We start from the raw sequence: 55237 nt of genomic DNA on the forward strand, positions 1-55237 counted from the left end.
GGAAGCGTGCCACCAGGCCATTGAGGTCCACCGCCAGGCGCGACAGCTCTTGGCTGGCGGCGCTGGTCTGGTTGGCCCCGGCCGAGGTCTGCAGCGACAGGTCGCGAATGTTCACCAGGTTGCGGTCCACCTCACGGGCAACCTGCGCCTGCTCCTCGGATGCGCTGGCAATCACCAGATTGCGCTCGTTGATCGAGGAAATCGCCTGGGCGATCTCGTCCAGCGCGCGCCCGGCAGCCTGCGCCAGCTCCAGGGTCGCACTGGTGCGCCCGGTGCTCTGCTGCATGGCGCCCACGGCCCGTTCGGTGCCCTGCTGGATGCCGCCGATCATCTGCTCGATTTCCTGAGTCGACTGCTGGGTACGGTGTGCCAACGCACGCACCTCGTCCGCCACCACGGCGAAGCCGCGCCCGGCATCGCCGGCCCGCGCCGCTTCGATAGCCGCGTTGAGGGCCAGCAGGTTGGTCTGTTCGGCAATCGAGCGAATCACATCCAGCACCTGGCTGATGCTGCGTATCTGCTCGGCCAGCTGTTCGACCTGCGAGGAACTGCTGGTCACATCACTGGCCAGGCGGCTGATCGAGTCGACGGTCTGGCGCACCTGCTCGCGGCCATGCTGGGCGGTACGGTCGGACTCGCGGGACGCTTCGGAGGTACTCACGGCATTGCGTGCCACCTCTTCCACGGCCGAGGTCATCTCGTTCACCGCAGTGGCAGCCTGTTCGATCTCGGCGTTCTGCTGATGCAGGCCGCGGGTGGCGTCCTCGGTGACCGCATGCAGCTCCTCGGAGGCCGAAGCCAGCTGGCTGGAGGAATCGGCGATGCTCTGGATGGTGCTGCGCAGGCTCCCCTGCATGCGCTTCAGGGCCTGCAGCAGTTGCGCCGGCTCATCCACGCCCTGGTCGTCGAAATCGCGGGTCAGGTCGCCGCTCGCCACCACCTGGGCAACCTGAACCGCTTCGGTCAGCGGCCGCACGATGCTGCGGGTGAACAACATGGCAAGGAACACCGTCAGTACTACAGCCACCAGCATCAGGGTAAGCGCCAAGGTAAAGGCTCGCTCATAGGCAGCCTTGTTGTGGTTGGCAGCCTGCACAGCCCCTGCGCTATTGATATCGGTGAGTTCGACCAAAGCCTTCGCCATATTGTCGGCGTGGGTGTTCAGTTCACCTCCCGCCACGGCAATCGCTTCATCCAGTTCATCCGCCGCCGAGTGGCGCATGATTTTTTCCTGCTCACGCAAGTAAGCCTGCTCCGCCGCCTTGAAGCGCTCGTAGACGGCCCGTTCTTCCGGGGTCGAAATCAGCTTCTCGTAACGCTGCTGCGCCTCGCTGAGGCCTGCCTTCAAGTCATCAATACGCGCCACCGTCTGCTGCATGATGGTGGGGTCGCGCACCACGATCAGACGTAGCGTTCCTGCGCGGATGCGCAGGATGTCCTGACTCACTTCGCCCAGCGCCTTGATGCTCGGCAGCCAGTTCTGATCCACCTCCGAAGATGCCTGGTTCATCTGTCGCATCTGCAGCAGCGAAAAACCGCCAACCAGCAGAACAAGCAGCGCGAGGATGGTGAAGCCAAGGGCGGAGCGAGGGGCGATACGCAGATTTCTCAGCAGCATGGTGATTTCCTTTCAGGCGGACAGGCCCGCTACGCATCAGAGTAGTGCGCGCTGGTCTTGCTGCCAGCTGGACGCAGCGGTCATTGCATACACCAGCGCATCGGCATTGCTGAAAGGAGCTTGAGCAGCAGACAAAAAGAAACCCGGCACGCGGCCGGGTCTGCTCTGACGCGAGAGGAACTCAACGCACGGTGAAACGCTGCTCCAGCAGTTTGCGATCACCCTGGAACACCATGAACTGCCACTCGCCCGGCACCACCTCATGGTGTTCGGTGAACTCGAAGGCCATCACGTCCTGCGGCGCGCCCACCACCAGCTTCTGCTGCAGCTCGATCTTGTCCTGACGCTTGCCGTCCGGCCCGATCAGCCCGGGCGTGAAGTACATCAGGGTGAGCGGCTGCTCGGTTTCGCTCTTGCCCGCCAACTGATAGCGCACACCGAACTTGGTGCCCAGGCGCGCCGGCACCACCGCGGTCGGCTCGATCGGCTGGTTGGCACGGCTGAGAATGCGCTCGCCCGGCTGCGGGTCCTTGATCGGTGCGCTGGCGAATACGCCGTATTCGATCGGCCCCTCGACACGCACATCGGCCATGGCCAGGTTGGCGGACAGGCCCAGGGCCAGGACAGACAGACTGAACAGTTTCATCTCGCGCTCCTTGAGGAAAGTTGGCGCGAGGCTATGACGTCGGGGTTACAGGCTGATGACAGTCAGTCGCGCAGCTGCGCCTGGCGCTTGCGTGGCAATACGGCGAGAAAATTGTCGCGCGCCACGCCCCGCGCCACCTTCGCCGGCAGCGCATCGAGGAACGGTACGAAGGCCTGCATCGTCTCGCCCAGTCCGTCGAACCTGCCGACCACGTCGGAGCCGAGCATGAAGCGCGCCGGGTAGCGGCTGACCAGCTCTACCCAGCGCGGGTCGGGTTTGCCGTCAGCATCGAGCAGATAAGGCTGCAGCACGCTCCAGGACAGGTCGACGTACAGGTTGGGGTAGTCGCCAAGCAGACGCTGCAGGGTTGGCAGGAGAAAATCCAGCTTCTGCTGATGCCGATGGATCTCCATGCTGGTGCCCGCGTGGGCCCAGATGAAGCGCACATGCGGGTGGTTGCGCAGCGGCTCCTCGATCTCCGCCAGGTACAGCGGATTGCGCTCGCGCTGGGAGGTGATGTTGCTGTGCAGCAGCACCGGCAGGTCATACTCGGCGGCCAGGTGGTAGACCCGCGTCATCGCCTCGTTGTTGGCCCGCGGCGTCTCGCCCTGGGTCAGCGCGGTGAGATCGTCATGGCGGGTGAACACCTCGCCGATGCCCTGCCACAGCCCGGGGTCGAGCTCGAGCATGCGGCGGATATGGGCGTCGGAGTTCTTGTCGTTGGGATTGAATCCGCTGAGAAAGGGATGGAAGCGCTCGCGCTGCTCGGCCGGCAAGCGCTTGACCGCATCGGCCACCAGCACATCGGTAGCGCTGTACCAGTAGGCGCCGGCGTCATCACCGGCGTAGTAGCGCGGGCGCTTGGGCTCGTCCTCATGCCATTTCTTGGCCACCGGAATACCGCTGATCAGCACATGGTCGATGCGCCCGGCGGCCATGGCCTCCAGCAGGGGCGTCATGCCCTGGCTTTCCTGGAAGAAGTCGACGTAGTGCAGATGGGCGTCGCTGTAGCGGTAGTCGCGGGCCTGCGCGTATGCGCTGAGCAGACTCAGCACGGCGGCCAGCACGGTGCGATGAATGGACAAAGGCGTCACTCCCTGGCGGTTCGGGCAAGAGTAGACCGCCATCCCCGCCCTGCCGTTCACTGGCGAGAGCCTCAGGCAGGGACCATCATGACTATCCACCTGCGCGAACCCTGAGCCTGCCTATGTCTCGCCTCGCCGCCCTGCTCGCCCTGGTCTGCGCCCTGCCACTGGCCGCCGAGCCGCTCACCTATCCACGGCACTCCAGCGGCGCCGACCCGGAAGCCTATGTGGTCGAACTGCTGCGCCAGGCCCTGGCCAGGAGCGGCGGCGACTATCAACTGCAGCCCTCGCCACGCCCCATGCCACAGAGCCGCGCCGAGCAGTCGCTGGAGCAGAACGACGGTGCCGTGCAGCTGATGTGGAGCATGACCACCCGGGCCCGCGAGGACGTGCTGCTGCCGATCCGCATCCCCCTCTACAAGGGTCTGGTCGGCTGGCGCGTGCCCCTGGTGCGGCGCGAGGACAAGGACTGGCTGGCCCAGGTACGCAGTCTCGACGACCTCAGGCCGATGCGCTTCGGCCAGCGCGCCGACTGGCCAGACACCCGCATCCTGCGCGACAACGGCCTGCAGGTGATCACCAGCCAGAGCTATGAGAGCCTGTTTCGCATGCTCGGCGCCGGGCGCTTCGACCTGTTCCCGCGCGAAGTGGTGGTGGCCTGGAACGAGCAGGCCCAGGCGGCGCGCGAGGGGCTGGCACTGGAGGTCGACGAACACATCGTGATCCACTACCCCACCGCCTTCTATTTCTTCACCTCGCGCGCCCGCGCCGACCTCGCCGGCACTATCGAGCGCGGCCTGGAGGCGATGATCGCCGACGGCAGCTTCGAGGCGCTGTTCCAGCAGCATCATGGCGCTACCCTGGAACACGCCCGCCTGGAGACACGCCGGGTGATCGAACTGGAAAACCTCGATCTACCGGCACAGACGCCGTTTCGCCGCCCCGAGCTCTGGTATCGCCCCAACGCACCACGCTAGAGCCTCGCGCACTGCAGCGGGGCACAAAACAAGACAATTCGCCGGCGCCAGCCTTGTGACGCAGCGCACAGCACATGATGGCACCGTGCTTGCACTTCTCCCGGCAGAACTCTCAGGGAGATGCACCATGCTGCAGTTATTGCGCAAACCCTCGCGGCGCGAACGGGACGAAGAAGCCCTCAGCGCCCTCTTCACCGGTCATGACCTGACCACCCGGCTACCCGAACAGCAGCCCTGGATGGGCCGCCTCAATCGCTTCAGCGACGGCCTGCACCAGCGCATCCGCACCAGCCTCGGCGCCGCTGTCGGCATCGCCGCCCACGCGCCGCAACTGGCCAGCATCGCCAGCGCCAATCAGGAGAGCGGGCAGAGCCTGGCGCAGTCCTCGGAGCTGATCGCCAGTGCCAGCGAGCAGGTCACCACCACTCTGGACGCCGAGCTGGTGCCCGGCGCGGCCGAAGTCGCGCGTCTGTCCGGCGAAGTCGCGGCAACCCTGCGCCAGTGCCAGCAGAGCGGCCAGGCCGTACTCGGCCAGGTCGATGCCATCGGCGCCTGCGAAGCGCAGCTGGGCGAGGTGATCGGCAACCTGACGGCGCAACTGGAGGAAGTCAGCAAGGTCATCGGCGTGATCGCCAGCATTTCCCAGCAGACCAACCTGCTGGCCCTCAACGCCGCGATCGAGGCCGCCCGCGCTGGCGAACATGGCCGCGGCTTCGCCGTGGTCGCCGAAGAGGTCCGTCGCCTGGCCGGCCACACCACCGAAGCCACCGGCCAGGTCGGGCAGATCATCGAACGTTTTCGCGATGGCATGGACCAGCTCGGCGCCGCTGGCGAGCGCATGCACCAGGCCGTGCAGGAGGGCCGCAACGGTATGCTGCAGGTCGGCAGCGGCCTGGACAGCACCCGCCAGGCCATGGACCGCCTGGACGAGCGGGTCGGCCATATCGCCACCGGCACCGAGCAGATCGGCGCGGCCGTCCGCTCGATCAACGGCGACGTGCAGCAGATCGCCCAGGTTGCCGGCGACCTGCTCGGCAAGGCCGGCCAGGTGCTGCGCCACAGCCAGGCCGTGCGCGAAGACGGCGACCGCCTGCTGCAGGGCCTGGGCGACTTCCGCCTGGAGCTGCACCGCTCGGTGCAACGCAGCGTCGAGCAACTGGCCGCCGACGCGCGCCTGAGTGGCGACATCGCCGCGGCCGAGCGTCTGCTCGGCGAAACGCTGCGGCGTGATGCGCGCTTCGAGCTGTTCTACCTGGTCGACGCCAACGGCGTACAACTCTCGGAAAACATCTTCGCCAGCGATGTGCCGCACCAGGAGGGCCCCAGCTGCCGTGGCCGCAACTGGGGGCAACGGCCCTGGTTCCGCAGCGTGGCAGACGACCTGCGCAGCCACATCACCCCGGTCTACCGCTCCTCGGCCACCGACGATTTCTGCTTCACCGTGTCGGCCCCGATCCTCGGCGCCGATGGCCGTCTACTGCGTGTACTCGGCGCTGATGTGCGCCTCTCCGTGCTGGTCTGAGCCCAGCCACCTGGGCTAGGCTGGATCGACCCACCTAGCCCGGGAGCCACCATGATCCGCATCAGCACCGAATCCGGCCTGCGCCACAGTATCGAGATAGGCCCACACCTGCTGCACACCGATGTCCCCGAATCCCTCGGCGGCGGCGCCTCCGGCCCCGAGCCGCACGACCTGTTCGACGCCGCATTGGGCGCCTGCAAAGCCCTGACCCTGATGCTCTATGCCAAGCAACGCGGCCTGCCGCTGGACAGCCTGGACGTGCACCTGGTCCGCGACGACAGCCAGGAACGCCAGGGCACCTACCGCCTGGCCGTGGAACTGGACCTGCGCGGCGCGCTGGATGACGAGCAGCGCCAGCAGCTGCTGCGTATCGCCGACAAGTGTCCGATCCACAAGCTGATGACCAATGTCGAGGTGCAGGTGGAGACCCGCCTGAGCGAAGGCGCATGAGCACGCCGCTGCTGATCACGCCCAAGGCCGAGGACATCGCCGGCCAGCCGATTCTGCGCCCGCTGCCGGCGGCCAAGTGCCGCAGCGTCGGCCCCTTCGTGTTCTTCGACCACATGCTGGAAAAGGCCTACGCCCCCGGCAGCGGCATGAACATCAACCAGCACCCGCATATCGGCCTGTCCACCCTCACCTACCTGTTCGAAGGCGAGCTGCAACACAAGGACAGCCTCGGCTCGGACCAGTTGGTGAGGCCCGGCGATGTCAGCTGGATGAGCGCAGGGCGCGCCGTTGCGCATGTCGAGCGAACGCCTGATCACCTGCGGCAAAAGGGCTCGCGCCTGCATGGCCTGCAGGTCTGGCTGGCGCTGCCGCAGGCGCTGGAGCAAGGCGAACCGAGCTACAGCCACCACCCCGCCGCCAGCCTGCCGCGCAGCGAGGCCATGGGCGTGCAGATTACCCTGATCGCCGGCAGCGGCTTCTGCCTGCAGTCCCCCGTCCCGGTGCCCTCACCGACGCTCTATGCCGAACTCAAGCTGGCGGCCGGCACCAGCCTGCTGATTCCCGCCGAGCACCGCGAGCGTGCGCTGTACCTGATCGCCGGCGAGGCGCAACTGGACGGCGATGATCTGCCGCGACACAGCCTGGCCGTGCTGCCGGAGGGCGAGGAACTGCTGCTATCAGCCTGCGGCGAATGCCACCTGGCGCTGATCGGCGGCGAGCCCTTGGGGCCGCGGCGCATGTACTGGAACTTCGTCGCCAGCGATGCCGCGCTACTGGAAAAGGCCAAGCAGGACTGGACGGCCTGGAACTGGCCACGCGTGCCTGGGGAAACGGCGCGGATCGAGCTGCCGGCACGCACCCCGTAGGGCGGGTGAAATCCGCGACGGAACAGGCAGGCAACGCGGGTTTCACCCGCCCTACCAGGCGCCGCGCCGGCTGGGAGCCTGGCTGGGTCAGCCCTGCAGCTCTCTGGCCTCCTCCTCGGCCAGACGCTGGATATAGGCGGCGAAATCCGGGTCCTCGCCGCGCAGCAGGTGCGGCAGGCGCTCGCGGAAGTCCTCGCGGCGGCTCCATTCGCGCATGTAGTCCTCCCAGGAATGCCAGCGCCGGCGCTGCTTGGCGTCCATGTCTTCCTGGTAAGCCAGCAGATAGGCACGCTCGAACAGCGAGATCAGCATGTCGAAGATCACCCACATGCGCTCGCGCTGCTCGTCGCTGAGGTTGGGCGTGGCGTTCTGGCTGCGCAGGCGCAGGTCCGGATTGGCCAGCACCACTTCGAGGAAGTCGATATAGGCGTCGGAGATCTGCTGCCAGATGGCTTCTTCCTCGTTCGCGCGCTCCTTGCGCTGCTCGAACAGGAATACAGCGATGGCGAACGGCAGGGCCACCACGGTGACGATATAGGACAGCAGCTCCCAGCTTGGCAGACTCATGATGGCTCCCGACGAGTGAAGCCGGCATTGTGCCCTAGTCGCGCTCCGCCCAGCGCTCCTTGATCTCGAGAATGGCCGGCAGCTGGCCGAGGAACAGTTCCACCAGCTCGGGATCGAAGTGCCGCCCGCTCTGCTCACGCAGCAGCTGCACGGCCTCTTCCACCGGCCAGGCCTTCTTGTACGGCCGCTCGCTGGTCAGCGCATCGAACACATCGGCGATGGCGATGATACGTGCCTCGACGGGAATCTCGGCGCCACCGATGCCGCGCGGATAGCCGCTGCCGTCCCACTTCTCGTGGTGATTGAGGGCGATCTCCCGCGCCATGCGCAGCAGTCCCGAGGGATGTTCGCCGATGATGTCCGCGCCGATCTGCGCGTGCTGCTTCATCACCTCCCACTCCTCACCATCCAGCTTGCCGGGCTTGCGCAGTACGGCGTCGGGAATGCCGATCTTGCCCACGTCGTGCATCGGTGCGGCGTTCAGCAGCTCCTCGGCCTGCGCTTCGCTGAAACCGGCTGCCAATGCCAGCACACGGCTGTAGTGGCTCATGCGGATCACGTGCAGGCCGGTCTCGTTGTCCTTGTATTCGGCCGCCAGGCCCAGGCGCTGGACGATCTGCAGGCGCGTCTCGCGCAGTTCCTCGACCCGCACCAGTGACAGGTGCGTGCGTACCCGCGCCTTGACGATGGCCGGGCTGACCGGCTTGGTGATGTAGTCCACGGCGCCGACGACGAAGCCCTGCGCCTCGTCCTCGACATCCGCCAGGGCGGTGACGAAGATCACCGGGATGGTGGACGTCGCCGGTGTCGCCTTGAGCTGCGCACAGACTTCGTAACCGGTCATTCCCGGCATCATCACATCCAGCAGGATCAGCTCGGGCTTCTCGCGTGCGGCAAGCTCCAGCGCCTTGGCTCCATCCTTGGCAAACAGCAGCCGGTAATCCTCCTGCAGGATGTGCCGCAGCACCTGCAGGTTGGCCGGCTCGTCATCCACCACCAGCAGTTGCGGGCGGCGGTCCTGGGTAGATGTCTGGCTCACTCGGCAGTCTCCCGCGACAACAATTGGCGCACCGCACGCAAATGCTCCAGCGCCTGTTCGAATTCGAAATCATCCACGGCCTGGCGCACCGCACGCATCTCGTTCTGCGCTTCCGGCAGGCCCTGCTCCAGCAGGCACAGCGCGGCCTCATCAAGGCCACCGCGCTCCAGTTCGGCGCTAAGGCTTTGCAGCGCCAGCAGCAGTTGCGCGGTATCGACACTCGCCACCGGCATGGCAGCGGCTTCGGGCTGCAGCGGCAAGGCCGTGCGCACCGCGGCGAACGCCTCGGCCCAGGCCTCGATCAGCTCGCCACAACGCGCGGCGGCGCCAGCATGGGCAGCCTGCTCCAGATTGAAGGCCGCCTTGCTCAGCTTGACCAGGCCGAGGTTGCCGGCCACACCCCGCAGGCGGTGTGCCAGTTGCTCCAGACCATTGAAATCCTCCTGTTGCAGCGCCGCGCGCAGCGGTTCGAGATCGGCCTGTTCCTCGAGGAAGCGGGCGATAGCCGCCGCCATCTGCAACGGGCCGCCCCACAGGCGGGCGCCCCGCACCCAGTCGAACAATCCCTGCGCGCCATCGGATGACGTCGGCGCAGCCTGTACCGTAGCGGCCAGCCCGAGGACACCGGCCATCTCCGCTACCAGCGCGGACATCTCCAGAGGCTTGCTGGCGAAACCATTCATCCCCGCATCCAGCGCGTCTTGGCGATCGCGGTCGAGCACGCTGGCCGTGAGGGCAATGATCGGCACCGGCACGCGTTGCTCGCGCTGCTCCCAGGCACGAATCCGCCGACTGGCTTCCAGGCCATCGGTGCCGGGCATCTGCACGTCCATCAGCACCAGGTCGAAAGGCTCACGGGTGAACCGCTCGACCGCCGCCTCGCCATCGGCGACCGTGGCCACCTGGTGGCCCAGGCGCTCCAGGTTGAGCACCAGCAACTCCAGGTTCTGCGCCACATCGTCAGCCGCCAGAATCCGCAGCGGCGGCAAGCGCGGAGCCTGGCGGCGCTCACGCGGGCGCTCGATACCCTGGCCGGCCGACAGCGGCAGTTCGACGATGAAGCGACTGCCCACGCCCAGCTCGCTCTCGACACGAATGCGCCCGCCCATCAGCTCCACCAGCTGGCGCGAGATGGTGGTGCCCAGGCCGGTACCGCCGAAACGCCGGCTCATCGAGGCATCGGCCTGGGCGAAGGGATCGAAGATGCGCTCGAGGCGATCGGCGGCGATGCCGATGCCGGTGTCGTGCACGATCAGGCGCAGCGCGCCCGGCGTACCGCTCACCTGCAGACGCACCGCACCGCGCTCGGTGAACTTCACCGCATTGCCCAGCAGGTTGCTCAGCACCTGCTGCAAGCGCAGCGGGTCACCCTTGAAGTAGTCGCCCAACGCCTCGGCGTAGTCGAGACGCAGCTCGAGACCCTTGCGCTCGGCCGTCAGCCGCTGGGTATCGCAGACCTGCTCACACAGCTCGCGTAGCGAGAAATCGAGGCTTTCCAGCTCGATGGCGCCGCGATCCAGCTTAGCGGTGTCGAGGATGTCGTTGAGCAAGCCGAGCAGCGAGCGCGAGGCCTGCTGCACGGTGCGCAGGTGGCGGCGCTGGGTCTCTTCCAGAGAGGTATCGAGCAGCAGCTCGGTGAAGCCGATGATGGCGTTCATCGGCGTGCGGATCTCATGGCTCATGTTGGCCAGGAAGCTGCTCCGTGCGGCAGCGGCCTGCTCGGCGCGGTCTCGCGCGGTGCGCAGTTCCTGCTCCATGAGTCGGCGCGGGGTCAGGTCGGTAGCCAGCTTGACCACCTTGAACGGCTTGCCGTCGAGATTGAGGATCGGGTTGTAGGTCGCCTGGATCCACACCTCGCGCCCATTCTTGGCCAAGCGCCGGTATTCGCCCTGGCGGAACTTGCCCCGCCGCAGGTCGCTCCAGAAGCAGCTGTAGGCCTCGCTCTGGACGTGCGCGGGATCGCAGAACAGCGCGTGATGCTGGCCGAGCACCTCGTCCAGGCCATAGCCGAACAGGTCGAGGAAGTTTTCGTTGGCCGCCAGCACATTGCCCTGCAGATCGAACTCGATCATGGCCATGGCCTTGCTGATGGCCGTGACCTTGCCTTCATACTCGGCATTGCGCTGCTTGGTTTCGGTCTGGTCGAGCAGTACGCCGTCGATCCAGCGCGGCACGCCCTGTTCGTCGAGTACGGCACTGCCGCTCTCCCAGATCCAGTGCTCGCGCCCGTGGCGATCGAACAGCCGGTACTCGATGACGTAGTTGCGTCCCTCGGCGATGGCAAGACCGACCTCCTCCGCCACCCGCGGCACGTCATCCGGGTGATACAGCTCGGCAAACGACTTGCGCCGGCGGATGAAGTCCTCGGCTGGCCAGCCGGTCAGCGGCTCCACTGCATCGCTGATGAACAGCATGGTCCACTCGGCGTCCAGCAGGCAGCGGAACGACACGCCGGGAATGTTGCGAATCAGCGAGCGGTACTGCTGCTCGCTGTCACGCAGGGCCTGCTCCATCTGCTTGCGCTGGCTGATGTCGGCGACGAACACGACGAACCAGGGCCTGCCTTCGTACTCGCTGATGCCGATGCTCAGGCGCACCGGGATCAGGCGCCCGTCCTTGGCCACGCCGGTGAGTTCCAGCTCGCTGCCGCTGAGCTGCGACGTGCCGCTGGCTACGTAGCGTTGCAGCGCATCGCCGAAGGCATGCGACTGCTCCTCGGTCATCAGCACCGACATGTGGCGCCCGACCAGTTCATCGGGCCGCCAGCCATACAGCCCTTCCACCGCCCGGCTGACCGAACGGATGATGCCCTGGTGGTCGACCGTGAAGATCGCCTCGAAAGCGGCATCCAGGAGCGAGTTGAGGTGACGTTTGCCAGCCTCCAGCTGGGTGAACAGCTGGCGATAGCGCAGCAGGCCATTCACCGCACCGGCCGCCACGCTCAGGGTCAGGGTGGCCATGGCCACGGCCAGCGCCAGGTAGAAGCCGCCGTCGACGCCGCGCGGCTCTGCGAACTCCTGTGCACCAACGAAACGCGCCGCCGCCATGCCGGTGTAGTGCATGCCGCTGATGGCCAAGCCCATGACCACCCCACCGATGACGATGGCCGCCTGGCTGCTCATGCGCCCGCGCAGGCCGAAACGTACCCACAGGGCGATGATAGCTAGCAGCACGGCCACCAGGATCGACAGGGCAAACATCCAGGGGTCGTAACGCAGCAGGGGCGCCATTTGCATTGCCGCCATGCCGCTGTAGTGCATGGTGCCGATGCCGCCGCCGACCAGCACGCCACCGACGATCAGCTGCAGCGGGCTGACCACGCGGCGCGCCAGGAGGCCCAGTGCGACCCGCGACGCCGCCAGGCTGGGCAGCACGGACAGGCAGGTGATCACCGGGTCGTAGCGCACCGTGGCGCACAATTGCAGGGACAGCATGCCGATGAAGTGCATGGCCCACACGCCGCCGCCCAGCGCCACCGCGCCGGTGGCCAGCGCCAGCTCCCGGTACAGCGGGCTGCGGCTGATACGCGCCACGCCGGCCAGCTGCAGCGCCATGCCCGAGGTGAAGGTTGCGACGACCAGCGACAGCACCACCAGCCAGGGGTTGTAGGTGCCGAACAGCAGCAGGCTGGGATCACTATCGAGAAGAAACAGATTGATCAGGTACGACATGCGGCGGGAGACCACCCTGAACGGGGCGCGATACCGCAGTATCGGCCGAAATCGGACATGCAGCGCGAATCGCCATTAAATAGTCACTGCCCGGCAAGCTCCAGCGCTATTTGTCGCACCCATGAAAAAGCCCGCCGAAGCGGGCTTTTTCACAGTTCAGCAGATCAGGCGGACAGCTCGACCAGCAGCTTGTTGAGGCGGCGCACGTAGCTGGCCGGGTCCTTCAGGCTGTCGCCGGCAGCCAGGGCTGCCTGGTCGAAGAGGATGTGCGACAGGTCGGCGAAGCGGTCCTCGTCGGCCTCGGCATCCAGCTTCTCGATCAGCGGGTGGCCCGGGTTGATCTCGAAGATCGGCTTGGACTCCGGCACCTTCTGCCCGCTGGCCTCGAGGATCTGGCGCATCTGCAGGCCGAGGTCCTGCTCACCGATGGCCAGGATCGCCGGCGAATCGGTCAGGCGGTGCGACACGCGCACCTCGGCAACCTGCTCGCCCAGCGCGCCCTTGAGGCGCTCCAGCAGCCCTTCCTTGGCCTTGGCGACTTCTTCCTGGGCCTTCTTGTCCTCTTCCGAGTCCAGCTTGCCCAGGTCCAGGTCGCCGCGCGCCACGTCGACGAAGTGCTTGCCGTCGAACTCGGTCAGGTAGCTCATCAGCCACTCGTCGATGCGATCGGTCAGCAGCAGCACTTCGATGCCCTTCTTGCGGAAGACTTCCAGGTGCGGGCTGTTCTTGATCTGCGCGAAGGTCTCGCCGGTGAGGAAGTAGATCTTGTCCTGGCCTTCCTTCATGCGGCCGATGTAGTCGGCCAGGCCGACGATCTGCTCGCCATCGTCGCCCTGGGTGGAGGCGAAACGCAGCAAGCCGGCGATCTTCTCCTTGTTGGCGAAGTCTTCCGCCGGGCCTTCCTTGAGCACCTGGCCGAAGGCCTTCCAGAACTGCTTGTATTGCTCGGGCTCGTTCTTCGCCAGCTTCTCCAGCATGTCCAGCACGCGCTTGGTCAGCGCCGACTTCATCGAGTCGATCACTGGGTCCTTCTGCAGGATCTCGCGGGAGACGTTCAGCGACAGGTCATTGGAATCGACCACACCCTTGATGAAGCGCAGGTACAGCGGCAGGAACTCGTCGGCCTGGTCCATGATGAACACGCGCTGCACGTACAGCTTGAGGCCACGCGGCGCTTCGCGCTGGTACAGGTCGAACGGTGCGCGGCCCGGCACGTAGAGCAGCGAGGTGTATTCCAGCTTGCCCTCGACCTTGTTGTGGCTCCAGCTCAACGGGTTCTCGAAGTCATGCGCGACGTGCTTGTAGAACTCCTGGTATTCCTCGTCCTTGACCTCGGTACGCGGACGGGTCCACAGCGCGCTGGCACGGTTGACGGTCTCCCACTCGGTTTCGGCCGGCTTGTCCTGCTCCTCGCCGTAATGCTCTTTCGGCAGCTCGATCGGCAGGGCGATGTGGTCGGAGTACTTCTTGACGATGTTGCGCAGGCGCCAGCCATCGGCGAATTCTTCTTCGCCGCTCTTCAGGTGCAGGACGATGCGGGTGCCGCGCTCGGCCTTGTCGATGGTGGCGACTTCGAACTCGCCCTCGCCCTTGCTCGACCAGTGCACGCCCTCGCTGGCGGCGGCCCCGGCACGGCGGGTGTAGACGTCCACCTGATCGGCAACGATGAAGGCCGAGTAGAAGCCCACGCCGAACTGGCCGATCAGGTGCGAGTCCTTCTTCTGGTCACCGGTGAGGTTCTTCATGAAGTCGGCGGTGCCGGACTTGGCGATGGTGCCCAGGTGCGCGACCACTTCCTCGCGGCTCATGCCGATGCCGTTGTCCTCGAGGGTGACGGTCTTGGCGTCCTTGTCGAAGGACAGGCGGATCTTCAGCTCGGCGCCGCCTTCCAGCAGCTCGGGCTTGGCCAGCGCCTCGAAACGCAGCTTGTCGGCGGCGTCGGAGGCGTTGGAGATCAGCTCGCGAAGGAAGATTTCCTTGTTGGAATACAAGGAATGGATCATCAGGTGCAGCAGCTGCTTCACCTCGGTCTGGAAGCCCAGGGTTTCTTTTTGAGTTTCCACACTCATGGTCGTCGAACTCCACATGCAGGACAGGCCGCGTGATTGCGGCGGATGTCCTACAGATGGGGAGTTCGGGAGAGATTTCAAGGGCTTGTCTGCGCGACAAGCCCTGCGCGAGGGAGGCAGCCCGGTTTTAGGGCTCCAGCAGCTCGATGCGGGCGATTTCGTCCGGCTTGAACCTGAAGCTGGCCACCCCGCCGCCGCCGCCCAGCTGCTGGGTGAGGCTGATGCTGCCGTCGCCTTCCACGCCGACGAAGCGCCCTTCCACCGTGCCACCGCCGGCCTTGCTCACGCGCATGCTGAGGTTGCGGTACTGCTCCGGGTTGCGCTGCAGGCGCGCCAGGGAGAAGCGTTGACGACGATCCAGAGGAGCCCTCGCGCTCTGCGACTGTGGCGCCTCTTCCGCAACAGCCGGCTTGCTCGTCTCGGCACGCCGCGCTTCAGCCAGCGCGGGATAGTTGTCGCCCTGTACCCGCCAACCCAGCGCGCCCTTCTCCAGCACCAGCGCCAGATTCTGCTCGGCGCCGTTGATTCGAGCCTGCACCGTCAAAGGCAACTGGGTGGCCGGGAAACTCACGTCCGGCAGCTCCGCCAACTGCACCAGGCGGGTGGCGAAGCGGCGCTGCAGATGGTCCTCGACCACCTTGGCCAGGGTCTCGCGGGAGTCGAAGTGGGTATCCAGGCGGCCGTCCTTGTAGCGCAGGCGGTCGGCGAACAGCTCCAGACGCCCGCTCAGGCTGGTCTTGAACGATGGCGGCAGTACCAGGTGGAAGTCACCCTGCAGTTTGTTCGGCGGCAGCGCCTGCAGGTCCAGGTGCAGGGTGTAGCCCTTGCTCAACCGACGCGCCTCGGGCAGGTCCTGCTCGGGCAAAAGCCAGCTGACTTCCACCTCCGGCAAGCGCCCCTCGTCACCGGGTAGCACATCCAGCCGCACCGGCGCCTTCTGCGCCTCGGGCAGGCGAATCTTCACTTCACGGCGCGCGAAGAAGTCGTCGCCTTCGCGCAGTACCAGCACACCGTCGATCAGCTCGGCATATTGCGGGGCGAAGGCCTGACCGTTGAGCTCGCCGTGCAGGGCGATATCCAGCTCGGCCGGCGCCTTGGCCGGCTCCTTCAGCCAGCGCAGGCTGAGAATCGCCTCCAGGCGCGCGGCATCATGCGCGGCCAGCAGGGTCAGGCCGACGATCAGCGGGATGCAGCCCAGGGCCAGCAGGCCCACGGCCTTGCGCGCGGTGCGCCAGTGACGCAGCACATAGATCAGGGTCACCGGCGGAATCAAGCTACCCCAGCCCCACAACAGGCTGGTGGAGAAGGCCAGCATCACCAGCCAGACCAGGCCAGCCAGAATCAGCAGCAGGCCGCCGAGGATCAGCAACGCGTCCATTCGGTATTCCTTGTTATTGTCGCTTCGATCAGGGCTCGTCGACCTTGAAGTGAGCGCGAGCCGTGGCGATGGGTTCGCTCTGGCTGGTCTGCCAGGCCGTCATGGCGACGTTGGCCACCCGACGCCCCTGGCGCCAGACCTGGCACTGAACGTAGGTGTCACGATAATGACCGGCGCGCAGGTAATCTATCGAGAAGTCGATGATTTTCGGCAAATGCGGAATGCCCATGAACATCAGCAGGTGGAGCATGGCGGCGTGCTCCATGAAGCCGGCGATCACCCCGCCATGCAGCGCCGGCAGGATCGGGTTGCCGATGTTGTCCTTGCTCGCCGGCAGGCGGAACACCATGTCGTCGCCCAGGCGCAGGCACTCGATGCCGATCAGCTTGGCATAGGGGATCAGACTGATCAGGGCGTCGTAGTCGTTCTTCTCGTGGGCTTCACGCACCAGGGTATTGAGGTTCAGAGCGGCCATCAGGCGGCACCTCCCTGAATCTCGCGCTTGAGGTCCTTGTCGCCCTGGGCGCCCTTGCCCATGCGCATGAAGGCACCGACCACATGGGCGATGGGCTCGTCTGGGTTGTCCTGATAGGCATAGCCACGGGTGAAGATGACGTTCTCGGTCACCCGGTAGCACTCGGCGAAGCCGTAGACGTCCTTGTGCGGCTGGGCCGGGCGCATGTAGTCGATGCGCAGGTCGAGGGTCGGACAGATTTCGAACTCCGGCAGCACGCAGACGGTGGAGATGCCGCAAGTGGTATCCATCAGCGTGGTAATGGCGCCGCCATGAATAACGCCGGTCTCGGGATTGCCGATGATCTGGGTGCTGTAGGGCAGACGCAGGGTCAGCCCCTCGGGCTTGGCTGCATGCACGCTCATGCCCAGCACCTGGCAGTGGCGCAGGGCCGAAAGGAAGCGCTCGGCGCGCTCTAGGACAGGGTTATCGCTCATGACTGCAGTTCCTGGCGATGTTGCAAAAGGCGCGCATGATACCCCCTCGAACAACTCCGCACACAGCACTGGAGACGTGACCCAGCGCACGCTTGGCCGGATGCAGCGGAACTTTGGCCGCTCCGCCGCCCTCCTAAGTGAGGATTCAGAATAGTCCCGTCAGTAAAGGAGAGACGACATGAGCAAACCATTCACCTATGCCCTGCTGCTGGCTGCCATGCTGGGCCTGGCCGCTTGCGAACAGTCCGCCGAAGACAAGGTGGAGTCGGCCAAGGAAAATGCGTCCGAGGCCATGGAGTCCCTCGGCGAAGCGGCCAAGGACACCGGCGCGGCCATCGAGCAGAAGACCGACGAGGTGCTGGGCAAGGAGCCGACCACCGGCGAGAAAGTCGAGGACGCGGCAGGCAAGGCGGCCGATGCCATCGAGGAAGCCGGCGACGAAGCCAAGGATGCGATCGACGCTCAGTAAAACCAGAAGGCCCGCAATTGCGGGCCTTCTGCTATTCAGGCCAGCGCCGGACTGAGCATCAGCAACAGGCTGCAGAGCAGCCCCACGACCCAGACCAGGCTGCGCTGCCAGGCCAGGTCGGTCCAGTACAGCAGCAGGTACAGCACCCGGGCGATCACGAACAGCACGGCGGCAGCATCCACCAGCACACCCTGGCTCTGGGTCACATGCGCGACCAGCACGCCCGCGGCGAACAATGGAAAGGCCTCGAAGCTGTTCTGGTGCGCCGCCAGGGCACGCGCACCGAACCCCGTCAGACGTGCCTGCTGGGCGCGAGGATGATGGTTGTCATAGCGCCCTCCTCCTTCCGTCGCCATGGCCTTGGCCACCGGAATCTTGGCCAGGAAGATCAGCACCGCACTGAAGAACAGGCACCACAGGGGTAGTGTCATGAAGGTCTCTCCTTGATCGCCTAAGGTTTGACCCTGCAGCATGGAGAGCAAATCGAGGTGCGGCAAGTCGCAACCGCTGGATTGGGCGAATGCCTGAAGAGGAACAGCGAGGATGGTGCCCGAAGCCGGACTCGAACCGGCATGCCATTGCTGGCGAGGGATTTTAAGTCCCCTGCGTCTACCGATTTCGCCATTCGGGCGGTAGCGCTGTGAAGCGAGGGCTGGACTATATACAGCCCGCGTCAGCCCGGCAAGGCTGAGAAAAGCTTGGCCGATGCAAACAAAAAGCCCCGTAGATCAACAACCTACGGGGCTTTTCTATAGTGGAGGCCGATACCGGAATCGAACCGATGTACGCGGATTTGCAATCCGCTGCATAACCACTCTGCTAATCGGCCTCAAACGAAGACGCCGCTTACCGCGGCGTCAACGTCAACAAACTGGAGCGGGAAACGAGACTCGAACTCGCGACCCCGACCTTGGCAAGGTCGTGCTCTACCAACTGAGCTATTCCCGCGTCTTGGTGACGGGCGCCATTTTATAGATTCACCGCGCCTCGTCAACCCCTTGATTCAAAAATACTTTATTTCTTTTCCGCGTCGATGCTGAGGTGCGGCCAGGCGGCCAACAGGTACTGCAGCATGGACCACAGGGTAAGCGCGGCGGCGATGATCAGCAGTACATATCCCATGCCGACCCAGACGGTGAGCTGCGGCGGATTGCCCAGCAGGATGACCAGGGCGACCATCTGCGCGGCGGTTTTCCACTTGCCCAGCTGCGACACCGCCACCTGCGCGCGTGCGCCCAGTTCGGCCATCCACTCGCGCAGTGCGGACACCACGATCTCGCGACCGATGATGATCACCGCCGGCAGGCTCAGCCACAGGTTGGCATGCTCCTCCACCAGCAGCACCAGCGCCACGGCCACCATCAGCTTGTCGGCTACCGGGTCGAGAAAGGCGCCGAATGGCGTGCTCTGCTCCCAGCGGCGGGCCAGGTAGCCGTCGAACCAGTCGGTGATCGCCGCCAGGGCGAACACGGCGCTGGCCGCCCAATAGCTCCAGGAGAACGGCAGGTAAAAGAACAGAATGAAGACTGGAATCAGGGCGACGCGCAGTACGGTGAGCAGATTGGGGATGTTCATCGGGACCACTGGCCAGCGAATTGAGCGCGCATTCTACTCGCTGTGCAGGGCCGCATAAATCGACTCGGCCAGCTTTTTACTGATGCCCGGCGCCTTGGCGATTTCATCGATGCTGGCGCGATTGAGCTCCTGCAGCCCGCCGAAATGCTTGAGCAGCTCGCGCCGCCGCTTGGGCCCGACTCCGGCCACCTCCTCCAAGCTGGACGTGCGCCGCGCCTTGCCACGCCGCGCGCGATGGCCGGTGATGGCGAAACGGTGCGCCTCGTCGCGAATCTGCTGGATCAGGTGCAGCGCCGGCGAGTCGGCCGGCAGGGTGAATTCATGCTCGGCATCATTGAGGTAGAGGGTTTCCAGGCCCGGCTTGCGGGTTACGCCCTTGGCCACGCCGAGCAGGATCAGCTCCGGTACCGCCAGTTCCTGCAGCACCTCGCGCGCCATGGCCATCTGCCCCTTGCCACCGTCCACCAGCAGGATGTCCGGCAGCTTGCCGTCGCCGTCCTTCAGCTTGCTGAAGCGCCGGGTCAGCGCCTGGTGCATGGCCGCATAGTCGTCGCCCGCGGTGATGCCTTCGATATTGAAGCGCCGGTAGTCGGACTTCAGCGGCCCCTCCGGCCCGAATACCACGCAGGAGGCCACCGTCGCCTCGCCACTGGAGTGGCTGATGTCGTAACACTCCAGGCGCTGCGGCGGCTCGTCCAGATCCAGCGCCTCGGCCAGCGCCTCGAAACGCGCCGCTACATGCTGACGATTGGCCAGGCGTGCGCCCAGCGCCTGCTCGGCGTTGGTCAGCGCCAGCTGCTGCCAGCGCGCCCGCGTGCCGCGAACCCGATGACTGATGGCGATTTCACGCCCGCGCAGCTCGGCGACGGCCGCCGCCAGGGTCGGCAGATCCTCGTGCATGACATTGACGATCAGCTCGCTCGGCATGTCGCGCTCGTGACTGGACAGGTAGTACTGCGCGAGAAACGCTATCAGTACGGCGCCGCCCTCTTCCTCGATGCCCACCTGCGGGAAGAAGTTCTTGCTGCCCAGCACACGGCCGCCGCGCACACTGATCAGATGCACGCAGGCGCCGCCCGGATTGACGACGGCCGCGATCACATCCACATCGCCACTGCCGCCCTCCATGCTCTGCTGGTCCTGCACCCGGCGCAGCAGCGATATCTGGTCACGCAGTTCAGCGGCGCGCTCGAACTCCAGCCCCATCGCCGCGTGTTCCATGGCGGCGGACAGCTCATCGGCCAGAGCGTTGCTGCGCCCCTCCAGGAACATCACCGAGTGGCGCACATCCTCGGCGTACTCGGCCGGCTCCACCAGGCCGACGCAGGGCGCCTTGCAGCGCTTGATCTGGTATTGCAGACACGGCCGGGTGCGGTTCTTGAAGTAGCTGTCCTCGCACTGGCGCACCAGGAAGGTCTTCTGCAGCAGCGCCAGGCTCTCGCGGATGGCTCCGGCGCTCGGATAGGGGCCGAAATAGCGCCCCCTGGCCGACTTGGCGCCGCGGTGAATACCCAGGCGCGGGTAGTCACCATCGGAGAGCAGCACATAGGGGTAGGACTTATCGTCGCGCAGCAGGATGTTGTAGGGCGGCCGCCATTCCTTGATCAGCGTCTGCTCCAGCAACAGCGCCTCGGTCTCGTTGGCCACGATGGTGGTCTCGACCTGAGCGATCCGCGCCACCAGTGCTGCGGTCTTCGGTGCCAGGCCGGTCTTGCGGAAATAGCTGGCCAGGCGCTTCTTCAGGTTCGACGCCTTGCCGACATAGAGCAGCCGGCTCTGTTCGTCGAACATCCGGTACACGCCCGGCCTGCCGCTGCAGGTGGCGAGAAAAGCAGAAGAGTCGAAAGCAGTAGCGGTCATCGCAACAGGCAGGCCAGAAAGACGAAGAGGACGCAGTTTACGTCCTCTTTCATCGCTTACCCAGGGCTGTCAGCCGGCGGCGTCGACCATGCCGTGACGCACCGCCAGCAGCACCAGCTCGACGTCGCTGGTGATCGAGAGCTTCTCGTAGATGCGGTAGCGGTAGGTATTCACCGTCTTCGGCGACAGGCACAGCTTGTCGGAGATGGTCTGCACCTTCTGGCAGTTGGCGATCATCAGGGCGATCTGGATCTCGCGCTCGAACAGCAGGTCGAAGGGCGACCCGCCACTGTTCGGCTGGAAGGACTTGAGCGCCAGCTGCTGGGCAATCTGCGGGCTGAGGTAGCGCTGACCGGCAAACGCCATGCGGATGGCCTGGACCATTTCCTCCAGCGCCGCGCCCTTGGTCAGGTAACCCGCCGCACCAGCCTGCAACAGGCGCGTGGGGAACAGGTCATCCTCGCAGGCAGTAACCGCGACAACTTTCAAATCGGGATGACTGCGCAGCAGTTTGCGGGTGGCTTCGAGGCCGCCGATACCGGGCATCTTGACGTCCATCAGGACAACGTCCGGCTTGATCTCGCGCACCTTCTTCAGGGCTTCCTCGCCCGAATCGGCCTGGCCGATCACCTGCAGGCCGTCGATATCGGCCAGCATGCGGGTGATGCCCGTACGCACCAGATCGTGGTCGTCGACCACCAGCACCTTAATCAAGCGACACCTCGCTGCCCCAAACAGCCAAGATACGAACCTAGCTTGGCGCAAAACCGCCAAAAAGCAAACGCCAGAAAACCGTACTTGGCGGATCAAAGGTCGAGAGAATATGGCGGAGGCGGTGAGATTCGAACTCACGGATAGTTGCCCATCGACGGTTTTCAAGACCGTTGCCTTAAACCACTCGGCCACACCTCCGCATTCGCGGGCCGCCATACTACCCGAACGCAACACACTGTCAAACTCTGCCAGTTGGCAGCCGGATGCGCTCTGTTATGATCGACCCGACTACGGATATTCACCCCTTCAGGAGGGACGTCATGCACGAACAGGATTACGCACTCGCCCAGACGCAGGCGACTCAGCTGGAAGTCAGCAAGGTACTGCGCAACACCTATGGCCTGCTGGCGCTCACCCTGGCCTTCAGCGGCCTGGTGGCCTACGTGGCCATGCAGATGAATGCGGTCTACCCGAACATCTTCGTCGTGCTGATCGCCTTCTACGGCCTGTTCTTCGCCACCGTCAAACTGCGCAACTCCGGCTGGGGCCTGGTCACCACTTTCGCCCTGACCGGCTTCATGGGCTACACCCTGGGCCCGATCCTCAACCACTACCTGGGCATGAGCAACGGCGGTGAAGTCATCAGTTCGGCCTTCGCCATGACCGCCCTGGTGTTCTTCGGCCTGTCGGCCTACGTGCTCACCACCCGCAAGGACATGAGCTTCCTCGGCGGCTTCATCACTGCCGGCTTCTTTGTCCTGCTGGGTGCCTCGCTGGCCAGCTTCTTCTTCCAGGTCAGCGGCCTGCAACTGGCCATCAGCGCCGGCTTCGTGCTGTTCTCGTCGGTCTGCATTCTGTTCCAGACCAGCGCGATCATCCACGGTGGCGAGCGCAACTACATCATGGCGACCATCAGCCTGTATGTGTCGATCTACAACCTGTTCGTCAGCCTGCTGCAGATCTTCGGCATCATGGGCAGCGACGACTGAGTCGATCAGGCACTGAACGAGCCCGCTTCGGCGGGCTTTTTCATGCCTCGGCGTTTATCATGGCGGCATCATCACGGCTGCAGATTCACCATGAAGTTCGCCATCGCCCTCTTCGCCCCCGCACACGCGCCCTCCTCGCGCCGCGCCCTGCGCTTCGCCCAGGCAGCGCTGGACGGCGGTCACGAGATCGTTCGCCTGTTCTTCTACCAGGATGGCGTGCACAGCGCCTCCGGCAATGTGGTGAGCCCACAGGACGAACTCGACCTGCCACGCGAATGGCGCGAGTTCGTGCAGCAGCATCAGTTGGACGCCGTGGTCTGTATCGCCGCCGCCCTGCGCCGCGGCGTCCTCAATGCCGAAGAGGCGCAGCGCTATGGCAAGCCGGCCGCCAACCTCGGCGCCCCCTGGGAGCTGTCCGGCCTCGGCCAACTGCACGAGGCGGCGCAACTGGCCGATCGCCTGATCAGTTTCGGAGGCCACTGATGAGCAAGTCAACGCTGATCATCAGCCGCCAGGCACCCTGGGCCGGTCCGGCTGCCCGCGAGGCACTGGACATCGCCCTGGCCGGTGGCGCCTTCGATCTGCCGCTGGCCATGCTGTTTCTCGACGATGGCGTGTTCCAGCTGCTCGCCAGCCAGCAACCCGCCGCGCTGCAGCAGAAGGACATGGCCGCCAACCTGCAGGCCCTGCCGCTGTTCGGCGTTGAGGAGCTGTATGTCTCCGGCCGCAGCCTGAGCGAGCGCGGCCTGGGTGAAGCGCAGCTGGCACTGCCGACACAGGCGCTGGACGATGCCGCCCTGACCTTGCTGCTCGACCGTTTCGACCATGTGGTGACGATCTGATGGCGACCCTGCATTTACTCTCCCACTCGCCCTTCAGCGACAGCCGCCTGAGCAGCTGCCTGCGCCTGCTCGGCGCCAACGACGGCCTGTTGCTGACCGGCGATGCGGTCTACGCCCTGCAACCCGGAACCGCCCAGCTGCAGGCACTGGAGCTGATGCCAGCCGGCATCGCCCTGTACGCCCTGGAAGAGGATCTGCAGGCCCGCGCCCTGAGCGCCCCTGCCCGCGCCCAGGCCATCGACTACCCGGCCTTTGTCGAGCTCTGTGGCCGCTACGCCAAGGTCAACAGCTGGCTATGACGGCACTGCGCATCGACGGGCGCGAAATCGCCCTGGACAAGGACGGCTACCTGGTGGAGCTGGCAGACTGGTCGCCAGCCGCCGCCGAGGCGCTGGCAGGCCGCGAAGAACTGCAGCTGACCGCCGAGCACTGGGAAATCCTCGAACTGCTGCGCGGCTTCTATGCCGAGTTCCAGCTGTCGCCGGCCACCCGTCCGCTGATCAAGTACGTCGCCCTCAAACTGGGCCCGGACAAGGGCAACAGCCTGCACCTCAACCGCCTGTTCAAGGGCACCCCCGCAAAACTCGCCGCCAAGCTGGCCGGCCTGCCGAAGCCCACGAACTGCCTATGAACCTCGTCACCCCGCCGGAACACCCCTTCGCTCAGTTCGTGCGCATCCTCGGCAAGGGCAAGCGCGGCGCGCGCAGCATGACCCGCGAGGAAGCCCGCGAAGCCATGGGCATGCTGCTCGACGGCCAGGTCGAAGACACCCAGCTGGGCGCCTTCCTGATGCTGCTGCGGCACAAGGAGGAAAGCGCCGAGGAGCTGGCCGGCTTCACCGAAGCGCTCCGTGCGCGCCTGCAGGCGCCGCCGATCCGCGTGGATATCGACTGGCCCACCTATGCCGGCAAGAAGCGCCACCTACCCTGGTACCTGCTGGCGATCAAGGCACTGGCGGCCAGTGGCGTGCGCATTCTGATCCACGGCGGCGGCGCCCATACCGCCGGCCGCCTGTACAGCGAGCAGCTGCTGCAGACGCTGGAGATTCCGCTGTGCGGCAGCTGGAGCGAGGCCGGTGAGGCGCTGGATGAGCACAGCCTGGCCTTTATCCCGCTGGGCGCCTGGGCGCCGCAGCTGCAGCGGATGATCGACCTGCGCAACACCCTGGGCCTGCGTTCGCCGATCCACTCGCTGGCGCGCCTCCTCAACCCGCTGGGTGCGCGGGTCGGCCTGCAGAGCATCTTCCATCCCGGTTACCAGGCGGTGCACCGCGAGGCCAGCCAGTTGCTCGGCGATCACGCCATCGTGATCAAGGGCGAAGGCGGCGAGATCGAGGTCAACCCGGACGGTATCTGCCACCTGTACGGCACCGAAAACGGCGCGAACTGGGACGAGGAATGGCCGGCGCTGTCGGCGCAGCGCCACGTCAAGCCGGACAGCCTGGACCAGCAACACCTGCTCGCCTTCTGGCGCGGCGAGGTGGAGGACAGCTACGGCCGCCTGGCCGTGCTCAGCACCCTGGCCCTGGCCCTGCGCGGCCTGGGCGAGCCGCGCGAAGCGGCGTTCGCCCGCGCCGAAGCGATCTGGCAGGCGCGCCGCTAGCTCTCAGCCCTTGTCGAACCAGGCCAGCTTCTCGCGCAGGGTCACCACCTCGCCGACGATCACCAGCGTGGGCGCGTGCACCTCGTGCTCGGCTACCAGCTGCGGCAGGTTGGCCAGGGTGCCGGTGAACACTCGCTGATTCTGCGTGGTGCCCTGCTGCACCAGCGCCGCCGGAGTGTCGGCATCCCGCCCGTGGTCGATCAGGGCCTGGCAGATCTGCGGCAGGCCAACCAGGCCCATGTAGAACACCAGGGTCTGCCCGGGCGCGACCAGGTCGGTCCAGGGCAGGTCGGTGCTGCCATCCTTGAGGTGGCCGGTGACGAAGCGCACCGACTGGGCATGGTCGCGGTGGGTCAGCGGGATGCCGGCGTAGGCCGCGCAACCGGATGCTGCAGTGATGCCCGGCACCACCTGGAACGGGATGCCCTCGGCGGCCAGCTGCTCGATCTCCTCGCCGCCACGGCCGAAGATAAAGGGATCGCCGCCTTTCAGGCGCAGCACGCGCTTGCCCTGCTTGGCCAGGTCGACCAGCAGCTGGTTGATCTCCTCCTGCGGCACCGCATGCTCGGCGCGGCGCTTGCCGACGTAGATGCGCTCGGCATCGCGGCGGCACAGCTCGATGATGGCCGGGGCCACCAGGCGGTCGTAAAGCACCACGTCGGCCTGCTGCATCAGGCGCAAAGCGCGGAAGGTCAGCAGGTCGGGGTCACCCGGGCCGGCGCCGACCAGGTACACCTCGCCCAGCGCACGCGGCGCGGCGCCGGCGATCTTGGCCTCGAGCAGGCGCTCGCCCTCACCCAGCTTGCCGGCGAACACGCTCTCGGCGATCTGCCCCTGGAACACGTCTTCCCAGAACACCCGGCGCTGCTGCACGTCGGGGAACAGCTGCTTGACCCGCTCGCGGAATTTCTTCGCCAGGCTGGCCAGCTGACCATAGGTGGACGGGATCCAGGTCTCGATCTTGGCGCGGATCAGCCGCGCCAGTACCGGCGCATCACCGCCGCTGGTGATGGCGACGATCAGCGGCGAGCGGTCGACGATGGCCGGGAAGATCACGCTGCACAGTGCTGGCGCGTCCACCACGTTGACCGGAATGCCCAGCGCCTGCGCCTCGGCCGAGATGCGCGCGTTGAGCGGCTCGTCATCGGTGGCGGCGATCACCAGGGCCACGCCCTGCAGGTCGGCGCTGTCATAACCGCGCAGATGCACGCGGCCTTCGCCGGCCAGCGCGGTGAGTTCGCCGCGCACCTCCGGCGCCACCACGCGCAACTGGCCGCCGGCGTCGCTCAGCAGGCGCGCCTTGCGCAGCGCAACTTCGCCGCCGCCGACGACCAGCACGACACGCCCCTGGAGTTTGTGGAACAGCGGAAGGAAATCCATGACTCAGCCTCTCCCGAGGTAAAAAAACGGGGTGGCCATCGCCACCCCGCCATTGTGCATGTGCTATCGGCTTAGCCGATCACCTCGATGCCGCCCATGTAGGGCTTGAGCACTTCCGGCACGCGGATGCTGCCGTCGGCCTGCTGGTAGTTCTCCAGCACCGCCACCAGGGTGCGGCCCACCGCCAGGCCGGAGCCGTTGAGGGTGTGCACCAGCTCGGGCTTGCCGGTTTCCGGGTTGCGGTAACGCGCCTGCATGCGGCGGGCCTGGAAGTCGCCGCAGTTGGAGCAGGAGGAAATCTCGCGGTACTTGTCCTGGCTCGGCACCCAGACTTCCAGGTCGTAGGTCTTCACTGCGGAGAAGCCCATGTCGCCGGTGCACAGGGCCAGCTTGCGGTACGGCAACTCGAGCAGCTGCAGCACGCGCTCGGCATTGGCGGTCATGCCTTCCAGTGCCTCGAAGGACTTGCTCGGCTCAACGATCTGCACCATCTCGACCTTGTCGAACTGATGCTGGCGGATCATGCCGCGGGTGTCGCGACCGGAGGCGCCGGCCTCGCTGCGGAAGCACGGGGTGTGGGCGACGAACTTCAGCGGCAGCTGCTTGGCGTCGAGGATTTCGCCGGAGACGATGTTGGTCAGCGACACCTCGGCGGTGGGGATCAGGTAGAAGTCCGCCTCGCCTTCACGGCTGATCTTGAACAGGTCTTCCTCGAACTTCGGCAGCTGGCCGGTGCCCTGCAGCGCCGGGGCCTGTACCAGGTAAGGCGTGTAGGCCTCTTCATAGCCATGCTCGCCGGTGTGCAGGTTGATCATGAACTGCGCGAGGGCGCGGTGCAGGCGGGCAATCGGGCCGCGCAGCAGGGCGAAACGCGCGCCGGAGAGCTTGGCGGCAGTCTCGAAGTCCAGCCAGCCGTGCTGCTCGCCCAGGGCGACGTGATCCTTGATCTCGAAGTCGAAACTGCGCGGAGTGCCCCAGCGCGAGACTTCGACGTTGCCGTCTTCATCCTCGCCCACCGGCACGGACTCGTGGGGCAGGTTGGGGATGTTCAGCAGCAGGTTGTCCAGCTCGGTCTGGATGCTGTCCAGCTCGCGCTTGCCCTCTTCCAGATCGCTGCCCATCTTGTCGACTTCTGCCAGCAGCGGAGCGATGTCCTCGCCACGCGCCTTGGCCTGGCCGATGGACTTGGAGCGGGCGTTACGCTCGGCCTGCAGCTGTTCGGTGCGGGTCTGTACGGCCTTGCGCTGGGCTTCGAGAGCTTCGAAGCGCACGACGTCCAGCTGGAAGCCACGGGTGGCGAGGCGCGCCGCGACTTCTTCGAGCTGGCCGCGAACGAGTTTGGAATCGAGCATGGTGTAGGTCCCAACAAGCAGATGAACGCCGACGGAGGGTCGGTCTTGAATGTGGCGAAGTTTACGGACTTCGGCGCGCCAAGCCGAGTCCTTTTGCCCGCGAATGGCTCAGAGCCTGAGCCGAGTCACCATGCAGGGCGGCTCAGCGCACCAGCAGCATCCCGAGCCAGGCCGCCAGCAAACCGCCGAGCAGGCTGCTCAGCAGATAGGCGATGGCCACGCCCGGCTGGCCGTTCTCGAACAGCCGCAGCACGTCCAGGCTGAAGCTGGAAAAGGTGGTCAAACCGCCGAGCACGCCCGTGATCAGCCCGGTACGCAGTGCCAGCGGCAGGTCGGTGCGGGCCAGGAACAGCGCCGAGAGAAGGCCAATCAGAAAGCAGCCGACCAGATTCACTGCCAGCGTCGCCAGGTAGTAGTGCCGCGGCCAGTGCGCGACCACCCAGGCACTGGTGAGGAAACGCAGTACGGAACCTGCGGCACCACCGGCGGCCACGGCCAGCACGATCTGCATCATGGGCGACGTCTCCTCGGGCTCTGCCGGTCCAGCTGGGCCAGGCGTTCGAGCTTTTCGCGAATCTTCAGTTCCAGCCCGCGCGGCACTGGCTCGTAGTAGCGCCGCGGCTCCAGTTCCTCGGGGAAATAGTCCTCACCGGCGGCATAGGCATCCGGCTCGTCGTGGGCGTAGCGGTACTCCTCGCCGTAACCCAGCTCCTTCATCAGCCTGGTCGGCGCGTTGCGCAGGTGCAGCGGCACTTCCAGCGAGCCGTGCTCGGCCGCCTCACGCATGGCCGCCTTGAAGCCCATGTACACCGCATTGCTCTTCGGCGCACAGGCCAGATAGACGATGGCCTGGGCCACCGCCAACTCGCCCTCGGGACTACCGAGGCGCTCCTGCACATCCCAGGCGTTAAGGCACAGGGTCAGGGCCCGCGGGTCCGCGTTGCCGATGTCTTCGCTGGCCATGCGTACCACGCGCCGGGCCAGGTACAGCGGGTCGCAGCCGCCGTCGAGCATGCGCGCATACCAGTACAGGGCGGCGTCCGGGTTGGAGCCGCGCACCGATTTGTGCAGCGCGGAAATCTGGTCGTAGAAGGCCTCGCCGCCCTTGTCGAAACGCCGGCGGCTGTCGCCCAGCAGGTTGTGCAGCAGCTCCGGGCCCATCTCGCCGCCGTCTTCGGCCAGGTCGGCGGCATTCTCCAGCAGGTTGAGCAGGCGCCGGCCGTCGCCGTCGGCGGCGGCCAGGAGGATCTGGAAACTCTCCTCTGGCAGCGATAGATTGCGCTTGCCAAGGCCCTTGTCCTCGCCCAGCGCGCGCGCCACCAGCTTGCGCATGGCCGCCTCGTCCAGGCTCTTCAGCACGTAGACGCGGGCGCGCGAGAGCAGCGCGTTGTTCAGCTCGAAGGACGGGTTCTCGGTGGTGGCACCAATGAAGATCAGGGTGCCATCTTCGACATAGGGCAGGAAGGCATCCTGCTGGCTCTTGTTGAAGCGGTGCACCTCGTCGACGAAGAGGATGGTGCGACGGCCGTACTGGGCGGCCTGCTGTTTGGCCACATCGACGGCCTGGCGGATTTCCTTGACGCCGGACAACACGGCGGAAATCGTCTCGAAATGCGCGTCTGACACCTGGGCCAGCAGCTTGGCCAGGGTGGTCTTGCCGACCCCGGGCGGCCCCCAGAAGATCATCGAGTGCAGCGCGCCCTGCTCCAGCGCCTCGCGCAGCGGCTTGCCCTGCCCCAGCACATGCTCCTGGCCGACGTATTCGTCCAGGCTGGTGGCACGCAGACGCGCCGCCAGGGGCTGAGCGACGGGCGCGGCGCGGAACAGGTCCACCTGGGCCTCTTATTCCTGGATGACGTCGGCGCCTTCCGGCACCTGGAAGTCGAACTGCGCAGGATCCAGCTGCTCGTTCATCTTGACGCCGAGGAACAGGATATTGGTGCGCTGGCCGATGCTGTCGATCAGCTGCATGTCGTTGATCATGCCCTTGCGGAAAGACAGGCGCAGGTTATCGAACAGGCTGTCCTTGGCTTTCGGCTTTAGGATGAAGTCGACCACATCACCGCCTTCCTTGAAGGTGATCTCGAAGTTCTCGCGAATCTTCGACACGTCGCCGGACAGCAGCAGCGCCGGGGTGTGGGTCAGTCGCTGATCCAGGGTCTGGATGGTCACCTGCATCAGGTCAGGATCGTACAGCCAGACCTTCTGGCCGTTGGATACCAACAGCTGCTCCTGCGGCGCGTCGGTGTGCCAGCGGAACAGGCCCGGGCGCTTGAGGGCCAGCTGGCCGGAAGTTTCCTGCAGCTGGGTGCCGGAGCCGTCGAGGGTCAGCTGGGAGAAGCGTCCGCTCAAGGTCTGGGCGCGATCAAGCAAGCCGGTCAGGCGCTTGACCGCGGCTTCGTCGTCAGCATGGGCAAAAACGGGGCTGCAGGCCAGCGCGGCCAGCAGCAGCATGCGGATCAGGCGCATGAAAATCCTCTCAAGTCAGTCGCGGGACGGCCCCGGCGCTATGACCTCGCGCGAGCCGTTGGTGTTCATCGGGGTCACGACCCCGGCCATTTCCATGGCCTCGATCATGCGCGCGGCGCGGTTGTAGCCGATCTTCAGTTTGCGCTGCACGGCGGAAATCGAGGCGCGGCGGCTTTCCAGGACGAAGTTGACGGCTTCGTCGTACAGCGGGTCTTCCTCGCTGCCCTCGCCGCCTTCACCGCTGCTGCTACCTTCGAAGCCGCTGCCGGCTTCTTCAACGCCGGCCAGGATGTCTTCGATGTAGTCCGGCGCGCCGCGCTGCTTCCAGGCCTCGACCACGCGGTGCACTTCATCGTCGGAGACGAAGGCGCCGTGTACGCGAATCGGCAGGCCGGTGCCGGGCGGCAAATAAAGCATGTCACCGTGGCCGAGCAGCTGCTCGGCGCCGCCCTGGTCGAGGATGGTGCGCGAGTCGATTTTGCTCGATACCTGGAAGGCCATACGGGTCGGGATGTTGGCCTTGATCAGGCCGGTGATCACGTCCACCGACGGGCGCTGGGTGGCGAGGATCAGGTGGATACCGGCGGCCCGCGCCTTCTGCGCGATACGGGCGATCAGTTCTTCGACCTTCTTGCCGACGATCATCATCATGTCGGCGAATTCGTCGACCACCACCACGATGGTCGGCAGGGTCTTCAGCAGCGGCGCCTCGTCTTCCATCGACTGGCGCTTATACAGCGGGTCGGACAGCGGCGTTCCAGCTTCCTCGGCGTCCTTCACCTTGCGGTTGAAGCCGGCCAGGTTACGCACGCCCATGGCGGCCATCAGCTTGTAGCGACGCTCCATCTCGGCCACCGACCAGCGCAGGGCGTTGGCGGCCTCCTTCATGTCGGTCACCACCGGGCACAGCAGGTGCGGGATGCCTTCGTAGATCGACAGTTCGAGCATCTTCGGGTCGATCATGATCATCCGCGCGTCTTCCGGGCCGGATTTAAACAGGATCGACAGGATCATGGCATTGACCCCCACCGACTTACCGGAGCCGGTGGTACCGGCCACCAGCAGGTGCGGCATCTTGGCCAGGTCGGTGATCACCGGCTTGCCGCCGATATCGTGGCCCAGGGCGAGGGTCACCGGCGACTTGGCGTCGTCGTACTCGGGCGAGGACAGCACCTCGGAGAAACGCACGATCTGGCGGTCTTCGTTGGGAATCTCGATGCCGACGGTGGTCTTGCCCGGGATCACCTCGACCACGCGCACGCTGATCACCGCCAGCGAGCGCGCCAGGTCCTTGGCCAGGTTGGAGATGCGGCTGACCTTGACGCCGATGCCGGGCTGGATCTCGAAACGGGTGATCACCGGGCCCGGATGCACGGACTCCACCACCACCTCGACACCGAACTCCTTGAGCTTGATCTCCAGCAGGCGCGACATGGCCTCCAGCGACTCGGGGGAGAAGCTCTTCTGCTTCTTCTCGGCCACGTCGAGGATGGAGATCGGCGGCAAGGTGCCGGCCAGCGCAGCATCCTCGAACAGCTGAACCTGCTTTTCCTTGAGCACGCGCTTGCTCGGCTCGCCGGCCTTGGGCGGTGGCGGCGGCGCGATCACCGGGGCGACGCGGGTCTCGCGCTCGACCATGTGCTTGGCCAGAGTTTCCTCACGCTCGATCAGGCGCTCCTTGACCTTGGCCTGCTCGCGACGATCCGGCACCACGGGCGCGGCCACCTCGGCGACACGCTCATCGACCTCGCGCAGCTGGGCCACCAGTTGCTTGCGCTGCAGGCGCGACTCCCACCAGCGGGTGATCAGGCTATTAATCAGCTCGATCAGGTCGAGGGTGATCTTGCCGGTCAGGTCCATGACCTTGAACCAGGACAGATCGGTGAACACGGTCAGGCCGAACAGGAATAGCGCCAGGAATAGCAACGTGCTGCCCTGCACGTTGAGCGCATTGATCGCCAGCTGGCCCAGGCTTTCGCCCAGCGCACCACCGGCGGAGGCCGGCATGCCGGCTGCGGAATGGAAGTGGATAAAGGCCAGGCCGGAACCGGCCAGGACCAGGAATACCAGGCCGATCAGGCGCCAGGAAAACAGCCAGCCACTCCACTGCCAGGGCTGGTGGCGGTTGCGGAACACTTGCCAGGTTTTCACCCCGAGCAGCAGCGGGAACACGTAGGCGAAGTAGCCCAGGGCCATGAACAGTACATCCGCGCACCAGGCACCGGCGCGGCCGGCCGCGTTCTGCACCTGCTGGGCGCTGCTGGTATGGCTCCAGCCCGGGTCGTTCTGGTTGTAGGTCAGCAGCGCCATCCACAGGATCAGGCAGAGCGCGCCGAGCGCGATCAATGCACCTTCCTTGAGGCGATAATGCAATTGCTGACGCCAGGCCGGGGCCTGGGCTGCTGTGCTGGAATTCTTCAAAACGCTGTCATTCCTGCGCGCGGGGCGCGACTGACGATCGGTGGAACACGCAAATCAGACGACCATTGTACAAATTTACAGGTGTCGTGCCAGGCTGCCGAGCCGTTTTGCCGGCCCATCCCGCTTCGGTGTAGCATACCCGGCTATCCCTTACGTGCGGCTCAATTGGAGCATGCATTCTCTTTCGTGACAAAGGCTTATGGGGTCTTTTTATGAGCGAAGTCAAGCATTCACGCCTGATCATCCTGGGCTCCGGCCCGGCCGGCTACACCGCCGCCGTCTACGCCGCCCGCGCCAACCTCAAGCCTGTCGTCATCACCGGCATCCAGCCCGGCGGCCAGCTCACCACGACCACCGAAGTCGACAACTGGCCGGGCGACGTCCACGGCCTGACCGGCCCGGCGCTGATGCAGCGCATGCAGGAGCATGCCGAGCGCTTCGACACCGAGATCGTCTACGACCATATCCACACCGCCGAGTTGCAGAGCAAGCCCTTCACCCTCAAGGGCGACAGCGGCACCTACACCTGCGACGCACTGATCATCGCCACCGGCGCCAGTGCCCAATACCTCGGCCTGCCGTCCGAAGAAGCCTTCGCCGGCAAGGGCGTATCCGCCTGCGCCACCTGTGACGGTTTCTTCTACCGTAACCAGGTGGTCTGCGTGGTCGGCGGCGGCAACACCGCCGTCGAGGAAGCCCTGTACCTGTCCAACATCGCCAAGGAAGTGCACCTGATCCACCGCCGCGACAAGCTGCGCTCGGAGAAGATCCTGCAGGACAAGCTGTTCGACAAGGCCGCCAATGGCAACGTGCGCCTGCACTGGAACCAGACCCTCGACGAGGTACTGGGCGACAACACCGGCGTCACCGGCGTGCGCCTGAAGAGCAGCATCGACGGCAGCACCCAGGAGCTGCAACTGGCCGGCGTGTTTATCGCCATCGGCCACAAGCCCAACACCGACCTGTTCAAAGGCCAACTGGAAATGCGCGACGGCTACCTGGTGGTCCAGGGCGGAGGCGAAGGCAACGCCACCGCCACCAGCATCGAGGGCGTGTTTGCCGCCGGCGACGTGGCCGACCACGTGTACCGTCAGGCCATCACCTCGGCAGGCGCCGGCTGCATGGCCGCGCTGGATGCCGAGAAGTACCTCGACGTCTGAGCCGTGGGCGGGCAGCTGCCCGCCCTACCCTCCCCATGCTGACCTGGCTGCGGCGCGACTCGCTGGATTTTCCAACGCTGGAACGCGCCTTGCGCGAACCCAATGGCCTGCTGGCTGCCGGCGGCGATCTCTCCGCTGAGCGCCTGATCGCCGCCTATCGGCATGGCTGCTTCCCCTGGTTCAGCGAGGGACAGCCGCTGCTCTGGTGGTCACCCGATCCGCGCACCGTACTGTTTCCCGAAGAGTTCCACCTGTCGCGCAGCCTGGCCAAACTACTGCGCCAGCAACGCTACCGCGTCACCCTCGATCAGGACTTTGCCGCCGTCATCGAGGGCTGCGCCGGTCCGCGCGACTATGCCGACGGCACCTGGATCACCGACTCGATGCGCGCCGCCTACCTGGAACTGCACCAGCGCGGCCTCGCTCACTCGGTGGAAGTCTGGGATGGCGAGCAACTGGTTGGCGGCCTCTACGGCCTGGCCATGGGCCAGCTGTTTTTCGGCGAATCCATGTTCAGCCGCGCCGACAACGCCTCCAAAATCGGCTTCGCGACGCTGGTCAGCAAGCTGCGCGACTGGGGCTTCGTCTTGATCGACTGCCAGATGCCAACCCGGCACCTGCACAGTTTCGGCGCCCGGCCCATTGCCCGCGCGGAATTCGCCCGCTATCTGCAGCAGCATCTGGACCGACCCAGCACAGCCGACTGGCAGGCCTGTGGTAGCCGCCAATAGGCTGGCATACACTTGTCCCAGGGGTTCCCCGAGGGTTGACCATGACCGAGCTGGCTCGCCTCAAGTTCTACGCCACTCAGCCACATCCATGCAGCTATCTGCCCGAAGAGCAGGCGACCACCCTGTTCCTCGATCCCAGCCAGCCGATGGATGTGCAGGTCTATGCCGAACTGTCGGAGATGGGCTTCCGCCGCAGCGGCGACCATCTCTACCGACCGCACTGCCAGCGCTGCACCGCCTGCGTACCGGCGCGCATCCCTGCCGACCAGTTCATACCCAACCGCCAGCAGCGACGCATCCTCAAGCGCAACGCCGATATCCAGGTGCGCGCCGTGCGACCTGCATTCAACGAGGAGTACTACGCCCTCTACGTGCGCTACATCGAACAGCGCCATGCCGACGGCGACATGTACCCGCCCAGCCGCGACCAGTTCAGCACCTTCCTGGTCCGCGACCTGCCGTTCGCCCGTTTCTACGAGTTCCGCCTGGCCGGCACGCTGGTCGCCGTGGCGGTCACCGACCTGCTGCCCAACGGTATCTCCGCGGTCTACACCTTCTATGACCCCGCCCTGGAGCGTCGCAGTCTGGGCCGCTTTGCCATTCTCTGGCAGATCGGCGAGACCGCACGCCTGGGCCTGCAAGCCGTCTATCTCGGGTACTGGATCAAGAATTGCCGGAAGATGAGCTACAAGACGCAGTACCGCCCCATCGAGCTGTTCGTCAACCAGCGCTGGGTCGTTCTGACCTGAGCACAACACCCGCAACCACAGCCTGACCCTCCAGCCACTTGGCGGCCATCCCCCTTTTCGGGCACAATGCACGCCGCTTTTGCCTGGGCACCGATGCGCCAGGCCTATCTTTGGATACCGAGGGCTTTACTGCATGTCGAAAGAAGACAGCTTCGAAATGGAAGGTACTGTCGTCGACACCCTGCCCAACACCATGTTCCGTGTGGAGTTGGAAAACGGGCACGTCGTTACCGCGCACATCTCCGGCAAGATGCGCAAGAACTACATCCGCATTCTGACTGGCGACAAGGTCCGCGTCGAACTGACGCCGTACGACCTGAGCAAGGGCCGCATCACCTACCGCGCCCGCTGATCGCCCCGCGATCCCGAATGCAAAAACGCCCGGCATTGCCGGGCGTTTGCGTTTACAGAGCCCGCCGTCAGGCCGGTTCTGCAGCCGTTTCGAACTCGAAGTGCAGCTCGCCACCCTCCAGGTCGATATGCACCACCCCGCCGTGCTCGGCCAGCTCGCCGAACAGGATCTCCTCGGCCAACGGCCGCTTGATCTTGTCCTGGATCAGCCGCGCCATCGGCCGCGCGCCCATCTGCACGTCGTAGCCACGCTCGGCCAGCCAGCCGCGCGCCGCATCCGTGACATCCAGCTGCACCCGCTTGTCCTCCAGCTGCGCCTGCAGCTCGGTGAGGAACTTGTCGACGATGCTCTTGATGGTTTCGTGACTCAGGCGACCAAACTGGATGATGGTGTCCAGGCGGTTGCGGAACTCCGGCGTGAAGCTCTTTTTGATCACTTCCATCGCGTCGGACGAATGGTCCTGCTGGGTGAAGCCGATCGAGGCGCGCGCCGCGGTCTCAGCCCCGGCATTGGTGGTCATGATCAGAATCACGTTGCGGAAGTCCGCCTTGCGCCCGTTGTTGTCGGTCAAGGTGCCGTGATCCATCACCTGCAACAGCAGGTTGAACACTTCCGGGTGAGCCTTCTCGATCTCATCCAGCAGCAGTACGCAGTGCGGCTGCTTGGTGATGGCCTCGGTCAGCAGCCCCCCCTGGTCGAAACCGACATAACCGGGCGGCGCACCGATCAGCCGCGATACGGTGTGGCGCTCCATGTATTCGGACATGTCGAAGCGCACCAGCTCGATACCCATGGCCTTGGCCAGCTGCCGGGCGGCCTCGGTCTTGCCGACACCGGTCGGGCCGGCGAAGAGGAAGGAACCGACCGGCTTGTCCGGCGCCTTGAGGCCGGCACGGGACAGTTTGATGGCGGTAGACAACGAATCGATCGCCGCATCCTGACCGAACACGGTGAGCTTGAGGTCGCGCTCCAGGTTGCGCAGCAACTCCTTGTCCGAGCTGCTGACATGCTTCGGCGGAATCCGCGCGATCTTCGCGACGATGTCCTCGACCTGAGCCACCTCGATGCGCTTGGCGCGCTTTTCCTCCGGCTGCAGACGCTGGTAGGCGCCCGCCTCGTCGATCACGTCGATGGCCTTGTCCGGCATATGGCGATCGTTGATATAGCGCGCCGCCAGCTCGGCCGCCGCACGCAGCGCCTCGTCGCTGTACTCGATGTGGTGGTGCTGCTCGAAGCGCGCCTTGAGCCCCTTGAGGATGCCCACGGTGTCTTCGACGGACGGCTCACTGACATCGACCTTCTGGAAGCGCCGCGCCAGGGCGCGGTCCTTCTCGAAGATGCCGCGGAACTCCTGGAAGGTGGTGGAGCCGATGCAGCGAATCTCGCCGGACGACAGCAACGGCTTGAGCAGGTTGGACGCATCCATGACCCCGCCCGAGGCCGCGCCGGCGCCGATGATGGTGTGGATCTCGTCGATGAACAGGATCGCGTGCGGACGCTTGCGCAACTCGTTGAGCAGCGCCTTGAAGCGCTTCTCGAAGTCGCCACGGTACTTGGTACCGGCCAGTAGTGCACCGAGGTCGAGCGAATAGACCACGCTCTCGGACAGCAGGTCCGGCACCTGGCCGTCGACGATGCGCTTGGCCAGGCCTTCGGCGATGGCAGTCTTGCCGACACCGGCCTCGCCGACCAGCAGCGGATTGTTCTTGCGCCGACGGGCGAGGATCTGCGCAACGCGCTCGACCTCATGCTCGCGACCGACCAGTGGATCGATGCGCCCCTGGCGCGACAGCTCGTTGAGGTTGCTGGCGTAGGCGTCCAGCGGATTACCGGAGGCCGAGGACTCTCCGCCCTCTTCGTCCTGCATCTCCTGCTCGCTTTCGTGCTGATCGGTATGACCGGGCACCTTGGAGATGCCGTGGGCAATGTAGTTGACCACGTCGATACGGGCCACGCTCTGCTGCTTGAGCAGAAACACGGCCTGGCTCTCCTGCTCGCTGAAGATGGCGACCAGCACGTTGGCGCCCGTCACCTCACGCTTGCCGGAGCTCTGCACATGGAATACGGCGCGTTGCAAAACGCGTTGGAAGCCCAGGGTCGGCTGGGTCTCACGATCCTCGTCATGCTGCGGGATCAGCGGCGTGGTGGAGTCGATGAACTCCTGCAGATCATGCCGGAGCTTATCCAGGTTGGCGCCACAGGCGCGCAGTACGGTCGCTGCAGCCTCGTTATCCAGCAAAGCCAGAAGCAGATGCTCGACCGTCATGAACTCATGGCGCTTGGCACGTGCCTCCTTGAAGGCCAGATTGAGGGTGACTTCCAGCTCTCGATTCAACATAGCTTCACCTCTTGCCCAAGCGGGACGACGTCAGCCGTCCTTCTCTATCTCACAGAGTAGCGGATGCTGGCTCTCCCGAGCGTACTGGTTGACCTGCATCGCTTTGGTCTCTGCGATATCGCGGGTAAATACCCCGCAGATTGCCTTGCCTTCCGTATGCACCGTGAGCATGACCTTGGTGGCCACTTCCCGATTCATGCCGAAGAACACTTCCAACACTTCGACCACGAAATCCATCGGAGTGTAATCATCGTTGAACATCAGCACCTTATACATGGGCGGCGCCTGCAACGCCGGCTTCGCCTCCTGCACGGCCAAGCCGGAGGAATCATCCTCGTGCTCGTCCGGACGATCCTGATTGAATGTTAGTCGAATCTGGCTGGGTGAATGCATGCTGAACTGATGGTGTCGTAAGCGGTCGGAGGTAGATACCAGGCGGATTATGACAGGCTTCTCAGCCGCCCGACCTGGTGCCTTGACTAAAGGCGAAACGGTGTTACAAACAGTGAATACCCTACTCGGGTATCGGGGTTCCGCGGCTAGCGCCCTTCAGGGCTGAAGTCGGACGTGGAGCTGAAGTGGATGATACTCCAGTGATGGAGTCCTTTGCAGAGGGATGTCAGCATGCTTAGCGGTAAGGTCAAGTGGTTCAACAACGCCAAGGGCTACGGCTTCATCGTGGCAGATGGCCGAGATGAGGACCTGTTCGCCCACTACTCGGCTATCCAGATGGACGGCTACAAGACTCTCAAGGCCGGCCAAGCGGTCAAGTTCGATATTCTGCAGGGCCCCAAAGGCCTGCATGCCGTGAATATCAGCGCGATTCTGGCAACCAGTGACACCCCGGCGCACGCCAGCGCGCCGCAAAGCACTCCAGTAGAAGCCTGAAAAGAGCAGAAATGAAAAAGGCCGGTCAGATGACCGGCCTTTTTGTTGGGGGCCTACTGCTTACATGTGGGTGATGATGGCATCACCGAACTGCGAGCAGGACAGCAGCTTGGCACCGTCCATCAGACGCTCGAAGTCATAGGTCACGGTCTTGGCGGCGATGGCGCCGTTGGTGCCCTTGATGATCAGGTCGGCGGCTTCGGTCCAGCCCATGTGGCGCAGCATCATCTCGGCAGAGAGGATGACCGAACCCGGGTTGACCTTGTCCAGACCGGCATACTTCGGCGCGGTACCGTGGGTTGCTTCGAACATGGCCACGGTGTCGGACAGGTTGGCACCCGGAGCGATACCGATACCACCCACTTCGGCCGCCAGGGCGTCGGACAGGTAGTCACCGTTCAGGTTCAGGGTGGCGATCACGTCGTACTCGGCCGGGCGCAGCAGGATCTGCTGCAGCATGGCGTCGGCGATGGCATCTTTCACCACGATGGTCTTGCCAGTGTTCGGGTTCTTGAACTGCATCCACGGGCCGCCATCCAGCAGCTCGGCGCCGAACTCGTCACGCGCCACCTCGTAGCCCCACTCTTTGAAGGCACCTTCGGTGAACTTCATGATGTTGCCCTTGTGGACGATGGTCACGGAGCTGCGATCGTTGTCCACGGCGTACTGCAGGGCCTTGCGCACCAGGCGCTTGGTACCTTCCAGGGAAACCGGCTTGATGCCGATACCGCAGTTTTCGGTGAAGCGGATCTTCTTGACGCCCATTTCCTCGGTGAGGAACTTGATGACCTTCTCGGCCTCGGGGCTGCCGGCTTTCCACTCGACGCCGGCGTAGATGTCTTCCGAGTTCTCGCGGAAGATGCACATGTCCACGTCACCCGGCTTCTTCACCGGGCTCGGCACGCCTTCGAACCAACGTACCGGACGCTGGCAGACATACAGATCCAGCTCCTGGCGCAGGGCCACGTTCAGCGAGCGGATGCCGCCACCAACCGGAGTGGTCAGCGGGCCCTTGATCGACACGACGTAGTCGCGCACGGCTTCCAGGGTTTCTTTCGGCAGCCAGGTGTCCTGGTCATAGACCTGGGTGGCTTTCTCGCCGGCGTAGACTTCCATCCAGGCGATCTTGCGCTGGCCGGCATAGGCTTTTTCAACGGCAGCGTCGACGACCTTGATCATCACCGGGCTGATATCGACACCGATGCCATCACCCTCGATGAACGGGATGATCGGGTTGTTCGGTACATTCAAGGTCATGTCGGCGTTGACGGTGATCTTTTCGCCGTTCGCAGGCACCTGGATCTTCTGGTATCCCATGCTGGACTCCGTTTGTTTTCGTGGTCTGACAATCCACCGCACGGGTAATGCGGCGGACGATACTTCTGGGTCTCGGAAAGGTGCTGCATTCTTGTAGTTTTTCTACAGAAAGTCACGCACTTTTCGCCATTTACTGACAGCCCAGCGACAGCCTAGACTGCTTGAATACTGGTTTTGCGCCAAACATGTAGTCAAACTACATCGGCGCTACAAAAAGCCCTCTTGGGGCGATTTCAATCCTAGCAGCTTGGCTCCAGATTGCTTCGATCCAAGCCTCGGCCAATAGTTGCCGCAGACTCGCGGAGGTTCATTGCAATGCGTTTCACCCCACACGTCACCGTCGCCACCGTGGTCGAGGACCAGGGCCGCTTCCTTCTGGTCGAGGAGCTAGCCGGCGGGCAGGCGGTATTAAACCAGCCTGCCGGCCATCTGGAAGCCGACGAAAGTCTCATCGCCGCGGCCCTGCGCGAGACGCTAGAGGAAACCGGCTGGGAAGTTGAGCTGACCGCCGTCACCGGTATCTATCTGTACACCGCCCCCAGCAATGGCGTGACCTACCAGCGCGTGTGCTTCGCCGCCAAGCCTTTGCGCCACCTGCCGGATTCGCCACTGGACGAAGGCATCATCGGCCCGCGCTGGCTGACTCGCGAAGAGCTGGCGGCCCAGCCCGAACGCTGGCGCAGCGAGCTGGTGCTGCGCTGCATCGACGACTATCTGGCCGGCGAACGCCACGCCCTGAGCCTGATCCGTGATCCGGCCGATCGCGGCCCGGCCTGATTCGCCGCGCGCCGCGCGCTCCTGATAGAATTGCCGCCTTTCTGCAGTCAGCCCTCTTCGAACTCCCATGCGCGAACCAGCCAATACCCGAGTGATCGTCGGCATGTCCGGCGGCGTCGACTCCTCCGTCTCCGCCCTCCTCCTGCTCGAACAGGGCTACCAGGTCGAAGGCCTGTTCATGAAGAACTGGGAAGAGGATGACGGCACCGAATACTGCACCGCCATGACCGACCTGGCGGACGCTCAGGCCGTGTGCGACCGCATCGGCATCAAGCTGCACACCGCCAATTTCGCAGCGGAATACTGGGACAACGTGTTCGAACACTTCCTCGCCGAATACAAGGCCGGACGCACGCCGAACCCGGACATCCTGTGCAACCGCGAGATCAAGTTCAAAGCCTTCCTCGACTACGCCCTGAGCCTCGGCGCTGACCTGATCGCCACCGGCCACTACGTGCGCCGCCGCGATGTCGACGGCCGTAGCGAACTGCTCAAGGGCCTGGACCCGAACAAGGACCAGAGCTACTTCCTGCACGCCGTCGGCGGCGAGCAGATCGGCCGCACCCTGTTCCCGGTCGGCGAACTGGAGAAACCGCAGGTGCGCGCCATCGCCGAGAAGTACGACCTGGCCACCGCCAAGAAGAAGGACTCGACCGGCATCTGCTTTATCGGCGAACGTCGCTTCAGCGACTTCCTCAAGCAGTACCTGCCGGCGCAGCCGGGCGATATCGAGACCACCGAGGGCCAGGTGATCGGCCGCCATGTCGGCCTGATGTACCACACCATCGGCCAGCGCCAGGGCCTGGGCATCGGCGGCATGAAGAACGCCGGTGACGAGCCCTGGTATGTGCTGCACAAGGACCTTGCGCGCAACGTGCTGATCGTCGGCCAGGGCAACGATCACCCCTGGCTGTTTTCCCGCGCCCTGCTCGCTTCGGACATCTACTGGGTCAACCCCGTCGACCTGTCCAGCCCGCGCCGCCTGACTGCCAAGGTGCGCTACCGCCAGGCCGATCAGGCCTGCACCCTGGAAAAGACCGAGCACGGCTACCGCGCACTGTTCGACGAGCCGCAACGCGCCGTCACCCCGGGCCAGTCCGTGGTGTTCTACGACGGTGAAGTCTGCCTCGGCGGCGGCGTGATCGAAGTCGCCGAGCCCTGTGCCGAAGGAGCGCCACGCGCATGACCCCGACTCAGGAGCAACTGCTGGCCCTCTCCGCCGTATTCCAGGCCGCCAGCCTGGTGGACAAGCTGGCCCGCACCGGCCAGATCAGCGACGCCCAGCTCGGCTGCCTGCTTGGCAGCCTGCTGGTGCGCGACCCGAAGAACACCCTGGAGGTCTACGGCGGCGACGACCTCAACCTGCGCGAAGGCTACAAGGCGCTGGTCGGCGCCCTGGAGCGCAACCCCGCCAGCCTGCAGCGCGAACCGCTGCGCTACGCCCTTGCCCTGCTCGGCCTGGAGCGCCAGCTGGCCAAGCGCGACGACATGCTGCAAGTGATCGGCAATCGCCTGGACCAGATCCAGAACCAGGTCGAGCACTTCGGCCTGACCCACGACAACGTGGTGGCCGCCTGCGGTGCGCTGTATCAGGACACGCTCAGCACCTTCCGCCAGCGTATCCAGGTGCATGGTGACATGCGCTTCCTGCAGCAGCCGGCGGTCGCGGCCAAGGTTCGCGCCCTGCTGCTCACCGGCATCCGCTCCGCGCGCCTGTGGCGCCAGCTCGGCGGGCACCGCTGGCAGCTGGTGTTCAGCCGCGGCAAGCTGCTCAAGGAACTCTATCCGCTGCTGCGGGGCTGAGGTGAGCCCGCCCAGCCGCAGCGTCAAACCGGTACAGGGCGCCCTGCTGCTGGCACTCTCCGCCCTGCTGTTCTCGCTGATGGGCGTGGGCATCCGCGAGATCTCAAGTGGGGTCAACAACGAGTCGGTGGTGTTCTTCCGCAACCTGGTCGGCGTGCTGTTCTTCCTGCCGCTGCTGCTGTTCAAGGGCGCCGCGCCGCTGAAGACCGGCCGTATCAAATCGCATCTGTGGCGCACCGGCTACGGCCTGGCGGCGATGTACTGCTTCTTCTATGCGATAGCGCACCTGCCGCTGGCCGACGCCATGCTGTTCACCTACTCGGCGCCGGTGTTCACCCCCGTGCTGGCCTGGTGGCTACTCAAGGAACCGCTGACCAAGCGCATGCTGGTCACCACCGCCATCGGCCTGGTCGGCGTGCTGCTGGTGGCCAAGCCCAGCCAGGCACTGCTCGACAGCCAGGCGCTGGTTGGCCTGGCCGCGAGCATCCTGGCCGCCTTCGCCTTCGTCTCCATCCGCGAGATGAGCGACAGCGAACCGGCCTTTCGCATCGTCTTCTACTTCTCGCTGTTCAGCGCGCTGATCTCCGCCGTGCCGCTGACCTGGGCCTGGCAGCCGCTGGATTCGCACCAACTCGGCCTGCTGCTGGTGATCGGCCTGCTCGCCACGGTGAGCCAGATCGTCATGTCCAAGGCTTACGGCCTGGCCCCACCCGGACTGATCGGCCCCTTCGCCTACCTCGCCATCGTCTTCGCCGGCGTTATCGCCTGGCTGCGCTGGGGCGAGACGCCGGACCTCAGCTCGCTCCTCGGTGCCGCGCTGATCTTCGCTTCCAGCCTGCTGTCCATCGCCCGGCGCCCGACCGCCCGCTAATCGGACGGGCCTGCAGCGGCGACTTCATGTATGATGTGCGCCCTTTTCGTTGACCGACCTGTCCGAGAACGCCCCTCATGCAGCTCTCCTCGCTCACCGCGGTTTCCCCCGTCGATGGCCGCTACGCCGGCAAAACCAGCGCCCTGCGCCCGATCTTCAGCGAATACGGCCTGATCCGTTTCCGCGTGATGGTCGAAGTCCGCTGGCTGCAGCGCCTGGCCGCCCATGAAGGCGTCGCCGAAGTCGCGCCCTTCTCCGCCGAAGCCAACGCCCTGCTCAACGAGCTGGCGGAGAACTTCGCCGTCGAGCACGCCGAGCGCGTGAAAGAGATCGAGCGCACCACCAACCACGACGTGAAAGCCGTGGAATACCTGCTCAAGGAGCAGGCCGCCAAGCTGCCGGAACTGGCCGCGGTCAGCGAATTCATCCACTTCACCTGCACCAGCGAGGACATCAACAACCTGTCCCACGCCCTGATGCTGCGCGAAGGCCGCGACACCGTGCTGCTGCCGCTGATGAAGCAGATCGCCGGCGCCATCCGCGAGCTGGCCGTAAAATTCGCTGGCGTGCCGATGCTGTCGCGCACCCACGGCCAACCGGCCTCGCCGACCACCCTCGGCAAGGAGCTGGCCAACGTCGTCTACCGCCTGGAGCGGCAGATCGCCCAGGTGGCCGCCGTGCCGCTGCTGGGCAAGATCAACGGCGCCGTGGGCAACTACAACGCCCACCTGTCCGCCTACCCGCAGATCGACTGGGAAGCCAACGCCCAGCAGTTCATCGAAGGCGACCTGGGCCTGCAGTGGAACCCCTACACCACGCAGATCGAGCCGCACGACTACATCGCCGAACTGTTCGACGCCATCGCCCGCTTCAACACCATCCTGATCGACTTCGACCGCGACGTCTGGGGCTACATCTCCCTCGGCTACTTCAAGCAGAAGACCGTGGCTGGTGAAATCGGCTCCTCGACCATGCCGCACAAGGTCAACCCGATCGACTTCGAGAACTCCGAAGGCAACCTCGGCATCGCCAACGCGATCTTCCAGCACCTGGCCAGCAAGCTGCCGATCTCGCGCTGGCAGCGCGACCTGACCGACTCCACCGTGCTGCGCAACCTCGGTGTCGGCTTCGCGCACAGCGTCATCGCCTACGAAGCCAGCCTCAAGGGCATCGGCAAGCTGGAGCTGAACGAACAACGCATCGCCGCCGACCTGGACGCCTGCTGGGAAGTCCTGGCCGAGCCGATCCAGACCGTGATGCGCCGCTACGCCATCGAGAATCCCTACGAGAAGCTCAAGGAGCTGACCCGCGGCAAGGGCATCAGCCCCGAGGCGCTGCTCGCCTTCATCGATGGCCTCGACATGCCGGCTGCCGCCAAGGAGGAGCTCAAAGAGCTCACCCCGGCGCGCTACATCGGCAACGCCGTCGCCCAGGCCCAGCGCGTCTGAGCGCCACCAGCCTCCTCAACGCCCGGCTGAGCCGGGCGTTTTTGTTTTAGCCATTTCATCTCTTTCAAGGGCTTAGCCATGAATCCTGATACTCCTCTGCAGCTGCTGGGCGGCCTTACTCCTCGCGAGTTCCTGCGTGACTACTGGCAGCAGAAGCCCCTGCTGGTGCGCCAGGCCATCCCCGGCTTCGAGAGCCCGATCAGCGCCGACGAGCTGGCCGGCCTGGCCCTGGAAGAGGAAGTCGAGTCGCGCCTGGTGCTGGAGCACGGCGCCCACCCCTGGGAACTGCGCCGCGGCCCGTTCGCCGAGGACACCTTCAGCCAGCTGCCGGAGCGCGACTGGACGCTGCTGGTGCAGGCCGTCGACCAGTTCGTGCCGGAGGTGGCCGAGGTACTGAAGGACTTCGGCTTCCTGCCCAGCTGGCGTATCGACGATCTGATGATCAGCTTCGCCGCTCCGGGCGGCAGCGTCGGCCCGCATTTCGACAACTACGACGTGTTCCTGCTGCAGGCCGAAGGCCAGCGCCGCTGGAAGATCGGCCAGATGTGCGAGGCCGACAGCAAACTGCTGGCGCACGCCGACCTGCGCATCCTCGCCGAATTCGAGCAGACCGACGAGTGGGTACTGGAGCCGGGCGACATGCTCTACCTGCCGCCGCGCCTGGCCCACTACGGCATCGCCGAAGACGACTGCATGACCTACTCGGTCGGCTTCCGCGCCCCCAGCGCCGCCGAAGTACTGACCCACTTTACCGACTTCCTCGCCCAGTTCCTGCCCGACGAGGAGCGCTACAGCGACGCCGGCATGGCACCGATCAGCGATCCGCACCAGATCCAGCAAGAGGCCCTCGACCGCCTCAAGGCCCTGCTGACCGAGCACATGAGCGACGAGCGCCTGCTGCTGACCTGGTTCGGTCAGTTCATGACCGAGCCGCGCTACCCGGAACTGGTCAGCGGCCCGGAGATTGAGGAAGCGGATTTCCTCGCCGCCCTCGAAGACGGCGCCGTGCTGGTACGCAACCCCAGCGCACGCCTGGCCTGGAGCGAAGTGGACGTCGGCCTGGTGCTGTTCGCCAGCGGCCAGAGCCGTCTGCTGCCGGCCCATCTCAAGGAACTGCTGCGCCTGATCTGCGCCGCCGATGCCCTGCACACCGACAACCTGGCGCCTTGGTTGGCGGACGAGGACGGGCGTACACTGGTGCGTGAACTGGTCCAGCAAGGAAGTTTGGAGTTTGCTGATGAGTGAGATCCACGTCCGCCTCGCCCACTGGCAAAAGGACAATGCCGATCTGCGGCGCATCCGCGAAGCGGTCTTTATCGCCGAGCAGGCCGTGCCCGCAGAGCTCGAATGGGACGATGAGGACATCGAGGCCGTGCATTTTCTCGCCTGCGAGGGCGACTACCCGATCGGCACCGCGCGCCTGCTGGCCGACGGGCAGATCGGCCGGGTCTCGGTGCTCAGGGACTGGCGCGGCCTGAAGGTCGGCGAAGCGCTGATGCGCGCCGCCATCGAAGCCGCCGAACAGCGTGGCCAGCGCGAGCAGAAGCTCAGCGCCCAGGTCCATGCTGCGGCCTTCTACGAGCGCCTCGGCTTTCACATCGAAGGCGACGAGTACCTCGAGGCTGGCATTCCCCACGTCATGATGGTGCGCCATAGGGACTAGGACAGCAGCAATGAGCGAAGAAAACGCCCCGAACGACACGAACGAACCGGATCTGCCGGCCATCGATTTCCAGTCGCCGGGGCGTTTTGCCGTGCACAATCCGCCGAACCCGCCCAGCCTCTCTACCGAGCCGCGTGAACCGGCGCCCTTCTTGCTCGGCAGCCACGTCGAGCTGCAACGTTTCAACCGCCCGGAGCAGGCCCAGGCGCATGCTCTGGCCCTGCTGCAACAGGCACGTTTCAACCTAAGCCTCTACAGCCCCGACCTGGAAGCCTGGCTCTACAGCCACAGCAGCGTGCAGGACGCCTGCACCCAGTTTCTCCTGGCCAGCCCGAAGAACCGCCTGCGCATTCTCGTGCGCGATGTCGGCCGGCCGGTCAGGCAGGGGCATCGCCTGCTCAACCTGGCCAAGCGCATCACCAGCAACCTGCACATTCGCCGGGTCAATCCCGACCAGCCCTGCGACGAGAGCGCCTACCTGTTGGCCGATGATCGCGGCCTGCTGCTGCGCGAGCAGCCCGAGCAATACGCCGGCTACGCCCTCTACAACGACCCCGGCCGCGTCCGCCAGCGCCAGGCGCAATTTGACCAGGCCTGGGACATCAGCCTTTCCGACCCCGACCTGCGGAGCTTCCTGCTATGACCCTGCGCGCCTGCTTCCTCGCTCTGACGCTCGGCCTGAGCCTGCCGCTGCAGGCTGCCACCGAGCTGATCCAGCTCAACTATCGCACCGCCGAGGACGTGCTGCCGGTGGTGCAGGCGGCACTGGATGGCCAGGGCAAGGCCAGCCCCTATGGCAACCAGCTGGTCATCAATGCCACACCGGAGAAAATCCAGGAGGTGCGCGACCTCCTGCACCAGCTGGATACCGCACCGCGCCGCCTGCTGATCAGCGTCGACACCAGCGAGACCAGCTTCCAGGACCGCGACGGCTACCGCGTCGACGGCAGCGCCAGTGCCGGCGACGTCGAGGTGATCGCCGGGCGCGGCGAAGTACAGGGGCGCGACCAGGTGCGCATCATCCGCCGCTCCACCAGCAGCAACAGCGGCGGCACCCAGCAGGTGCAGGCCACCGAGGGCTACCCGGCACTGATCCAGGTCGGCCAGAGCGTGCCGCTCACTACCACCAGTGTCGGCCCCTATGGCCAGGTCTATCAGAACACCGAGTACCGCAACGTCAACCAGGGCTTCTACGTCACCGCTAACGTCACCGGGGATAGGGTTCACGTCAGCATCAGCAGCAACAACGACCGCGTGAACCAGTACCAGCCCGGCGTGATCGACACCCAGAGCACCGATACGCGGGTCAGCGGTCGGCTCGGCGAGTGGATTCCCCTGGGCGGCATCAGCGGCGAGAACCGCAGCCAGGACTCGGCCTTTCTGCGCCAGCATTCCACCCGCGGCGCCAACGACATGAGCCTGCGCATCCGCGTCGAGGCGCTCGACTAAGGTCTAACCCTCATCCATGTAGTTGCACAAAAAAAGCACTACAAAACGATTGACGAACGCCCGTTTGAAAGCGCATGATGGCGCCGCTCCCGCTAGCCAGGGGCTCTTCGCAGAGCCTCCAGATCGATCCCGTACCACCATTCGGGGCGGTCCGTGTTTTAACAGCCCACAAGGCGTTTTAACGAGGTTGCGACTGGAACGAAAGTTGTCCTGAGGGACGGGGAAGCCTAAGCGTTATCAGCCAGACCATTCGAGCAGAACCTGCATCGCCTAGTGGCATCCACGAGCCGCGCAGCCGCAGCAACTGTCTCACCGGGCTGTCTTGTTTCGTCCTCCCCCGCCTCTGCCGCGCTCTCGTCTCCGTCAAAATCTCGAAGTCTGCCCTGTGTCGCCCGCAACACTGCAAGCTTTTTTGCACGTTGGTTTTGGGTGGGAAGTCGGTGCTCAACCAAACTCATACTTTGAAGGATTGACCATGTCAGCTTATCAAAACGACATCAAAGCCGTTGCCGCTCTGAAAGAAGCCGCAGGCAGCAGCTGGAGCGCGATCAACCCTGAGTCCGTCGCTCGCATGCGCGCTCAGAACCGCTTCAAGACCGGTCTGGAAATCGCCCAGTACACCGCTGACATCATGCGCAAAGACATGGCCGAGTACGACGCCGACTCGTCCAAGTACACCCAGTCCCTGGGTTGCTGGCACGGCTTCATCGGTCAGCAGAAGCTGATCGCCATCAAGAAGCACCTGGGCACCACCAACAAGCGCTACCTGTACCTGTCCGGCTGGATGGTTGCTGCTCTGCGTTCCGACTTCGGCCCGCTGCCGGACCAGTCGATGCACGAGAAGACTGCCGTCTCCGACCTGATCGAAGAGCTGTACACCTTCCTGCGCCAGGCTGACAGCCGCGAACTGGACCTGCTGTTCACCGCCCTGGACGCCGCTCGCGAAGCTGGCGACAGCGCCAAGGCTGCCGAGATCCAGAAGCAGATCGACAACTACGAAACCCACATCGTCCCGATCATCGCCGACATCGACGCTGGTTTCGGTAACCCGGAAGCCACCTACCTGCTGGCCAAGCGCATGATCGAAGCAGGCGCTTGCTGCATCCAGATCGAAAACCAGGTTTCCGACGAGAAGCAGTGCGGCCACCAAGACGGCAAAGTGACCGTTCCGCACGCTGACTTCCTGGCCAAGATCGCTGCCGTTCGTTACGCCTTCCTGGAACTGGGCATCGACAACGGCGTGATCGTTGCTCGTACCGACTCCCTGGGTGCCGGCCTGACCAAGCAGATCGCCGTGACCAAAGAGCCGGGCGACCTGGGCGACCTGTACAACTCCTTCCTGGATTGCGAAGAAGTTGCCGCCTCCGACCTGGGCAACGGTGACGTTGTGATCAACCGCGGTGGCAAACTGCTGCGTCCGAAGCGCCTGCCGTCCAACCTGTTCCAGTTCCGTGCTGGCACCGGCGAAGACCGTTGCGTACTGGACTGCATCACCTCGCTGCAGAACGGTGCTGACCTGCTGTGGATCGAAACCGAGAAGCCGCACGTTGGCCAGATCAAGGGCATGGTTGACCGCATCCGCGAAGTCATTCCGAACGCCAAGCTGGTTTACAACAACAGCCCGTCCTTCAACTGGACCCTGAACTTCCGTCAGCAAGTGTTCGATGCATTCGTTGCCGAAGGCAAAGACGTTTCCGCCTACGACCGCGCCAAGCTGATGAGCGTCGAGTACGACGAGACCGAACTGGCTCAGGTTGCTGATGAGAAGATCCGTACCTTCCAGCGCGACGGTTCGGCTCACGCCGGCATCTTCCACCACCTGATCACCCTGCCGACCTACCACACCGCCGCTCTGTCGACCGACAACCTGGCCAAAGGCTACTTCGCCGACCAGGGCATGCTGGCCTACGTGAAAGGCGTTCAGCGTCAGGAACTGCGTCAGGGTATCGCCTGCGTCAAGCACCAGAACATGGCTGGTTCCGACATCGGCGACAACCACAAAGAGTACTTCGCTGGCGAAGCTGCTCTGAAGGCCAGCGGTAAAGACAACACCATGAACCAGTTCCACTAATAGGAACCGGCTCTGCGGTTCGCCGCAGGTGTTATCAGGGGAAGCCCCGGCAGCAATGCCGGGGCTTCTTCATTTCCGCCCCTTGCGTGAAGACAGGCAACCGGCCTTAACTGGGCAACACCCAGCCACCACGATCGCCGCCATGCCCAGACTGCCGCTAGCCGGCCTGCTCATTGCCCTCGCCTGCAGCGCCACGGCCAACGACCTGCAGCAGGTGCTTCCCGCCAACACCGCTGCCGATATTCGCCAGCAATTGCAGGGTAATCGACACGCCCATTTCGCCGTGGTGGACTACGCACGGCACTCCAGCCAGCCACGCCTGATGCTCTTCGAGCGCAACAGCCTGGGCCTACTCGCCAGCTACAGGGTTGCCCACGGCCAGGGCTCGGACCCCGACCATGATGGTTTTACCGACCACTATTCCGACGCACCGGGCAGCCATGCCAGCTCACTCGGCACGCTGCGCACCGACCAGGTCTACCAAAGCAACGCGCCGGGACACGGCCTTTCCATGCGCCTGATCGGCCTGAGCCCCGGCAATGCCAATGCCGAGCGCCGCGCCATCGTGCTGCATGCCAAGAGCTACATGGAGGACGACTTCATCCGCCGCCACGGCGTGGCCGGCCGCAGCCATGGTTGCCTGGTACTGGCCGGTACCGACCGGGACAAGGCCATAGCGCTTCTGCGCGGCGGCGCACTGATTTTCGTCATCGACTCGCGACTCAGTGCGCACCACTATCTCGCCCGAAATCGATAGAACTTGCTCCGTAATTAAGGACGCTCGGTAAAACACTGCGCTCCGCCCACGCATCAATAAGGCTGGGGCTGTAAACAATTACCGACAGAACCTTGCAGAAAAGCGTCATGCACGACTAATACCAAAGCAGTAATTACGCCTGCAGCCCACACCAGCCGGCCCATTGCGGCCGTCTACAGCCTTGGAGCGTTCATTTTTTTATTCGGAAAAATTTACTTAGCGCGCCAAGCAGGCATAAAATTGCCGCCACTACTTTGCAGGGCAATCCCATGAGGTTGCTCTACCATTATTAAAAAGCCGCCCCTTTACCCAAGGAGCTCCGGCATGCCTGATGCGGTAACGACCATGTCCCACAACTGGGCCTTCGCTGTATTCCTGCTCGGAGTCTTCGGGCTCATCGCTTTCATGCTCGGCCTGTCCAGCCTGCTGGGGAGCAAGGCCTGGGGGCGCAGCAAGAATGATCCCTTCGAATCGGGCATGCTTCCGGTTGGCAGTGCCCGCCTGCGTCTCTCGGCAAAGTTCTATCTGGTCGCGATGCTGTTCGTGATCTTCGACGTTGAAGCCCTCTTCCTCTTCGCTTGGGCAGTCTCGGTACGCGAAAGCGGCTGGGCCGGCCTGATCGAAGCTACAGTTTTCATAGCAATTCTGTTGGCTGGTCTTGTCTATCTTTGGCGTATCGGTGCGCTCGACTGGGCACCCGAAGGCCGTCGTAATCGGCAGGCGAAGCTGAAACAATGAGGCTTTGGCGATGCAATACAAACTTACTCGGATCGATCCGGATGCGCCTAACGAGCAGTATCCGATCGGCCAGCGGGAGACCGTAGCCGATCCACTGCTTGAGGATGAGGTCCACAAGAACATCTTCATGGGCAAGCTTGAAGATGTGCTCAACGGTGCGGTGAACTGGGGTCGCAAGAACTCCCTGTGGCCGTACAACTTCGGCCTGTCCTGCTGCTACGTGGAAATGACCACCGCCTTCACGGCGCCGCACGACATCGCGCGTTTCGGCGCTGAAGTCATTCGTGCGTCACCGCGCCAGGCCGACTTCATGGTCATCGCCGGCACCTGCTTCATCAAGATGGCGCCGGTCATTCAGCGCCTGTACGAGCAGATGCTGGAACCCAAGTGGGTCATCTCCATGGGTTCGTGCGCCAACTCCGGCGGCATGTATGACATCTACTCTGTGGTGCAGGGGGTCGACAAGTTCCTCCCCGTGGACGTCTACATCCCTGGCTGCCCGCCCCGTCCGGAGGCATTCCTGCAAGGCCTGATGCTGCTGCAGGAGTCCATCGGTCAGGAGCGTCGCCCGTTGTCCTGGGTCGTCGGCGATCAAGGCATCTACCGTGCCGACATGCCGTCGCAGAAGGAGCAGCGCCGCGAACAGCGCATCGCTGTAACCAACCTGCGCAGCCCCGACGAAGTGTGAGCCGGCTCCCCGAGCCCGCTCACTGACGCCGTACACCGCCGATAGCGACCGAGACCATGACTGCAGACAGCATTCTGTCCGTTCCACCGTACAAGGCCGATGACCAGGATGTGGTCGTCGAGCTGAACTCCCGTTTCGGTGCCGAGACCTTCACCGTCCAGAGCACCCGCACCGGCATGCCGGTGCTGTGGGTCGCCCGTGATCGCCTGATCAACGTGCTGACCTTCCTGCGCAACCTGCCGCGCCCCTACGTCATGCTGTACGACCTGCATGGCGTCGACGAGCGCCTGCGCACCCAGCGCCGCGGCCTGCCGGGCGCCGACTTCACGGTGTTCTACCACCTGATGTCGATCGAGCGTAACAGCGACATCATGATCAAGGTCGCCCTCAAGGAAGGTGATCTCAACGTCCCCACCGTCACCGGTATCTGGCCCAACGCCAACTGGTACGAGCGTGAGGTCTGGGACCTGTACGGCATCACCTTCCAGGGCCACCCGCACCTGACCCGCATCATGATGCCGCCGACCTGGGAAGGTCACCCGCTGCGCAAGGACTACCCGGCGCGCGCCACCGAATTCGATCCGTTCAGCCTGACCCTGGCCAAGCAGCAGCTGGAAGAAGAAGCTGCGCGCTTCAAGCCGGAAGACTGGGGCATGAAGCGCCAGGGCGAGCACGAGGACTACATGTTCCTCAACCTCGGCCCGAACCACCCGTCCGCGCACGGTGCGTTCCGCATCATCCTGCAGCTGGACGGTGAGGAGATCATCGACTGCGTCCCGGACATCGGCTACCACCACCGTGGCGCCGAGAAGATGGCCGAGCGCCAGTCCTGGCACAGCTTCATCCCCTACACCGACCGTATCGACTACCTCGGCGGGGTGATGAACAACCTGCCCTACGTTCTGTCGGTCGAGAAGCTGGCCGGGATCAAGGTGCCGGACCGCGTCGACTTCATCCGCGTGATGCTCGCCGAGTTCTTCCGCATCACCAGCCACCTGCTGTTCCTGGGTACCTATATCCAGGACGTCGGCGCCATGACCCCGGTGTTCTTCACCTTCACCGACCGTCAGCGCGCCTACAAGGTGATCGAGGCCATCACCGGCTTCCGCCTGCACCCGGCCTGGTATCGTATCGGCGGCGTCGCCCACGACCTGCCGCGCGGCTGGGACAAGCTGGTCAAGGAATTCGTCGACTGGCTGCCCAAGCGCCTCGACGAGTACACCAAGGCCGCGCTGAAGAACAGCATCCTCATCGGTCGTACCAAGGGCGTGGCCCAGTACAACACCAAGGAAGCGCTGGAATGGGGCGTCACCGGCGCCGGCCTGCGCTCCACCGGCCTGGACTTCGACCTGCGCAAGGCGCGTCCGTACTCCGGCTACGAGCACTTCGACTTCGAAGTGCCGCTGGCCCACAACGGCGACGCCTATGACCGCTGCATGGTTCGCGTCGAGGAGATGCGCCAGAGCATCCGCATCATCGACCAGTGCCTGCGCAACATGCCGGAAGGCCCGTACAAGGCGGACCACCCGCTGACCACGCCGCCGCCGAAAGAGCGCACCCTGCAGCACATCGAGACCCTGATCACCCACTTCCTGCAAGTTTCCTGGGGCCCGGTCATGCCGGCCAACGAAAGCTTCCAGATGATCGAGGCGACCAAGGGTATCAACAGCTACTACCTGACCAGCGACGGCAGCACCATGAGCTACCGCACGCGTATCCGTACGCCCAGCTTCGCCCACCTGCAGCAGATCCCCTCGGTGATCCGCGGCAGCATGATCGCGGACCTGATCGCCTACCTGGGTAGCATCGATTTCGTTATGGCCGACGTGGACCGCTAATCACATGAGCCAAACTGACCTGATCCAAACCGACCGCTTCGAACTCAGCCAGGCCGAGTACGACGCCATCGAACACGAAATGCACCACTACGAGGACCCGCGCGCGGCGTCCATCGAAGCCCTGAAGATCGTGCAGAAGCAGCGTGGCTGGGTGCCGGACGGCGCCATCTACGCCATCGCCGACATCCTCGGCATCCCGGCCAGCGACGTCGAGGGCGTGGCTACCTTCTACAGCCAGATCTTCCGCGTGCCAGTCGGCCGCCACGTGATCCGTGTGTGCGACAGCATGACCTGCTTCATCGGCGGCCACGAGAACCTGCTTGGCAGCCTCAAGGACAAACTCGGCATCGCCCCCGGCCAGACCACCGCCGACGGTCGCTTCACCCTGCTGCCGGTGTGCTGCCTGGGTAACTGCGACAAGGCCCCGGCGGTGATGATCGACGACGACACCTACGGCAACCTCGATGCCGCAGGCATCGCCCAGCTGCTGGAGTCCTACGCATGATGAAGACTCTTACCTCCATCGGCCCGATCAACAGCATCGCCCGCAGCGAAGAGACCCATCCGCTGACCTGGCGCCTGCGTGACGACGCCCAGCCGGTATGGCTGGAGGAATACCAGGCGAAGAACGGCTACGCCGCCGCGCGCAAGGCTCTGAGCGAAATGGCTCAGGCCGACATCGTGCAGACGGTCAAGGACTCCGGCCTCAAGGGCCGCGGCGGTGCGGGCTTCCCCACCGGCGTGAAGTGGGGCCTGATGCCGGCCGACGAATCCATGAACATCCGCTACCTGCTGTGCAACGCGGACGAAATGGAGCCGAACACCTGGAAGGACCGCCTGCTCATGGAGCAGCTGCCGCACCTGCTGGTGGAAGGCATGCTGATCTCCGCACGCGCGCTGAAGGCCTACCGCGGCTACATCTTCCTGCGCGGCGAATACGTCGACGCGGCCGCCAACCTCAATCGCGCCATCGATGAAGCCAAGGCCGCCGGCCTGCTGGGCAAGAACATCCTCGGCAGCGGCTTCGACTTCGAGCTTTTCGTGCATACCGGCGCCGGTCGCTACATCTGCGGTGAAGAAACCGCGC

At 64.7% G+C, this 55237-nt stretch carries 55 protein-coding genes and 4 tRNA genes (2 of these 59 only partly in view); 32 read left to right on the forward strand and 27 right to left on the reverse strand.

Annotated elements, in window-relative coordinates:
- The 3 genes from PA6_RS24745 to PA6_RS07030 form a co-directional block, all read right to left on the reverse strand.
- On the reverse strand, positions 1 to 1618 hold the 5' portion of the coding sequence (locus PA6_RS24745) for a methyl-accepting chemotaxis protein (RefSeq protein ID WP_021700205.1). The gene continues 8 nt to the left of window position 1, outside the view; 1618 of the gene's 1626 nt are visible here — the first part of the coding sequence; the start codon lies at positions 1616 to 1618; its stop codon lies beyond the left edge, outside the window.
- Between the two features lie 181 nt (positions 1619 to 1799).
- Entirely contained in the window at positions 1800 to 2264 is a 465-nt protein-coding gene (locus PA6_RS07025) for a DUF3859 domain-containing protein (protein ID WP_021700206.1), read from the reverse strand.
- A 62-nt stretch (positions 2265 to 2326) separates the two neighbouring features.
- Positions 2327 to 3391 carry an amidohydrolase family protein gene (locus PA6_RS07030; RefSeq protein ID WP_052520141.1) on the reverse strand — a complete coding sequence of 355 codons (1065 nt, stop codon included), beginning with the start codon at positions 3389 to 3391 and terminating at the stop codon, positions 2327 to 2329.
- 80 nt (positions 3392 to 3471) lie between these two features.
- Here PA6_RS07030 and PA6_RS07035 point away from each other — a divergent pair, with 80 nt between their 5' ends.
- The 4 genes from PA6_RS07035 to PA6_RS07050 all read left to right on the forward strand — a co-directional run bounded on the left by PA6_RS07035 (position 3472) and on the right by PA6_RS07050 (position 7164).
- Positions 3472 to 4326 (forward strand): substrate-binding periplasmic protein, encoded by an 855-nt coding sequence (locus tag PA6_RS07035; RefSeq protein WP_021700208.1) that lies wholly within the window; start codon positions 3472 to 3474, stop codon positions 4324 to 4326.
- 127 nt (positions 4327 to 4453) lie between these two features.
- Positions 4454 to 5848: a methyl-accepting chemotaxis protein gene (locus PA6_RS24750; protein WP_021700209.1), complete on the forward strand. Its 1395-nt coding sequence runs from the start codon at positions 4454 to 4456 to the stop codon at positions 5846 to 5848.
- A gap of 51 nt (positions 5849 to 5899) precedes the next feature.
- Positions 5900 to 6298, forward strand: coding sequence for an OsmC family protein (locus PA6_RS07045; RefSeq protein WP_021700210.1), 399 nt, complete (start codon positions 5900 to 5902; stop codon positions 6296 to 6298).
- Positions 6295 to 7164 (forward strand): pirin family protein, encoded by an 870-nt coding sequence (locus PA6_RS07050; RefSeq protein WP_021700211.1) that lies wholly within the window; start codon positions 6295 to 6297, stop codon positions 7162 to 7164. Before PA6_RS07045 ends, PA6_RS07050 begins: the two co-directional genes overlap by 4 nt.
- Positions 7165 to 7251: 87 nt before the next feature.
- Here the strand turns inward: PA6_RS07050 and PA6_RS07055 are convergent, their stop codons facing one another.
- The 7 genes from PA6_RS07055 to PA6_RS07085 form a co-directional block, all read right to left on the reverse strand.
- Entirely contained in the window at positions 7252 to 7731 is a 480-nt protein-coding gene (locus PA6_RS07055; protein ID WP_021700212.1) for a hypothetical protein, read from the reverse strand.
- Positions 7732 to 7765: 34 nt separating this feature from the next.
- Positions 7766 to 8770: a response regulator gene (locus PA6_RS07060; protein WP_021700213.1), complete on the reverse strand. Its 1005-nt coding sequence runs from the start codon at positions 8768 to 8770 to the stop codon at positions 7766 to 7768.
- Positions 8767 to 12441, reverse strand: a complete 3675-nt coding sequence (locus tag PA6_RS07065) for a PAS domain S-box protein (protein WP_021700214.1) — start codon at positions 12439 to 12441, stop codon at positions 8767 to 8769. The genes PA6_RS07060 and PA6_RS07065 overlap by 4 nt, the downstream gene beginning before the upstream one ends.
- Positions 12442 to 12605: 164 nt before the next feature.
- Entirely contained in the window at positions 12606 to 14510 is a 1905-nt protein-coding gene (gene htpG, locus PA6_RS07070; RefSeq protein ID WP_021700215.1) for a molecular chaperone HtpG, read from the reverse strand.
- A gap of 127 nt (positions 14511 to 14637) precedes the next feature.
- Positions 14638 to 15888 carry a hypothetical protein gene (locus PA6_RS07075; RefSeq protein ID WP_021700216.1) on the reverse strand — a complete coding sequence of 417 codons (1251 nt, stop codon included), beginning with the start codon at positions 15886 to 15888 and terminating at the stop codon, positions 14638 to 14640.
- A gap of 28 nt (positions 15889 to 15916) precedes the next feature.
- Positions 15917 to 16363, reverse strand: a complete 447-nt coding sequence (locus tag PA6_RS07080) for a PaaI family thioesterase (protein WP_021700217.1) — start codon at positions 16361 to 16363, stop codon at positions 15917 to 15919.
- Complete coding sequence (locus PA6_RS07085) at positions 16363 to 16839, reverse strand: PaaI family thioesterase (protein WP_021700218.1); 477 nt, start codon at positions 16837 to 16839, stop codon at positions 16363 to 16365. Before PA6_RS07085 ends, PA6_RS07080 begins: the two co-directional genes overlap by 1 nt.
- A gap of 178 nt (positions 16840 to 17017) precedes the next feature.
- On the opposite strand from PA6_RS07085, the gene PA6_RS07090 reads away from it, so the two are divergent.
- A complete protein-coding gene (locus tag PA6_RS07090) occupies positions 17018 to 17308 on the forward strand; it encodes a hypothetical protein (protein WP_021700219.1) in 291 nt (96 codons plus the stop codon).
- Positions 17309 to 17343: 35 nt separating this feature from the next.
- Here the strand turns inward: PA6_RS07090 and PA6_RS07095 are convergent, their stop codons facing one another.
- From PA6_RS07095 to PA6_RS07130, 8 genes are all read right to left on the reverse strand, one after another.
- Positions 17344 to 17739 carry an MAPEG family protein gene (locus PA6_RS07095; protein ID WP_021700220.1) on the reverse strand — a complete coding sequence of 132 codons (396 nt, stop codon included), beginning with the start codon at positions 17737 to 17739 and terminating at the stop codon, positions 17344 to 17346.
- Positions 17740 to 17852: 113 nt separating this feature from the next.
- Positions 17853 to 17939: transfer RNA gene (locus PA6_RS07100), tRNA-Leu, on the reverse strand.
- 124 nt (positions 17940 to 18063) lie between these two features.
- Positions 18064 to 18137: transfer RNA gene (locus PA6_RS07105), tRNA-Cys, on the reverse strand.
- 43 nt (positions 18138 to 18180) lie between these two features.
- Positions 18181 to 18256: transfer RNA gene (locus tag PA6_RS07110), tRNA-Gly, on the reverse strand.
- 66 nt (positions 18257 to 18322) lie between these two features.
- Complete coding sequence (pgsA, locus tag PA6_RS07115; protein ID WP_021700221.1) at positions 18323 to 18883, reverse strand: CDP-diacylglycerol--glycerol-3-phosphate 3-phosphatidyltransferase; 561 nt, start codon at positions 18881 to 18883, stop codon at positions 18323 to 18325.
- Between the two features lie 33 nt (positions 18884 to 18916).
- Complete coding sequence (gene uvrC / locus PA6_RS07120; RefSeq protein WP_021700222.1) at positions 18917 to 20743, reverse strand: excinuclease ABC subunit UvrC; 1827 nt, start codon at positions 20741 to 20743, stop codon at positions 18917 to 18919.
- Between the two features lie 69 nt (positions 20744 to 20812).
- The gene (gacA, locus tag PA6_RS07125; RefSeq protein ID WP_021700223.1) at positions 20813 to 21457 is read right to left on the reverse strand and encodes a response regulator transcription factor GacA; all 645 of its coding nucleotides are present in this window, start codon (positions 21455 to 21457) and stop codon (positions 20813 to 20815) included.
- A 110-nt stretch (positions 21458 to 21567) separates the two neighbouring features.
- A tRNA-Ser gene (locus PA6_RS07130) sits at positions 21568 to 21655 on the reverse strand.
- Positions 21656 to 21777: 122 nt separating this feature from the next.
- Here PA6_RS07130 and PA6_RS07135 point away from each other — a divergent pair.
- The 6 genes from PA6_RS07135 to PA6_RS07160 all read left to right on the forward strand — a co-directional run bounded on the left by PA6_RS07135 (position 21778) and on the right by PA6_RS07160 (position 24890).
- Positions 21778 to 22446, forward strand: coding sequence for a Bax inhibitor-1/YccA family protein (locus PA6_RS07135; RefSeq protein WP_021700224.1), 669 nt, complete (start codon positions 21778 to 21780; stop codon positions 22444 to 22446).
- A gap of 90 nt (positions 22447 to 22536) precedes the next feature.
- Positions 22537 to 22929 (forward strand): sulfurtransferase complex subunit TusD, encoded by a 393-nt coding sequence (gene tusD, locus PA6_RS07140; protein WP_021700225.1) that lies wholly within the window; start codon positions 22537 to 22539, stop codon positions 22927 to 22929.
- Positions 22929 to 23288 carry a sulfurtransferase complex subunit TusC gene (gene tusC / locus PA6_RS07145; RefSeq protein WP_021700226.1) on the forward strand — a complete coding sequence of 120 codons (360 nt, stop codon included), beginning with the start codon at positions 22929 to 22931 and terminating at the stop codon, positions 23286 to 23288. The genes tusD and tusC overlap by 1 nt, the downstream gene beginning before the upstream one ends.
- Positions 23288 to 23587 carry a sulfurtransferase complex subunit TusB gene (gene tusB, locus PA6_RS07150; protein ID WP_021700227.1) on the forward strand — a complete coding sequence of 100 codons (300 nt, stop codon included), beginning with the start codon at positions 23288 to 23290 and terminating at the stop codon, positions 23585 to 23587. Before tusC ends, tusB begins: the two co-directional genes overlap by 1 nt.
- A complete protein-coding gene (locus tag PA6_RS07155) occupies positions 23584 to 23919 on the forward strand; it encodes a TusE/DsrC/DsvC family sulfur relay protein (RefSeq protein WP_021700228.1) in 336 nt (111 codons plus the stop codon). The genes tusB and PA6_RS07155 overlap by 4 nt, the downstream gene beginning before the upstream one ends.
- Positions 23916 to 24890 carry a glycosyl transferase family protein gene (locus PA6_RS07160; protein ID WP_021700229.1) on the forward strand — a complete coding sequence of 325 codons (975 nt, stop codon included), beginning with the start codon at positions 23916 to 23918 and terminating at the stop codon, positions 24888 to 24890. Before PA6_RS07155 ends, PA6_RS07160 begins: the two co-directional genes overlap by 4 nt.
- Before the next feature lie 3 nt (positions 24891 to 24893).
- Here PA6_RS07160 and cysG read toward each other — a convergent pair whose 3' ends face one another.
- The 6 genes from cysG to ftsK all read right to left on the reverse strand — a co-directional run bounded on the left by cysG (position 24894) and on the right by ftsK (position 32512).
- Positions 24894 to 26270 (reverse strand): siroheme synthase CysG, encoded by a 1377-nt coding sequence (gene cysG, locus PA6_RS07165; RefSeq protein WP_021700230.1) that lies wholly within the window; start codon positions 26268 to 26270, stop codon positions 24894 to 24896.
- 71 nt (positions 26271 to 26341) lie between these two features.
- Positions 26342 to 27622 (reverse strand): serine--tRNA ligase, encoded by a 1281-nt coding sequence (serS, locus tag PA6_RS07170; RefSeq protein WP_021700231.1) that lies wholly within the window; start codon positions 27620 to 27622, stop codon positions 26342 to 26344.
- Positions 27623 to 27764: 142 nt separating this feature from the next.
- Positions 27765 to 28136, reverse strand: a complete 372-nt coding sequence (crcB, locus tag PA6_RS07175) for a fluoride efflux transporter CrcB (protein ID WP_021700232.1) — start codon at positions 28134 to 28136, stop codon at positions 27765 to 27767.
- Positions 28133 to 29455 carry a replication-associated recombination protein A gene (locus PA6_RS07180; RefSeq protein ID WP_021700233.1) on the reverse strand — a complete coding sequence of 441 codons (1323 nt, stop codon included), beginning with the start codon at positions 29453 to 29455 and terminating at the stop codon, positions 28133 to 28135. The genes crcB and PA6_RS07180 overlap by 4 nt, the downstream gene beginning before the upstream one ends.
- 9 nt (positions 29456 to 29464) lie before the next feature.
- On the reverse strand, positions 29465 to 30091 hold the full coding sequence (gene lolA, locus PA6_RS07185; protein WP_021700234.1) for an outer membrane lipoprotein chaperone LolA: 627 nt from the start codon (positions 30089 to 30091) through the stop codon (positions 29465 to 29467).
- 15 nt (positions 30092 to 30106) lie between these two features.
- Complete coding sequence (ftsK, locus tag PA6_RS07190) at positions 30107 to 32512, reverse strand: DNA translocase FtsK (protein ID WP_021700235.1); 2406 nt, start codon at positions 32510 to 32512, stop codon at positions 30107 to 30109.
- Between the two features lie 212 nt (positions 32513 to 32724).
- Between ftsK and trxB the strand changes: the two genes are divergently transcribed.
- The 4 genes from trxB (at position 32725) to infA (ending at position 35504) form a co-directional block, all read left to right on the forward strand.
- Entirely contained in the window at positions 32725 to 33672 is a 948-nt protein-coding gene (gene trxB, locus PA6_RS07195; RefSeq protein WP_021700236.1) for a thioredoxin-disulfide reductase, read from the forward strand.
- A 35-nt stretch (positions 33673 to 33707) separates the two neighbouring features.
- Complete coding sequence (gene aat / locus PA6_RS07200; RefSeq protein ID WP_021700237.1) at positions 33708 to 34403, forward strand: leucyl/phenylalanyl-tRNA--protein transferase; 696 nt, start codon at positions 33708 to 33710, stop codon at positions 34401 to 34403.
- A gap of 41 nt (positions 34404 to 34444) precedes the next feature.
- The gene (locus tag PA6_RS07205; protein WP_021700238.1) at positions 34445 to 35152 is read left to right on the forward strand and encodes an arginyltransferase; all 708 of its coding nucleotides are present in this window, start codon (positions 34445 to 34447) and stop codon (positions 35150 to 35152) included.
- Between the two features lie 133 nt (positions 35153 to 35285).
- Complete coding sequence (infA, locus tag PA6_RS07210) at positions 35286 to 35504, forward strand: translation initiation factor IF-1 (protein WP_002553999.1); 219 nt, start codon at positions 35286 to 35288, stop codon at positions 35502 to 35504.
- 67 nt (positions 35505 to 35571) lie between these two features.
- On the opposite strand, the gene clpA is transcribed toward infA, so the two are convergent.
- Both clpA and clpS read right to left on the reverse strand, forming a co-directional pair.
- On the reverse strand, positions 35572 to 37842 hold the full coding sequence (clpA, locus tag PA6_RS07215) for an ATP-dependent Clp protease ATP-binding subunit ClpA (protein ID WP_021700239.1): 2271 nt from the start codon (positions 37840 to 37842) through the stop codon (positions 35572 to 35574).
- Between the two features lie 30 nt (positions 37843 to 37872).
- Complete coding sequence (gene clpS, locus PA6_RS07220; protein WP_021700240.1) at positions 37873 to 38235, reverse strand: ATP-dependent Clp protease adapter ClpS; 363 nt, start codon at positions 38233 to 38235, stop codon at positions 37873 to 37875.
- 231 nt (positions 38236 to 38466) lie between these two features.
- Between clpS and cspD the strand changes: the two genes are divergently transcribed.
- Positions 38467 to 38730 (forward strand): cold shock domain-containing protein CspD, encoded by a 264-nt coding sequence (gene cspD, locus PA6_RS07225; RefSeq protein ID WP_021700241.1) that lies wholly within the window; start codon positions 38467 to 38469, stop codon positions 38728 to 38730.
- A gap of 60 nt (positions 38731 to 38790) precedes the next feature.
- Here cspD and icd read toward each other — a convergent pair whose 3' ends face one another.
- Positions 38791 to 40047 (reverse strand): NADP-dependent isocitrate dehydrogenase, encoded by a 1257-nt coding sequence (icd, locus tag PA6_RS07230; protein WP_021700242.1) that lies wholly within the window; start codon positions 40045 to 40047, stop codon positions 38791 to 38793.
- A gap of 315 nt (positions 40048 to 40362) precedes the next feature.
- Between icd and PA6_RS07235 the strand changes: the two genes are divergently transcribed.
- The 16 genes from PA6_RS07235 to nuoF form a co-directional block, all read left to right on the forward strand.
- A complete protein-coding gene (locus PA6_RS07235) occupies positions 40363 to 40824 on the forward strand; it encodes an NUDIX hydrolase (protein ID WP_021700243.1) in 462 nt (153 codons plus the stop codon).
- Positions 40825 to 40891: 67 nt separating this feature from the next.
- Positions 40892 to 42010, forward strand: a complete 1119-nt coding sequence (gene mnmA / locus PA6_RS07240; protein WP_021700244.1) for a tRNA 2-thiouridine(34) synthase MnmA — start codon at positions 40892 to 40894, stop codon at positions 42008 to 42010.
- Positions 42007 to 42627, forward strand: a complete 621-nt coding sequence (hflD, locus tag PA6_RS07245; RefSeq protein ID WP_021700245.1) for a high frequency lysogenization protein HflD — start codon at positions 42007 to 42009, stop codon at positions 42625 to 42627. Before mnmA ends, hflD begins: the two co-directional genes overlap by 4 nt.
- A gap of 1 nt (position 42628) precedes the next feature.
- On the forward strand, positions 42629 to 43498 hold the full coding sequence (locus tag PA6_RS07250; RefSeq protein WP_021700246.1) for a DMT family transporter: 870 nt from the start codon (positions 42629 to 42631) through the stop codon (positions 43496 to 43498).
- Between the two features lie 77 nt (positions 43499 to 43575).
- Positions 43576 to 44946, forward strand: a complete 1371-nt coding sequence (purB, locus tag PA6_RS07255) for an adenylosuccinate lyase (protein WP_021700247.1) — start codon at positions 43576 to 43578, stop codon at positions 44944 to 44946.
- A gap of 78 nt (positions 44947 to 45024) precedes the next feature.
- The gene (locus PA6_RS07260) at positions 45025 to 46191 is read left to right on the forward strand and encodes a ribosomal protein uL16 3-hydroxylase (protein ID WP_021700248.1); all 1167 of its coding nucleotides are present in this window, start codon (positions 45025 to 45027) and stop codon (positions 46189 to 46191) included.
- A complete protein-coding gene (locus tag PA6_RS07265) occupies positions 46184 to 46609 on the forward strand; it encodes a GNAT family N-acetyltransferase (RefSeq protein ID WP_021700249.1) in 426 nt (141 codons plus the stop codon). Before PA6_RS07260 ends, PA6_RS07265 begins: the two co-directional genes overlap by 8 nt.
- Positions 46610 to 46619: 10 nt before the next feature.
- On the forward strand, positions 46620 to 47252 hold the full coding sequence (locus tag PA6_RS07270; RefSeq protein ID WP_021700250.1) for a DUF7931 domain-containing protein: 633 nt from the start codon (positions 46620 to 46622) through the stop codon (positions 47250 to 47252).
- Positions 47249 to 48058 (forward strand): secretin N-terminal domain-containing protein, encoded by an 810-nt coding sequence (locus tag PA6_RS07275; RefSeq protein WP_021700251.1) that lies wholly within the window; start codon positions 47249 to 47251, stop codon positions 48056 to 48058. The genes PA6_RS07270 and PA6_RS07275 overlap by 4 nt, the downstream gene beginning before the upstream one ends.
- A 475-nt stretch (positions 48059 to 48533) precedes the next feature.
- Complete coding sequence (locus PA6_RS07280; protein WP_021700252.1) at positions 48534 to 50129, forward strand: isocitrate lyase; 1596 nt, start codon at positions 48534 to 48536, stop codon at positions 50127 to 50129.
- 142 nt (positions 50130 to 50271) lie between these two features.
- Positions 50272 to 50886: a murein L,D-transpeptidase catalytic domain-containing protein gene (locus tag PA6_RS07285; protein ID WP_021700253.1), complete on the forward strand. Its 615-nt coding sequence runs from the start codon at positions 50272 to 50274 to the stop codon at positions 50884 to 50886.
- 324 nt (positions 50887 to 51210) lie between these two features.
- On the forward strand, positions 51211 to 51624 hold the full coding sequence (locus PA6_RS07290) for an NADH-quinone oxidoreductase subunit A (RefSeq protein WP_021700254.1): 414 nt from the start codon (positions 51211 to 51213) through the stop codon (positions 51622 to 51624).
- A 10-nt stretch (positions 51625 to 51634) separates the two neighbouring features.
- Positions 51635 to 52312, forward strand: a complete 678-nt coding sequence (locus PA6_RS07295; protein WP_021700255.1) for a NuoB/complex I 20 kDa subunit family protein — start codon at positions 51635 to 51637, stop codon at positions 52310 to 52312.
- A gap of 56 nt (positions 52313 to 52368) precedes the next feature.
- Entirely contained in the window at positions 52369 to 54150 is a 1782-nt protein-coding gene (nuoC, locus tag PA6_RS07300) for an NADH-quinone oxidoreductase subunit C/D (protein WP_021700256.1), read from the forward strand.
- 4 nt (positions 54151 to 54154) lie between these two features.
- Positions 54155 to 54655, forward strand: coding sequence for an NADH-quinone oxidoreductase subunit NuoE (nuoE, locus tag PA6_RS07305; protein ID WP_021700257.1), 501 nt, complete (start codon positions 54155 to 54157; stop codon positions 54653 to 54655).
- Positions 54655 to 55237: the beginning of an NADH-quinone oxidoreductase subunit NuoF gene (gene nuoF, locus PA6_RS07310; RefSeq protein ID WP_043216429.1), read on the forward strand. The gene runs 767 nt beyond the window's last position; the window shows 583 of its 1350 coding nt (coding positions 1–583); it begins with the start codon at positions 54655 to 54657; its stop codon lies off the right edge, out of view. The genes nuoE and nuoF overlap by 1 nt, the downstream gene beginning before the upstream one ends.

The sequence above is a fragment of the Aquipseudomonas alcaligenes NBRC 14159 genome (assembly GCF_000467105.1).
GTDB classification, from domain to species: domain Bacteria; phylum Pseudomonadota; class Gammaproteobacteria; order Pseudomonadales; family Pseudomonadaceae; genus Aquipseudomonas; species Aquipseudomonas alcaligenes.

Excerpts from the sequence above, each read along its gene's own strand:
- PA6_RS07025 (WP_021700206.1), bottom strand. The coding sequence starts at position 2,264 with ATGAAACTGTTCAGTCTGTCTGTCCTGGCCCTGGGCCTGTCCGCCAAC.
- PA6_RS07030 (WP_052520141.1), bottom strand. The coding sequence starts at position 3,391 with ATGGCGGTCTACTCTTGCCCGAACCGCCAGGGAGTGACGCCTTTGTCC.
- PA6_RS07035 (WP_021700208.1), top strand. The coding sequence starts at position 3,472 with ATGTCTCGCCTCGCCGCCCTGCTCGCCCTGGTCTGCGCCCTGCCACTG.
- PA6_RS24750 (WP_021700209.1), top strand. The coding sequence starts at position 4,454 with ATGCTGCAGTTATTGCGCAAACCCTCGCGGCGCGAACGGGACGAAGAA.
- PA6_RS07045 (WP_021700210.1), top strand. The coding sequence starts at position 5,900 with ATGATCCGCATCAGCACCGAATCCGGCCTGCGCCACAGTATCGAGATA.
- PA6_RS07050 (WP_021700211.1), top strand. The coding sequence starts at position 6,295 with ATGAGCACGCCGCTGCTGATCACGCCCAAGGCCGAGGACATCGCCGGC.
- PA6_RS07055 (WP_021700212.1), bottom strand. The coding sequence starts at position 7,731 with ATGAGTCTGCCAAGCTGGGAGCTGCTGTCCTATATCGTCACCGTGGTG.
- PA6_RS07065 (WP_021700214.1), bottom strand. The coding sequence starts at position 12,441 with ATGTCGTACCTGATCAATCTGTTTCTTCTCGATAGTGATCCCAGCCTG.
- htpG (WP_021700215.1), bottom strand. The coding sequence starts at position 14,510 with ATGAGTGTGGAAACTCAAAAAGAAACCCTGGGCTTCCAGACCGAGGTG.
- PA6_RS07075 (WP_021700216.1), bottom strand. The coding sequence starts at position 15,888 with ATGGACGCGTTGCTGATCCTCGGCGGCCTGCTGCTGATTCTGGCTGGC.
- PA6_RS07080 (WP_021700217.1), bottom strand. The coding sequence starts at position 16,363 with ATGGCCGCTCTGAACCTCAATACCCTGGTGCGTGAAGCCCACGAGAAG.
- PA6_RS07085 (WP_021700218.1), bottom strand. The coding sequence starts at position 16,839 with ATGAGCGATAACCCTGTCCTAGAGCGCGCCGAGCGCTTCCTTTCGGCC.
- PA6_RS07090 (WP_021700219.1), top strand. The coding sequence starts at position 17,018 with ATGAGCAAACCATTCACCTATGCCCTGCTGCTGGCTGCCATGCTGGGC.
- PA6_RS07095 (WP_021700220.1), bottom strand. The coding sequence starts at position 17,739 with ATGACACTACCCCTGTGGTGCCTGTTCTTCAGTGCGGTGCTGATCTTC.
- pgsA (WP_021700221.1), bottom strand. The coding sequence starts at position 18,883 with ATGAACATCCCCAATCTGCTCACCGTACTGCGCGTCGCCCTGATTCCA.
- uvrC (WP_021700222.1), bottom strand. The coding sequence starts at position 20,743 with ATGACCGCTACTGCTTTCGACTCTTCTGCTTTTCTCGCCACCTGCAGC.
- PA6_RS07135 (WP_021700224.1), top strand. The coding sequence starts at position 21,778 with ATGCACGAACAGGATTACGCACTCGCCCAGACGCAGGCGACTCAGCTG.
- tusD (WP_021700225.1), top strand. The coding sequence starts at position 22,537 with ATGAAGTTCGCCATCGCCCTCTTCGCCCCCGCACACGCGCCCTCCTCG.
- tusC (WP_021700226.1), top strand. The coding sequence starts at position 22,929 with ATGAGCAAGTCAACGCTGATCATCAGCCGCCAGGCACCCTGGGCCGGT.
- tusB (WP_021700227.1), top strand. The coding sequence starts at position 23,288 with ATGGCGACCCTGCATTTACTCTCCCACTCGCCCTTCAGCGACAGCCGC.
- PA6_RS07155 (WP_021700228.1), top strand. The coding sequence starts at position 23,584 with ATGACGGCACTGCGCATCGACGGGCGCGAAATCGCCCTGGACAAGGAC.
- PA6_RS07160 (WP_021700229.1), top strand. The coding sequence starts at position 23,916 with ATGAACCTCGTCACCCCGCCGGAACACCCCTTCGCTCAGTTCGTGCGC.
- cysG (WP_021700230.1), bottom strand. The coding sequence starts at position 26,270 with ATGGATTTCCTTCCGCTGTTCCACAAACTCCAGGGGCGTGTCGTGCTG.
- serS (WP_021700231.1), bottom strand. The coding sequence starts at position 27,622 with ATGCTCGATTCCAAACTCGTTCGCGGCCAGCTCGAAGAAGTCGCGGCG.
- crcB (WP_021700232.1), bottom strand. The coding sequence starts at position 28,136 with ATGATGCAGATCGTGCTGGCCGTGGCCGCCGGTGGTGCCGCAGGTTCC.
- lolA (WP_021700234.1), bottom strand. The coding sequence starts at position 30,091 with ATGCGCCTGATCCGCATGCTGCTGCTGGCCGCGCTGGCCTGCAGCCCC.
- trxB (WP_021700236.1), top strand. The coding sequence starts at position 32,725 with ATGAGCGAAGTCAAGCATTCACGCCTGATCATCCTGGGCTCCGGCCCG.
- aat (WP_021700237.1), top strand. The coding sequence starts at position 33,708 with ATGCTGACCTGGCTGCGGCGCGACTCGCTGGATTTTCCAACGCTGGAA.
- PA6_RS07205 (WP_021700238.1), top strand. The coding sequence starts at position 34,445 with ATGACCGAGCTGGCTCGCCTCAAGTTCTACGCCACTCAGCCACATCCA.
- infA (WP_002553999.1), top strand. The coding sequence starts at position 35,286 with ATGTCGAAAGAAGACAGCTTCGAAATGGAAGGTACTGTCGTCGACACC.
- clpA (WP_021700239.1), bottom strand. The coding sequence starts at position 37,842 with ATGTTGAATCGAGAGCTGGAAGTCACCCTCAATCTGGCCTTCAAGGAG.
- clpS (WP_021700240.1), bottom strand. The coding sequence starts at position 38,235 with ATGCATTCACCCAGCCAGATTCGACTAACATTCAATCAGGATCGTCCG.
- cspD (WP_021700241.1), top strand. The coding sequence starts at position 38,467 with ATGCTTAGCGGTAAGGTCAAGTGGTTCAACAACGCCAAGGGCTACGGC.
- icd (WP_021700242.1), bottom strand. The coding sequence starts at position 40,047 with ATGGGATACCAGAAGATCCAGGTGCCTGCGAACGGCGAAAAGATCACC.
- PA6_RS07235 (WP_021700243.1), top strand. The coding sequence starts at position 40,363 with ATGCGTTTCACCCCACACGTCACCGTCGCCACCGTGGTCGAGGACCAG.
- mnmA (WP_021700244.1), top strand. The coding sequence starts at position 40,892 with ATGCGCGAACCAGCCAATACCCGAGTGATCGTCGGCATGTCCGGCGGC.
- hflD (WP_021700245.1), top strand. The coding sequence starts at position 42,007 with ATGACCCCGACTCAGGAGCAACTGCTGGCCCTCTCCGCCGTATTCCAG.
- purB (WP_021700247.1), top strand. The coding sequence starts at position 43,576 with ATGCAGCTCTCCTCGCTCACCGCGGTTTCCCCCGTCGATGGCCGCTAC.
- PA6_RS07260 (WP_021700248.1), top strand. The coding sequence starts at position 45,025 with ATGAATCCTGATACTCCTCTGCAGCTGCTGGGCGGCCTTACTCCTCGC.
- PA6_RS07265 (WP_021700249.1), top strand. The coding sequence starts at position 46,184 with ATGAGTGAGATCCACGTCCGCCTCGCCCACTGGCAAAAGGACAATGCC.
- PA6_RS07270 (WP_021700250.1), top strand. The coding sequence starts at position 46,620 with ATGAGCGAAGAAAACGCCCCGAACGACACGAACGAACCGGATCTGCCG.
- PA6_RS07275 (WP_021700251.1), top strand. The coding sequence starts at position 47,249 with ATGACCCTGCGCGCCTGCTTCCTCGCTCTGACGCTCGGCCTGAGCCTG.
- PA6_RS07280 (WP_021700252.1), top strand. The coding sequence starts at position 48,534 with ATGTCAGCTTATCAAAACGACATCAAAGCCGTTGCCGCTCTGAAAGAA.
- PA6_RS07285 (WP_021700253.1), top strand. The coding sequence starts at position 50,272 with ATGCCCAGACTGCCGCTAGCCGGCCTGCTCATTGCCCTCGCCTGCAGC.
- PA6_RS07290 (WP_021700254.1), top strand. The coding sequence starts at position 51,211 with ATGCCTGATGCGGTAACGACCATGTCCCACAACTGGGCCTTCGCTGTA.
- PA6_RS07295 (WP_021700255.1), top strand. The coding sequence starts at position 51,635 with ATGCAATACAAACTTACTCGGATCGATCCGGATGCGCCTAACGAGCAG.
- nuoC (WP_021700256.1), top strand. The coding sequence starts at position 52,369 with ATGACTGCAGACAGCATTCTGTCCGTTCCACCGTACAAGGCCGATGAC.
- nuoE (WP_021700257.1), top strand. The coding sequence starts at position 54,155 with ATGAGCCAAACTGACCTGATCCAAACCGACCGCTTCGAACTCAGCCAG.